Here is a 55971-nt window from a genome sequence, read left to right as displayed (position 1 = left end):
CAGGGACCCGGGGGCCGGAACCCGTGAGAGCGGCACGTTCGTCCTCTTGCCCGTACGGCCGTCACGAGACGGCGAGAGCAAAGCCGATCATCGCCTAGGGTCGTACCCGGGGGGACGTACGGTGTGCACGGCAGGCAGTGAGGCGACGGTATGGCGCAGCAGGCGTACATGACGGAGACGGACGGCAACGGCGGCTCGGGACACGAGCCTCGGGGAGCCCGGCTTCGGCGCCTGGTCGGACGCCTCCTCGACCGAGTGTCGGCGGGCTGGCGCGGAGATCCGCGGGTCTGGCGGCGCGGTCTGGTCGTCGCCGGCGTCGCGCTGGCGCTCTCCCTGGTGATGCTGCTGCACTCGCGCATCCCCAACCGGTTCGGCAACCTGGGCAGCCTCACGGAGACGTTCCTGCCCTGGATCGGCGTGTTCGTCCCGTTGTTGCTGGTGCTGGCGCTGGTGCGCAGGTCGGCGACCGCGCTGATCGCCGTCGTCCTGCCGGCCGTGGTCTGGCTGAACCTCTTCGGCGGACTGCTCGGCGACAAGACCGGCGGCGGCGGCGACCTCACCGTCGCCACCCACAACGTCAACGCCGACAACCCCGACCCGTCCGGCACCGCCCGTGACGTGGCGGCGTCGGAGGCGGACGTGGTGGCGCTGGAGGAACTGACCACCACGGCGGTGCCGGTGTACGAGAAGGCGCTGGCGGCGACCTACCGGTACCACTCCGTGCAGGGCACGGTCGGCCTGTGGAGCAAGTACCCGCTGAGCGGGGTGAAGCCCGTCGACATCAAGCTGGGCTGGACGCGTGCGATGCGGGCCACCGTCGCGGCGCCGCAGGGCGAGATCGCCGTCTATGTCGCCCATCTGCCCTCGGTGCGGGTGAAGCTGCAGGCCGGGTTCACCGCCCGGCAGCGTGACAAGAGCGCGGACGCGCTGGGCGAGGCGATCGCCGACGAGAGGCTGACCCGGGTGATCCTGCTGGGCGACCTCAACGGCACCATGAACGACCGTTCGCTCAACGCCGTGACCTCCCAGATGCGCTCCACGCAGGGCGCGGCGGGCAGCGGCTTCGGCTTCAGCTGGCCCGCGTCCTTCCCGATGGCGCGGATCGACCAGATCATGGTGAAGGGCGTGGAGCCGGTCACCTCGTGGACGCTGCCGAAGACGGCCAGCGACCATCTGCCGGTCGCGGCGCGTGTGAAGGTCACCACACCGTAACCAGGGCGTCGCCCGCCGGAATACCGGGCCCGGGAGACTTTGTTCCGTACTTGAACATACGAAACGTATGATGAACGGAATCCCCTCTCCCTGAAAGGCAAGTTCCTCATGCCTCTGGCCCTGCTCGCCCTGGCCGTGGGTGCCTTCGGCATCGGCACCACCGAGTTCGTGATGATGGGCCTGCTGCCCGAGGTCGCGGACGACCTGCACATCTCGATCCCGGCGGCCGGACACCTGGTCTCCGCGTACGCGCTGGGCGTCGTCATCGGCGCGCCGCTGCTGGCCGCGGTGACGGCGCGGATGCCCCGCCGTACGGTCCTGATCTCCCTGATGGCCCTGTTCGTCACGGGCAACGCGCTCTCGGCGCTCGCCCCGGACAACGGCTGGCTGCTGGCCGCCCGCTTCCTCAGCGGTCTGCCGCACGGCGCCTTCTTCGGCGTGGGCGCGGTCGTGGCCACCAACCTGGTCGCACCGGAGCGCAAGGCCCGCTCGGTGTCGCTGATGTTCCTCGGCCTCACGGTCGCCAACGTCGCGGGCGTCCCCGTCGCCACCCTCGTCGGCCAGCACCTCGGCTGGCGTGCGACCTTCCTCGGCGTCAGCGCGATCGGCCTCGCGGCGATCGCGTCCCTGGCCCTGCTGATCCCGCGCGACCACGCCCACGCGCCCGCCGTCGGCCTGCGCCGCGAGCTGGCCGCCCTGCGCTCGCTGCCGGTGTGGCTGGCGCTCGGCACCACGGTGGCCGGCTTCGGCGCCCTGTTCTCCGCGTACAGCTACATCACGCCGATGCTGACGGACTCCGCCGGGTACGCCGACTCCAGCGTGACGCTGCTGCTGGCGCTGTTCGGCGTCGGCGCGACCATCGGCAACCTGCTGGGCGGCCGCCTCGCCGACCACGCGATGCGCCCGACCCTGTTCGCCGGTCTGACGTCGCTGGCCCTGGTCCTGGCCCTGTTCCCGCTGCTGATGACGACGGCGTGGGGCGGCGCGCTGGCCGTGGTCCTGCTGGGCGTGGCCGCGTTCGTGACGGGTTCGCCGCTGAACCTGATGGTGATGGAGAAGGCCGCCGCCGGCCCCTCCCTCGCGTCCTCCGCCAACCAGGCGGCCTTCAACCTGGCCAACGCCGGCGGCGCCTGGATCGGCGGCCTGGCCCTCACGGCCGGCTTCGGCGTCACCTCGCCCGCGCTGGCGGGCGCCGTCCTCGCCGTCCTGGGCCTGGTGGTGGCGGGCGCGGCGTACGTCGTCGACGCCCGCCGGGCCCCGCGAACCGTCGGCCGCGCGCGGATCGTCGCGACGGGGGAGCGGCAGCGGGTGGAGACGTTCCAGCACTGAGGCCCGGGCGGGGGCGGCGGGGATTCTTCACCCCGCCGCCCCCGTCTTTTTCCTGTCCGGGAGGATCTGCGGTCTGCGGTCTGCGGTCTGCCGTCCTCGCCGGAGCCCCGCGCCGGGAGCGCGGTCCGCGGTCTGCGGTCCTCGCCGGAGACCTGCGCAGGGGTCCTTGTGGCCGGCCCTACGCCGGGATCCTCGTGCCCGTCGGGTCGTACCCGCCGCAGCGCTGAGCGGTCACTCTCCCGACTCCGGGGTGTCGAAGCGAGCGAGGTCCCGCAGCCAGGCCCGTGCCGTGCTGTCGGACGGTGCGCGCCAGTCGCCGCGCGGGGAGAGCGAACCGCCGGCCGACACCTTCGGCCCGTTCGGCATGGCCGATCGTTTGAACTGCGCGAACGCGAAGAAACGACGGCAGAAGACCTCCAGCCAGCGCCTGATCTCCGCCAGGTCGTACGCCACCCGCTTCGCCTCGGGGAAGCCCGGCGGCCAGGCGCCGGCGTCCGGGTCGTGCCAGGCGTGCCAGGCCAGGAAGGCGATCTTCGACGGCCGGAAGCCGTACCGCAGCACATGGAAGAGCGTGAAGTCGTGCAGCGCGTACGGGCCGATCTTGGACTCGGTGGACTGCATCTCCTCGCCCGGCACGAGCTCCGGGCTGATCTCGGTGTCGAGGATCGCGGCGAGCGTCCTGCCGGTCTCCTCGTCGAACTGACCGCTGCTGATGACCCAGCGGATCAGATGCTGGATCAGCGTCTTCGGCACGCCCGAGTTGACGTTGTAGTGGCTCATCTGGTCGCCCACGCCGTACGTGGACCAGCCGAGCGCCAGTTCCGACAGGTCACCGGTGCCGAGCACGATGCCGCCGCGCTGGTTGGCCAGCCGGAACAGGTAGTCGGTGCGCAGCCCGGCCTGCACGTTCTCGAAGGTGACGTCGTACACCGGCTCGCCGGACGCGAACGGGTGGCCCATCTCCTGCAGCATGAGCCGTGCGGTGGGCGTGATGTCCAGCTCCGCCGCGGTGACGCCGAGCGAGTTCATCAGCTTGTGGGCGTTGTCCTTGGTGTGGTCGCTGGTGGCGAAGCCGGGCAGGGTCCAGGCCAGGATGTCGCTGCGCGGGCGGCCGGCGCGGTCCATCGCGCGGGCCGCGACGATCAGCGCGTGCGTGGAGTCGAGGCCGCCGGACACCCCGATGACCACCTTCGAGCCGCCGATCGCAGCCAACCGCTGCTGGAGGCCCTGGACCTGGATGTTGTACGCCTCGAAGCAGTCCTGGGCGAGGCGGTCGGCGTCGGCCGGCACGAACGGGAAGCGCTCCAGACGACGGCGCAGCCCCAGGTCGGTGAGCGGCGGGGCGAGCTCGAACGCGACCGTCCGGAAGTCGCCGGTCCGCGCGCGGTGGGTGCGGCGGTTGTCGTCGAACGTGCCCATCCGCTGCCGCTCCTGGCGCAGCAGGTCGAGGTCCACGTCGGCGACGGCGTACTCGTCGCCGAGCGGGAACCGCTCGGTCTCCGCCAGCAGGACGCCGTTCTCGTAGACCATGGCCTGACCGTCCCAGGAAAGGTCCGTGGTCGACTCGCCCAGCCCGGCCGCGGCGTAGACGTACGCGGCCAGGCAGCGGGAGGAGGCCGAGCGGCACAGCAGCTTGCGGTCCTCGGCCCGCCCCACCGTGATCGGGCTGCCCGAGAGGTTGACGAGGACGGTCGCACCGGCGAGGGCGGCCTCCGCGCTGGGCGGCACCGGCACCCACATGTCCTCGCAGATCTCGGCGTGCAGCACGAGGCCGGGCACGTCCTCCGCCGCGAACAGCAGATCCACGCCGAACGGAACGGTCTCGCCGCCGACGCGGATCGACCCGCCGCGCTCGTCGGCGCCGTCGCCGATCTGCCGGCGCTCGTAGAACTCCCGGTAGTTCGGGGGGTACGACTTGGGCACGACGCCGAGCACGCGGCCGCGGTGCACGATCACCGCGCAGTTGTAGACCCGGTTGCGGTGGCGCAGCGGGGCGCCGACGACCAGGACCGGCAGCAGCTCCGCCGACCCGGCCACCACCTCTCGCAGCGCCTCCTCGACCTGATCGAGCAGAGCGTCCTGCAGCAGCAGGTCCTCGATCGAGTAGCCGCACAGCACCATCTCCGGGAAGACGGCGACGGCGACACCCTCCTCGGCGCACCGGTGGGCGTGGCGCAGGACCGCTTCGGCGTTGGCGTGCGGGTCCGCGATGACGGTGTGACCCGTACATGCGGCGACGCGTGCGAAACCGTGCTGATAGATCGACCAGAAGTTCAAGGCAGGCACAGGCCCAGTGTAATCGTCAGAGCGACGCGATGGGGGTGCGGGGTGTGGGCCGCGCCACGCACGGCGAAGGGGCGCGGGGTGAAGCCACCCCGCGCCCCCTCAAGATGCCGTTGCCGGCGATGCCTCAGCGGCGCTTGTACGAGTCGACGTAGCCGCTCGCGGGCGTGCCCACGCCGGTGACGTCGTCGTAGCCCTTGACGGCGGACAGCGAGCTGTCCTTGCCGAGGCTGCGGACGGAGGTGGTCAGACCGCCCGAGGCGTCGAAGCCGTTCACGAAGTCGATGCGGGCGACCGCCAGGTCGGCGCCCGTCGGCTTGTCGGTGACGTCGTGGTAGACCTTCGACCCGGCCTTGGCGTAGATCGACGGGTTGGCGAAACCGATCGCCTTGCCGCCGCGCGCCTCCTGGGCCAGGGCCTGGACGGCCGCGATCACCGGAGCGGCGAGCGAGGTGCCGCCGATGCGGTACTCGCTGTACTGCTCCGACCCGTCCGGGAAGGTCTGCGTCTGGCCGACCTTGAAACCGGTGTTCGGGTCGGCGATCGCCGAGATGTCCGGGACGACGCGGTTGCCCGCGGGGTTGTTGGCCTTGGCGAGGGCGTCCGGGACGACGCCCTTCTGGTAGGAGGGCTCGGCGACCGTCTTGCTGGTGCCGCCGCCCGCACCCGAGGTGAACGCGCCCGGGAAGCCGGTCCAGCTCTTGCCGTCCGCGGACAGCGTGGCCTTCTCGGTGCCCCAGCCGGTCTCCCACAGGTACTTGTCGCCCTTGCCGACGGCCAGCGATGTGCCGCCGACCGCCGTCACCCACGCCGAGTTGGCCGGGGTGTCGACCTGCTTCGTGCCGGTGTGGGCGACCTCGTCGCCGTTGTCGCCGGAGGAGAAGTAGAAGCCGATGCCCTCCACCGCGCCGAACTGGAAGACCTGGTCGTAGGCGGCCGCGAGGTCCGGCGTCTGGTTGGCCTCGATGTCGCCCCAGGAGTTGGAGACGATGTCGGCCAGGTGGTTGTCGACGATCTTGCTGAGCGAGTCCAGCAGGTCGTCGTCCATGCAGGACGCGGCGCCCACGTACGTGACGTTCGCGTTCGGCGCGACCGCGTGCACGGCCTCGACGTCGAGAGTCTCCTCGCCGTACCAGCCGGAGGCGTCGCACTCGTCGGCACCGGTGTGCGTGTACTTCTTGGGCAGCGACTGGCTCAGCTGGCCGGTCTTCCAGGCGGCGTCGCCGTGCTTCTTCGCGTAGGTCTGCGCGTCGAAGGCGATGGTCGGCGAGGCGTACGCGTCCGTGATGGCGACGCGGACACCCTTGCCCGTGTAGCTGCCGGCGCCGTAGGCGGCCCGCAGCTGCCTGCCGGTGTAGCCCTCGACGGCGTACGGGATCTTCGCGCCGTACGCGTCGGGCAGCGTGGTCGCGATGTTCGAGCCGTAGTACGAGGAGAACGGCCCGGAGTTCTTGAACACCGTGCCCGGGCCCGGCAGCTGGTCGCTGTGGCTCGCCTTGTGCGGGGCGTTGTCCAGGCCGGTGACGGTCAGGACGGCCCCGTCCAGGCTCGCGGGCGCCGACGCGGTCTTCGACGGCGCGCGGTAGGTCTTGGAGCCCTTGGCGTAGTTGTGCAGCTGCGTGCCGAACGCCTTCTCGGCGGCGGCCACGTCGCCGCTGACCGAGACATAGTGCTCGGTCGTGCCCGTGACCTTCAGACCGGCCGTCGCCAGCCACGACTTGACGGCCGCCACCTGGGCCTTGGTCGCGCCGAAGCGGGCCTGCGCCTGCGGGGCGGAGAGGTACTTGCCGTAGGCGGCGGAGCTCGGGTCGGAGACCGACTTCGCGTACTGCGCCAGGCCGGTCGCGTCGCGTCCGGCGAGGTAGACACGGGCGGAGACCTGGGCGCTGTCCGAGGCCGCGCCCTTGTCCGCCTTGGCCGTCGCCCACACGGGCTTGGTGCCGGCCAGCGTGTCGCGGGCCGGGCTGTCCGCGGCGTGTGCCGCGGGTATGCCGAGCGCCAGCGCGCCGGCGATCATGGGCAGTGTCGCTGCCATGCTCACTCCGGCGCGCAGCGCGGCGCGATTGGATCTCATAGGACCCCCTGTATGTGGTTCGACGCGAGTGGATCACTCGACGTGCGGGCCACTCTTGCGACGAACCCTTCATGCCAGGGGAATGCGAAAACCAAGAAGCACCCAAGGGACCCATTTCTGGGCCGATTTGACGGATACGTCCGCGAAATCTAGGGAAAACCCTACGGGTTGGGCCGAGGGCCGGCCCCGGCCGGTTCACCGCTCGGCTACGGCGTGGCCCCTCGCGCCTTCAACAGGTCCGCCATCAGGCCGATCTCCGACTGCTGGGCCTCCACCATGCCCTGAGCGAGCCGCTTCTCCACGTCCACCGTGCACTTGTCCGCGCACTCCTCGGCCATGTGGACGCCGCCCTTGTGGTGTGCGGTCATGAGCTGCAGGTAGAACACCTCGGCCGCCTTGCCGTTCAGCGTCCCGAGCTTCTTCATCTCGGTGTCGGTGGCCATCCCGGGCATCAGCGCGCCGTCCTCGCCGTCCGCCGTGCCCTCCATGCCCGCCATGCCCTCCATGCCCTGCATGTCGTCCATGCCCGTCCAGCTCATCGGCCCGTCCGACGACACCTTCGGCAGCCCCCACAGATCGAGCCATCCGAGCAGCATGCCGCGTTGGTTGGCCTGCGTCTGGGCGATGTCGTAGGCGAGCCGCCGCACCTCCTCGTCGGTCGTCCGGTCGCGCACGACGTACGACATCTCGACGGCCTGCTGGTGATGCACGGCCATGTCACGGGCGAACCCGGCGTCGGCGGAGTCGGCGGCCGGGGCGCCGGCGCCCGCCCCGCCGTCCTCGGCGACGGAGTACGTGACGGCTCCCGCGGCGACGAGCACCCCGGCCACGGCGACCGCCACTCCCGCGTACCTCACTGCGACAGACCGCCCGTGCACGCCGCGCCCGGCTCGGGCGTCTGCGCGCCCTGCACGAACTTCTCGAGGAACTTGTCCACGTTCGCGTCGGCCGCACTCGTCACCGTGCGCTGGTGGCCCCACGCGGTGAGCATGATCGGGTCGGCCTGGTCGTCGTCCGGGCTCATGAGGGTGTAGGGCGTCTTCTTGACCTTGGCGGCGAGCGCCTCCACATCGGCCTTGCTCGCCTTGCTGTTGTACGTCACCCACACCGCGCCGTGCTCGAGCGAGTGCACCGCGTTCATGTTGTCGAGCGCCTTGGTGTACACGTCGCCGTTGCAGTTCATCCAGACCTGGTTGTGGTCGCCGCCGACGGGAGGCTCGGTCGGGTACTCGACCCTCTTGGTGACGTGCGTGCGCCCCAGCTTCCCCTTCCACGTCCTGACCCCGTCCGCCCCGGAGACGAACTTCCCGGCGGACGAGGACTTCGCGTCGGATGAGCCGTCGTCGTCCTTGGACTGGTTCACCACGAACACCCCGCCCGCGACGAGCGCGGCGACGGCGACGACGCTGCCCGAGATCACGAGGAACCGGTTGCGCCGCTCACGGGCCTGTTCGGCCCGCCGCATCTCGTCTATGCGGGCCTTGCGCGCCGCGCTGCTGGTCTGGTTGGCGGAACCCATGACACCTGTCCTTCTGGGGGAAAGGGGGACGGTCGGGACGCTGCTGACGTACGAGTCAGCTGATCGTAATGGCGGGACGGGGAATGTCGTAGACGCTCACGGGGCCCTACCGTTTCCGGGAGCGGTAGTGCCGCAGCAACGCCGTGATCCGTTCCGGGTCCGCCCGGCCGTTGAGCTCGGCCAGGAGGTCGTCGGGGCACAGCTCGTAGAGATCGCCCCACCATCGCCGGCCTCGGTTGTCCCAGATCCTGTAGCCCCCGGGCACGCCCCGGGCGACGTACCGTCTCCTGCTCACTGCCCCCCCGGGCCTCTCGTCGTCCCACCCCCGGCCGTTCCGGGAGCGCCGGAGCGGCCAGGAGACGGCCCGTTCACTGGGCCCTGCGCGCCCCGGTCAGGTATTCGGGTTCCGGGTCCGGCGGGTGCCTCACCCCTCCAGCCCCCGGACGAGCACGGGCTCTTCCGCGGCCGTCCGCCGATCATAGGTGGGGCGCGGCGGCGAAGGGCGTGCTCGGGCCGGGCGGCCGGTCCGTTCCCGCCCGGCCCGTCGGTCCGGCCCCGCGGCGCAAAGTTGCATACGGGGTACAAATCAAGTGGGCCAGGGGAGACGGAGGGGGTCGGGCATTACGGATGTCGGTGCGAGCAGGCAAGATGGGCTGCAGAGCAGTGCATCTGGCCGACGCGGGGCGTTCAGTCCCGGGTCGCCGACGCGATCATGGTCCGCAACGCGGACGAAACGCTGTTGTGGTGTGATGCTCAGGTGCCCGACCGCCTCTCCGTGGGACGGGAGCCAGGCGGCCTGACCAGCAAGGATGGGGAAGCGGAAGATGGACAAGCAGCAGGAGTTCGTGCTCCGGACGTTGGAGGAGCGCGACATCCGGTTCGTACGGCTGTGGTTCACGGACGTCCTGGGCTTCCTCAAGTCCGTCGCCGTGGCCCCGGCCGAGCTCGAACAGGCGTTTGACGAGGGCATCGGCTTCGACGGCTCCGCCATCGAGGGGTTCGCCCGGGTCTACGAGTCCGACATGATCGCCAAGCCGGATCCGTCCACCTTCCAGGTACTGCCCTGGCGCGCGGAGGCCCCCGGCACCGCCCGCATGTTCTGCGACATCCTCATGCCGGACGGCTCGCCCTCCTTCGCGGACCCCCGCTACGTCCTCAAGCGCGCCCTCGCCCGCGCCTCCGATCTGGGCTTCACCTTCTACACCCACCCGGAGATCGAGTTCTTCCTGCTGAAGGACAAGCCGGTCGACGGCTCCCGCCCGACCCCGGCCGACAACTCCGGCTACTTCGACCACACCCCGCACAACGTCGGCATGGACTTCCGCCGCCAGGCGATCACCATGCTCGAGTCGATGGGCATCTCGGTCGAGTTCTCCCACCACGAGGGCGCCCCCGGGCAGCAGGAGATCGACCTGCGCTACGCCGACGCGCTCTCCACGGCCGACAACATCATGACGTTCCGCCTGGTCATGAAGCAGGTCGCGCTGGAGCAGGGCGTGCAGGCGACCTTCATGCCGAAGCCGTTCAGCGAGCACCCCGGCTCCGGCATGCACACCCACCTCTCCCTCTTCGAGGGCGACCGCAACGCGTTCTACGAGTCGGGCGCCGAGTACCAGCTGTCGAAGGTCGGCCGGTCGTTCATCGCCGGTCTGCTCAAGCACGCCGCCGAGATCGCCGCCGTCACCAACCAGTGGGTCAACTCCTACAAGCGCATCTGGGGCGGCTCCGAGCGCACGGCGGGCGCCGGCGGCGAGGCTCCCTCGTACATCTGCTGGGGCCACAACAACCGCTCCGCCCTCGTCCGCGTGCCGATGTACAAGCCCGGCAAGACCGGCTCCGCGCGCATCGAGGTCCGCTCGCTCGACTCCGGCGCCAACCCCTACCTCGCGTACGCCATGCTGCTGGCCGCCGGCCTCAAGGGCGTCGAAGAGGGCTACGAGCTTCCGCCGGGCGCCGAGGACGACGTCTGGGCGCTGTCGGACGCCGAGCGGCGTGCCATGGGCATCGAGCCGCTGCCGCAGAACCTCGGCGAGGCGCTCACCCTGATGGAACGCAGCGACCTCGTCGCCGAAACGCTCGGCGAGCACGTGTTCGACTTCTTCCTCCGCAACAAGCGCCAGGAGTGGGAGGAATACCGCTCCGAGGTCACGGCCTTCGAACTGCGGAAGAACCTGCCGGTGCTGTAGGGGTCGCGCCGAGCCTGGCGTCGTCCTGGCGTAGGGCTGTGGTGTGGGGTGCGGGCTGTGGCGTGAGTGTCGCCGCAGCCCGCAGCCCTTTTCGCGTGTCGCGTGGTTACCGGCCGGCCAGTTGTGCCATGACCTGGTGGAGGGGTTCCGTCTCGCGGCGGCGGTACTCCTGGATTGCCCAGCCGTTGCCGTCGGGGTCCTTGAAGTACATGAAGGTCGCTCCGTCCTGCGGGGCGAACTGCTGGGGTTCGCTGACCTCCAGGCCCCGGGCGGTCAGTTCCTCGTACGCCGCCTTCGCGTCCGTCACACAGAGCTGCATGCCGTGGTACGTGCCCGGCTGCGGGGTCCCCGTCGGGACCTGCAGGCCGTCCACCAGGGCGATCGAACAGCCCGAGCCGGGCGGGGTGAGCTGCACGATCCGTACGCCCTCCATCACCTCGCCGTCGAGATCGACGTGGAAACCCACCTTGTCGCGGTAGAACTCCTTGGCCCGGTCCACGTCCGACACCGGCAGAAGGATCACTTCGAGGGTCATGTCCATACGTGACTCCCTTGTCGTTCCCTGGGTTCGGCGCCCCGCGGAAGGTGCACGGCACGCCCTTCCACACAGAACCGGAATCCGGCCCGGAGCGCCAGCGAGACGTGCGGGTTAGGCTCGACTGCGGACGAGCTTGATCGCATGAGGAGGCCTGGGGATGATGGCGCCGGGGCGCAGGAGCAGCACCTTCACACGGCTGCTGCGGCACGGCTTCACCGACCCCTCCGCCGCCGAGCGGCTCCTGGACGGGCCGGAACTGTCCCCGGTGCGGGACGACCCCTTTCTGCTGGAGGCCCTCGCGGCCACCGCCGACCCCGACCTCGCCCTGGACGGACTCGTCCGGCTGCTGGAGGCCCAGGGCGGCCCCACCCCCCGGCGGGAACTGCTCGACACGCTGATCGCGGCCAAGCCGCTGCGGGACCGGCTGTTGGGGGTGCTGGGGGCGTCCGCCGCGCTCGCCGACCACCTCGCCCGGCACCCGCGGGACTGGGAGGCGCTGGTCACGTACGAGCCCCGGGACCTGCATCCCGGCGTCGAGGAGTTCGAGCGGGGGCTGGCCGACGCCACGGACCCCGTGCTGCTGCGGGTCGCCTACCGGCGCTGTCTGCTGTCCATCGCGGCACGGGACGTGTGCGGGACGACCGACGTCGCCGAGACCGCGGCCGAACTCGCCGACCTCGCCACGGCGACGCTGCGGTCCGCCCTGCGGCTGGCGCGGGCCGCCGCGCCCGACGACGCCGCGCTGTGCCGGCTCGCCGTCGTCGCCATGGGCAAGTGCGGCGGCCACGAGCTGAACTACGTCTCGGACGTCGACGTCATCTTCGTCGGCGAGGCCGCCGACGGGGCCGACGAGGGCAAGGCGCTGCGGGCCGCCACCAAGCTCGCCTCGCACATGATGCGGATCTGTTCCGAGTCCACCGTCGAAGGATCCATCTGGCCCGTCGACGCCAATCTGCGGCCCGAGGGCCGCAACGGGCCGCTCGTGCGGACGCTCAGCAGCCACCTCGCCTACTACCAGCGGTGGGCCAAGACCTGGGAGTTCCAGGCCCTGTTGAAGGCACGGCCGGTCGCCGGCGATCTGGAGCTGGGCGCCGAGTACGTCGCGGCCGTCGAGCCCCTGGTGTGGAAGGCCGCCGAGCGGGAGAACTTCGTCGTCGACGTGCAGAAGATGCGGCGGCGGGTCGTCGAGAACATCCCGGTCGCCGAGGTCGAGCGCGAGCTGAAGCTCGGCCCGGGCGGCCTCAGGGACGTCGAGTTCGCCGTGCAGCTGCTTCAGCTGGTGCACGGGCGGGCCGACGGATCGCTGCGCAGCGGCACCACGCTCGACGCGCTGCGGGCGCTCGCCGCGGGCGGCTACGTCGGGCGGGCCGACGCGACGCAGCTCGACGCCGCGTACCGGTTTCTGCGGTCCATGGAGCACCGGATCCAGCTCTACCGGCTGCGGCGCACCCACCTGGTCCCGGAGAGCGAGGCCGACCTGCGCCGGCTCGGCCGCTCCCTCGGGCTGCGCACCGACCCGGTCGTCGAGCTGGGGCGCGAGTGGAAGCGGCACGCGGCTGTGGTGCGCCGGCTGCACGAGAAGCTGTTCTACCGGCCGCTGCTCGACGCGGTCGCTCAACTCGCCCCGGGCGAGACCCGGTTGAGCGCGAAGGCGGCCCGGGAGCGGCTGGTCGCGCTCGGCTACGCCGATCCGGCCTCCGCGATGCGGCACCTGGAGGCGCTGGCCTCCGGCGTCACGCGCAAGGCCGCCATCCAACGCACACTGCTGCCCGTTCTGCTGGGCTGGTTCGCGGACTCCGCCGACCCGGACGCGGGGCTGCTCAACTTCCGCAAGGTGTCGGACGCGCTCGGCAAGACCCCCTGGTACCTACGGCTGTTGAGGGACGAGGGAGCCGCCGCGGAGAACCTCGCGCGGGTGTTGTCCGCCGGGCGGCTCGCCCCCGACCTGCTGATGCGCGCTCCGGAGGCGGTGGCGCTGCTCGGCGACGGGGACGGCGGGGGGCTCGCGCCGCGCGGGCGGGGGGCCCTGGAGCAGGAGATATTCGCCGCGGTGGGGCGGGCCGGCGGGGCGGTGCAGGCGGTCACCGCGGCGCGCGGGGTGCGTCGGCGTGAGCTGTTCCGCACGGCCGCCGTGGACATCGTCGGCTCGTACGGCACCGAGGGGCAGACCGCAGAGGGCGATCAGGGCGCCCTGGTGGACCTCGTGGGCGCGGCCGTGTCGGACCTCACGGCCGCCACCCTGGCGGGCACGCTGCGGGCGGTCGTGCGCGAGGGCTGGGGAGACGACCTTCCGACGTCCTTCGCCGTCATCGGCATGGGACGCTTCGGGGGCCACGAACTGGGCTACGGGTCCGACGCCGACGTCCTGTTCGTGCACGAGCCCCGGGACGGCGTCGACGAACGGGAGGCCGCCGACGCCGCCAACAAGGTGGTCTCCGAGGTGCGGCGGCTGCTGCAGATCCCCAGTGCCGATCCGCCCCTGCTCGTCGACGCGGACCTGCGTCCGGAGGGGAAGTCCGGGCCGCTCGTACGGACGTTGAAGTCGTACGAGGCGTACTACCGGCGGTGGTCACTGGTCTGGGAGGCGCAGGCGCTGCTGCGGGCCGAACCCGTGGCGGGGGACGAGGAGTTGGGGCGGCGGTTCATCGCGCTCGTGGATCCCCTGCGGTATCCCGCGGGCGGGCTCTCCGAGGAGGCCGTGCGCGAGATCCGGCGGCTGAAGGCCCGCATGGAGTCCGAGCGGATGCCCCGGGGGGCCGACCCGAAGCTGCACACCAAGCTCGGGCCGGGCGGGTTGTCCGACGTCGAGTGGACCGTGCAGTTGCTGCAGATGCGGCACGGGGCGGTGACCGCGGGGCTGCGGACCACCCGCACCAGGGAGGCGCTTGCCGCCGCTCGCGCGGCCGGGCTCATCGGGGAGGAGGACGCGGGGACGCTGGACGAGGCGTGGGTGCTGGCCACGCGGGTGCGCAACGCGGTGATGCTGGTGCGGGGGCGGGCCGGGGACACGTTTCCGTCGGACGCCCGCGAACTGGTCGCCGTGGGGCGGTACTTGGGGTACGGGCCGGGGCGGGTGGGGGACATGCTCGACGACTACCGGCGAACTGCTCGGCGGGCTCGGGGGGTTGTGGACGAGCTGTTCTACGGGGGGTAGGGGAGAGGGGCGCAGGGGGGTAGGAGGGCAGGGGGCAAGGGGCAAGGGGCAAGGGGCAGGGGGTTCGGCGCGGTTCGTGCGGGTCCGTGGGGGCGGGGTGCGTTCGTGGGTCGGGGTCGTGGCGGTGCGTCCAGCCCGTCGCGTGTCGGGCGTACTGCTGTCCGCCTGGTTGGTGCCGTCGGCAGTGACGAGCTAAGCGACGGGCTGTGACGCACCGCCACGACCCGCTCCCGCCGTCCTGCGGCCAACCGCCGCCCCGGGATTCGCCGTCGGTGTGCGGGTGAGGGTGTCCGCCTTCGTGGGGTTGGGCGTCGGTGTGCGGGTGGGGGTGTCCGCCTTCGTGGGGTTGGGCGTCGGTGTGCGGGTGGGGGTGGCCGTCGTCGTGGTGGGCGCCGGGGGTTTGCGGGTGCGGGTCAGTGCCACGCCCAGGAGTACCACCGCCATGCCCGTCAGGACGCGGGGGCCCGTGCTCTCGTGCAGGATCGTGGCGCCCAGGGCCACGGAGACCACCGGGAGCAGGTAGCCGACCGTTGCCGCCGCCGTGGGGCCCTCGTCCGCGATCAGGCGGTAGTTGAGGTAGAAGGTCACGCCCGTGCCCAGGACGCCCAGGGCGGTGACGGCCAGGAGGGCGGTCGCGTCCGGGTGCAGGGGGCCGGCGGCGGGGAGGGCCAGGGTGCTCCAGGCAGTCGCCGTGATGAGCTGGGCCGCCGACATGGCCAGGGGGGTGTCGCGGGTCGTGAGGTGGCGGGCCATGTAGGCGAAGGCCACCGCATAGCTGGCCGCCGCTCCCAGCAGGGCCAGGGCGGGCCAGGTCAGGAGGCCCTCGTGGCGCCACGGCGCGAAGATCAGCACGGTGCCGGCGAAGCCCAGGAACAGGCCTGTCAGGCGGACGGGGTGCGTGGTTCGTTCCGTGCCGAGGACCATGCCGATGAGCAGGGACCACAGCGGGGTCGTGGCGTTCAGGACGCCTGCCAGGCCCGAGTCGAGGTGCTGCTCGCCCAGGGCGAAGAGGGCGAAGGGAAGGGCGTTGCAGAAGAGGGCGGCCACGACGAGTCGCCGCCAGACGGCCCATGAGCGCGGGAGGCGTTGGCCTGCCCGGCGGGCCAGGAGGAGGAGCACGGCGGCGCCCAGGGCGCAGCGGGCGATGGTGATCTGGGCGGGGGTCAGTCCGTGGGTGAGGGCCAGCTTGATCCACAGGAAGCCCGAGCCCCAGAAGAGGGCCAGTACAGCCATGCGGAGAGTGGAGGAGAGGGGCATGCCGACAACGGTGGCCTCATTGTCTTGTGAGGACAAGTGAAATGTTCTGGATGATTCGTTAAGCTGTGCTGCATGCTTGATGTGCGCCGGATGCAGGTGTTGCGGGCGGTCGTGGGCAGCGGGTCGGTGACGGGGGCCGCGGCCGTGCTGGGGTACACGCCGTCCGCCGTCAGTCAGCAGATCGCCGCCCTGGAGAAGGAGGCGGGGGCCGCGCTGCTGGAGCGGGTGGGGCGCGGGGTCCGGCCCACCGCGGCCGGGCTGCTGCTCACCGAGCACGCGGACGCGATCGGCCGGCAGGTCGCCGAGGCCGAGGCCGCGCTCGCCGATCTGCTGGCCGGGCGCAGCGGGCGGCTGGCGGTGCGGTACTTCGCCACCGCGGGGGCGGGGCTGGTCGCCCCGGCGGTGGCCCGGCTGCGGGAGCTGCACCCCGGCGTGCAGCTCGATCTGCGGCTGGCGGTCGATCCCGAGGACTCGTTCGCCGAGGTGAAGGAGGGCCGCGCCGATCTGGCGCTGGTGGTGCGGGGGCAGGGCGCGAACGGCGTACGGCTGGTGCATCTGCTCGACGATCCCTACCTCGCCGTCCTGCCTCGCGGGCACCGGCTCGCCGGGCGGCGCAGTGTGCGGCTGGCCGAGCTGGCGGAGGAGCCGTTCGTGGGCAGCGAGTGGCCGGGCCCCTGTCTCGACGCGCAGCTCGACGCGTGTGCGGCCGTCGGTTTCCGGCCGCGGTTCGTCGTCGAGAGCGAGGACTACGTCACCGCCCAGGGCTTCGTCGCCGCCGGGCTGGGGGTGAGTCTGGTGCCGCGGCTGGGGCTGGGCAGCCGGCATCCGGGGGTCGTCGTGCGGGAGGTGCGCGATCCGGTGCCGGTACGCGCCATCCACGCGGTCGTCCGGGAGACGGCGCCCGCGCAGCCCGCGCTGGACACGTTCGTCGAGGCGCTCAGGGCGGCCGCGTACCCCGGCCCCGTCGGCCGCCCGCCCGCACGACCCTCACGCGGTACCTGAAGGTGACGCCGGTGCGCCTGACGGCGACCGGGCGGACGCGGGGTGCGGCGGGGGGCGGGTGGGCGGGCGGTTGCCGGGTGGGCGCGAGGCGGAGCGGGTGGCGGCCGGGCGTGGGGTGCGCCGGTGGGGTGAGGGGCTGGTCGCCGGGCTGACGCGGGGTGTGCCGGGGGGATGCCCGGGGTGCCGGGCGGGGGGCTCGGCGTCAGGGTTTGGGGGAGAGGCGGGGGCCGCCGTCCGGACCGGCCGGGCTCCTCGTCGGCACGTCTCTCGGCAGGGCGTACGGCTGGGCTCCGTACCAGATGCGGGCCACGGCGAAACCGAAGGCCAGGCACAGGAGGCCGCCCACCGCGTCCAGCCAGAAGTGGTTGGCCGTGGCGACGATGACCACCAGGGTCGCCACCGGGTAGAGCAGGCCGAGGATGCGCGTCCAGGGGAGCCTGGCCAGGGCGAACACGGTCAGGCCGCACCACACGGACCAGCCGATGTGCATGGACGGCATCGCCGCGTACTGGTTCGACATGTGCTTGAGGTCGCCGGACGCCATCGAGCCCCATGTCTGGTGGACCGCCACCGTGTCGACGAAGCCGCCGCCCGGCATCAGGCGCGGGGGAGCGAGCGGATACAGGTAGTAGCCGACGAGCGCGACGGCCGTGGTGGCGAAGAGCACCAGGCGGGTGGCCGCGTAACGGCCCGGATGGCTGCGGTAGAGCCAGACCAGAACGGTCAGGGTGATGACGAAGTGCAAGGTCGCGTAGTAGTAGTTCATGCCCACGATGAGCCAACCCACCGAGTTGACCGCGTGGTTGACCGCCCCCTCCATCGCGATGCCGAGGACGTGCTCCGCCTGCCAGATCCAGTCCGTGTTGCGCAGTGCCTCCGCGCGCTGCTCGGGCACCGCGTTGCGCACCAGTGAGTACGTCCAGTAGCTCACCGCGACGAGGAGGATCTCGAACCAGAGGCGGGGTCGGCGGGGGGTGCGCAGCCGGTCGATGCGGCGCTGCCGGGGCGAGGCCGTGACGGGGTGCGGAAGGGCCTGTTCGCGGCCTTCCAGTGGCGTCACCGTCGATTCACCCATGGGTACAAAGTCTGCCAGAAAAGACCTCTTGCCCCGATGATCCTCCGGTCGGGTTGGGCTCGCACTTTCTACGGCGGACGGACCCCTCCGTCTCCTGTCGGCGGACGGGGAGAGGGCCCGCTCGTCTCCGCCCCGCGGAGGACGACGTCCCTACGGGCGGACGCGGTCCCCGGGCGCCGAGGCGGTCGAGCCGCGCACCACCAGCTCCGGCATGAACACGAACTCGCTGTGGGGCGCCGGAGTCCCGCCGATCTCCTCCAGGAGCGTGCGCACGGCTGCCTGGCCCATCGCGGGGACCGGCTTGCGGACGGTCGTCAGCGGCGGGTCGGTGAAGGCGATCAGCGGGGAGTCGTCGAAGCCGACCACCGAGACGTCCCGGGGGACCGCCAGACCGCGCTGGCGGGCAGCCCGTATCGCGCCCAGCGCCATCATGTCGCTGGCGCAGACGATCGCCGTGCAGCCCCGGTCGATCAGGGCCGTGGTCGCCGCCTGACCGCCCTCCAGGGTGTAGAGGGAGTGCTGGACCAGTTCGGTCTCGATGGTCTGCGGGCTCAGGCCCAGCTGGTCCTGCATCGCCCGTACGAACCCCTCGATCTTGCGCTGGACCGGCACGAAGCGCTTGGGCCCGAGCGCCAGCCCCACCCGGGTGTGGCCGAGGGAGACGAGGTGGGTGACCGCCAGGATCATCGCCGCCCGGTCGTCGGGGGAGATGAAGGGCGCCTGCACCTTCGGCGAGAAACCGTCCACGAGGACGTAGGGGACGCCCTGGGCGCGCAGCTGCTCGTAGCGCTGCATGTCGGCCGTGGTGTCCGCGTGCAGGCCGGAGACGTAGATGATGCCGGCGACGCCTCGGTCGACCAGCATCTCGGTGAGCTCGTCCTCCGTGGAGCCGCCCGGGGTCTGGGTGGCGAGGACGGGCGTGTAGCCCTGGCGGGTCAGCGCCTGGCCGATGACCTGGGCCAGGGCCGGGAATATGGGGTTCTCCAGCTCCGGGGTGATCAGTCCGACCAGGCCCGCGCTGCGCTGGCGCAACCGGACGGGGCGCTCGTAGCCCAGGACGTCCAGAGCCGCGAGCACGGACTGACGGGTGGTGGCGGCGACGCCAGGCTTGCCGTTGAGGACGCGGCTGACGGTCGCTTCGCTCACCCCCGCCTGCGCAGCGATGTCGGCAAGCCGTGTGGTCACAGGGGTGGACTGTACCGGTCGGGTGCTGCCTTGCACACCGATCCGACGCCGGGGGCGGCCTGGTGAACGGCTTGCGGGCTGCTGTGTCATCGCGCTCCCTGGTGAAAGTGGTGGCAAGGGCTTGCAGAGTCTTGCACAGCAGTGGCGTGCCCTGCTGTGAGGCCGCTCAACCGCGCCAACAACGGTCTCACGGCGGTCGAGCGGAGGTCACGCAGGAGTCACGTGCGAATAACTTCGGAGATCTCTTGCACTTTTTTGCTGCAAGGTCTTTCGTGCCGCTTACAACGCTGTTACGTTCACGTCGCCCGGCGGCAGCAACGGCGCGGTCGGCACAGTCGGCAGGAACAGCGGGCGGGACCGCTTCCTGTAGCTATACGGGCTTTCACCCTCAAGGAGAAACTCATGCGGCGTGGCATAGCGGCCACCGCGCTGGTGGCGTCCTTCGCCCTCGCGGCGACGGCCTGCGGCGGAGACGACAGCGGCAGCGACAACTCGTCCGGGCCGGTCACCATCACCTGGTGGGACACGTCCAACGCCACCAATGAGGCACCGACGTACCAGGCTCTGGTCAAGCAGTTCGAGGCCGCCAACAAGGACGTCAAGGTCAAGTACGTCAACGTGCCCTTCGACCAGGCGCAGAACAAGTTCGACACGGCCGCCGGCGCCTCCGGCGCCCCGGACGTGCTGCGCTCCGAGGTCGGCTGGACCCCCGCCTTCGCGAAGAAGGGCTACTTCCTGCCGCTGGACGGCACGGACGCCCTCAAGGACCAGGCCAAGTTCAAGTCGAACCTGATCGAGCAGGCCAAGTACGAGGGCAAGACGTACGGCGTGCCGATCGTCACGGACACGCTCGCGCTGGTCTACAACAAGGCTCTCTTCACCAAGGCCGGCATCACCGAGGCCCCCAAGACCTGGGACGACCTGAAGACCGCGGCCGCCACCATCAAGGCCAAGACCGGCGTCGACGGCTACTGGGGCTCCACCCAGGCCTACTACGCGCAGTCCTTCCTCTACGGCGAGGGCACCGACACCGTCGACGCCGACGCCAAGAAGATCACGGTGAACTCCGCCGCCGCGAAGAAGGCGTACGGCACCTGGCTGGGCCTGTTCGACGGCAAGGGCCTGCACAAGGCCGACACCACCGCCGACGCCTACGCCCACATCCAGGACGCGTTCGTCAACGGCAAGGTCGCCGCGATCGTCCAGGGCCCGTGGGAGATCACGAACTTCTACAAGGGCAGCGCCTTCAAGGACAAGGCCAACCTCGGCATCGCCACCGTCCCGGCCGGCTCCGCCGGCAAGGCGGGCGCCCCGACCGGCGGCCACAACCTCTCGGTCTACGCCGGCTCGGACAAGGCCCACCAGGCCGCGGCGCTGAAGTTCGTCAACTTCATGACCTCCGCGTCGTCCCAGGCGGCCATCGCGCAGAAGAACTCCACGCTGCCCACGCGCGACGACGCCTACACCGCCGCCGTCAAGGCCGACCCGGGCATCGCCGGCTACCAGACCGTCCTGTCCGCCGCCCAGCCGCGCCCGGCGCTGCCGGAGTACAGCTCCCTGTGGGGTCCGCTGGACACCGAACTGCCCAAGATCGCGGGCGGCAAGGTGACCCTCGACAAGGGCCTGAGCAACGCTGAACTCGCCATCGCCAAGCTGGTGCCCGACTTCAGCAAGTGAGCCCCGCGTGGCCGTCGGATCTTCCACTTCATGGGGGGAGGGATCCGGCGGCCACCGGCCTGTGAGCCGTACCACCCCGTCGAAGATCCAGCGTGAAGACCCAGAAGGTGTCGAACCATGACAGTCGCCATCGACCGCGCGACCGGCAAGCGCCGCGGTGACCGTGAGCCGGGGCGGCCCGGGCTCGCCGGACGCCTCAAGCGCGGCTACCACAAGCACTGGTACGCCTACGTGATGATCGCGCCGGTGGCGGTCGTCCTCGGCGTCCTCGTGCTGTACCCCCTGGCGTACGGCCTGTACCTGACGCTGACCGACGCCAACAGCCTCAACACCGCGCGCACGATCGGCGTCAACCACATCGACGCCACCTACAAGTTCATCGGCCTCGACAACTACGCCGACATCCTGTGGGGTCCCACGGCCTACGACCGCTTCTGGTCGCACTTCATCTGGACGATCGTGTGGACGGTGGCCTGCGTCGCCCTGCACTACGGCATCGGGCTGGGCCTCGCCCTGCTCCTGGACCAGAAGCTGCGCGGGCGGACCCTGTACCGGCTGATCCTGGTGCTGCCCTGGGCGGTGCCCACGTTCGTCACCGTCTTCGGCTGGCGTTTCATGCTCGCCGACGGCGGCATCATCAACTCCGCCCTCGAGGCCGTGCATCTGCCGACACCGCTGTGGCTGGAGGACACCTTCTGGCAGCGGGTCGCCGCGATCATGGTCAACACCTGGTGCGGTGTGCCGTTCATGATGATCTCGCTGCTCGGCGGCCTGCAGGCGATCGACGCCTCCCTCTACGAGGCGGCCGAGATGGACGGCGCGAGCGCCTGGCAGCGTTTCCGCTACGTCACCCTGCCCGGCCTGAGGTCGGTCAGCTCCACCGTCGTGCTGCTCGGCGTCATCTGGACCTTCAACCAGTTCGCCGTGATCTTCCTGCTGTTCGGCAACACCGCCCCGGACGCGCAGATCCTCGTCACCTGGGCGTACTACCTCGGCTTCGGACAGCAGCCGCGTGACTTCGCCCAGTCGGCCGCGTACGGCATCCTTCTGCTGGCCATCCTGATCGTCTTCACCTCGTTCTACCGCCGCTGGCTGAACCGCAACGAGCAGCAGCTCGCGATCTGAGGCAGGAGTCCCCATGAGTACCACCACAGCCGAGACCCCCGCCCCGGTGAGCGAGCCGCGTGCCGCGAGGGCCCCGCGCCGGACCCGGCGGCGCGGCGAGAACAGCCTGGCCGGCTCCCTCGCCTCCCACGCCGTCCTGATCGTCGCCAGCCTGATCGCGCTCTTCCCGATCGCCTGGCTGGTCTATCTGTCCCTCGGCCCGGACAAGGACGACTACCTGCACCCGGGCGGCATCTGGGACAAGATGACGTTCGACAACTACTCGTTCGTCATCGAACACACCAAGTTCTTCGACTGGTTGAAGAGCTCGCTCATCGTGACGCTCGGCACCACCGCCATCGGTGTGCTCATCGCCGCCACCACCGGCTACGCCGTCTCGCGCATGCGCTTCCCCGGCTACAAGAAGTTCATGTGGGTACTGCTGGTCACCCAGATGTTCCCGGTCGCCGTGCTGATGGTCCCGATGTACCAGATCCTGTCCGACCTGCAGCTCATCGACAACTACCTCGGGCTGATCCTCGTCTACTGCACGACGGTCATCCCGTACAGCGCCTGGCTGCTCAAGGGGTACTTCGACACCATCCCCTTCGAGATCGACGAGGCGGGACGCGTCGACGGGCTCACCCCGTTCGGCACCTTCTTCCGGCTGGTGCTCCCGCTGGCCAAGCCCGGCCTCGCGGTAGCCGCCTTCTACAACTTCCTCACCGCGTTCAGCGAGGTCGCCTTCGCCTCGACGTTCATGCTCAGCGACGAGAAGTACACGCTTGCCGTGGGCCTGCAGTCCTTCGTCAGCGAGCACGACGCCCAGCGCAACCTCATGGCCGCCACCGCGGTGCTGATCGCGATACCGGCCGCCGCGTTCTTCTATCTCGTGCAGAAGAACCTGGTGACCGGCCTCACCGCGGGCGGCACCAAGGGCTGAGCGCCCCGGCGCTGCAGAAAGACTCCCGTGCGCGTGAGCGCGCGGGTGGCGGCCGCGGTGTCCATCCGACCCCGCTGACCCCGCGGCCGCCTCGTTCCCTCGCCGCCCGATCCGCCGACACCCCGAAACCCATGACCACCACTCCGTTACGTACCAAGGACGTCATGAGCCAGCAGCCCTCCGCAGCCCCGGCCCCCGCCCCCACCTCGGCCGTCGCCACCGTCGCCAAGCACCGCGACTGGTGGCGGGACGCGGTGATCTACCAGGTGTACCCGCGCAGCTTCGCCGACAGCAACGGCGACGGCATGGGCGACCTGGAAGGCGTACGCTCCCGCCTCCCGTACCTGCGCGACCTCGGCGTGGACGCCGTGTGGCTCAGCCCCTTCTACGCCTCCCCGCAGGCCGACGCCGGCTACGACGTCGCCGACTACCGCGCGGTCGACCCGATGTTCGGCACTCTGCTCGACGCCGACGCCCTGATCCGCGACGCCCACGAGCTGGGCCTGCGGATCATCGTCGACCTGGTCCCGAACCATTCCTCCGACCAGCACGAGTGGTTCAAGCGGGCGCTGCGGGAAGGCCCCGGCTCGGCCCTCAGGGACCGCTACCACTTCCGGCCCGGCAAGGGCGCGGACGGCGAACTCCCCCCCAACGACTGGGAGTCCATCTTCGGCGGCCCCGCCTGGACCCGGATCACCGAGCCCGACGGCACCCCCGGCGAGTGGTACCTGCACCTCTTCGCCCCCGAGCAGCCCGACTTCAACTGGGAACACCCGGCGGTGGGGGACGAGTTCCGCTCCGTCCTGCGCTTCTGGCTGGACATGGGCGTCGACGGCTTCCGCATCGACGTGGCCCACGGCCTGGTCAAGGCGGCGGGGCTGCCCGACCTCGGCGCCCACGACCAGCTGAAACTGCTGGGCAACGATGTCATGCCGTTCTTCGACCAGGACGGGGTCCACGAGATCTACCGCCAGTGGCGGCTCGTCCTCGACGAGTACGCGGGCGAGCGCATCTTCGTGGCGGAGGCCTGGACCCCGACCGTCGAGCGCACCGCGAACTACGTCCGCCCCGACGAGCTCCACCAGGCCTTCAACTTCCAGTACCTGGCCACCGAATGGGACGCGGCGGAGCTGCGGGAGGTCATCGACCGCACCCTGGAGGCGATGCGCCCGGTCGGGGCCCCGGCCACCTGGGTCCTGTCCAACCACGACGTCACCCGGCACGCGACGCGCTTCGCCAACCCGCCCGGCCTCGGCACCCAGATCCGCACCGCCGGCGACCGCGAACTCGGCCTGCGCCGGGCGCGGGCGGCCACGCTGCTGATGCTGGCGCTGCCCGGCTCGGCGTACGTCTACCAGGGCGAGGAGCTCGGCCTGCCCGACGTCGTGGACCTGCCCGACGAGGTCCGCCAGGACCCGGCCTACTTCCGCGGCGCCGGCCAGGACGGCTTCCGCGACGGCTGCCGGGTGCCGATCCCGTGGACGCGCGAAGGGTCGTCGTACGGCTTCGGCGACGGCGGCAGCTGGCTGCCCCAGCCGTCCGGCTGGGGCGAGTCGAGCGTGCAGGCGCAGCAGGGCGTGCCCGGCTCGACGCTGGAGCTGTACCGCTCGGCCCTCGCCGCCCGCCGCTCCCGGTCCGACCTGGGCGCCGGCGACTCGGTCGAGTGGCTGAAGGCCCCGCAGGGCGTCCTCGCCTTCCGGCGCGGGGAGTTCGTGTGCGTCGCCAACACCACGGGGGAGTCGGTGACGACCCCGGCCTACGGGCGCGTGCTGCTCGCGAGCGACGAGGTGACCGAGACGGACGACGGCGAGGCCAAGCTGCCGGCGGACACGACGGTGTGGTTCACGGCCGTCTGACGGCCCCTCCGGAAGTTCTTGCATCAACTTCACACGGCCCGCTGCCTTTTCAGGCAGCGGGCCTTTAACATCTCCGTCACCGCAAGATTGCTGAAATATTTCAGCAAGTGCCTTCAACGGAGAAGGACTTCCCCACATGGCAAGCAGCAGACCCCTCTCGGGCGCCCTCGCCCTGGCGGCCGCACTGGCCGCCGTCATCCTCCCCGGCGCTCCCACCGCCACCGCCGCCCCACCCGGAGCCAAGGACGTCACCGCCGTCCTCTTCGAGTGGAACTTCGCCTCGGTCGCCAAGGAGTGCACCAGCACACTCGGCCCGGCCGGCTACGGATACGTCCAGGTCTCTCCCCCCGCCGAGCACATACAGGGCTCGCAGTGGTGGACGTCGTACCAGCCCGTCAGCTACCGGATCGCCGGTCGGCTCGGCGACCGCACGGCGTTCCAGAACATGGTCGCCACCTGCCACGCGGCGGGTGTGAAGGTCGTCGTCGACACCGTGGTCAACCACATGGCGGCGGGCAGCGGCACCGGCACCGGCGGCTCTTCGTACACGAAGTACGGCTACCCCGGCCTGTACTCCTCCTACGACTTCGACGACTGCACGTCCCAGATCACCAACTACGCCGACCGCTGGAACGTCCAGCACTGCGAACTCGTCGGCCTCGCCGACCTGGACACCGGCGAGGAGTACGTCCGCAAGGCGATCGCCGGCTACATGAACGACCTCCTCACCCTCGGCGTCGACGGCTTCCGCATCGACGCGGCCAAGCACATCGACACCGCCGACCTCGCGAACATCAAGTCGCGGCTGACGAACCCGGGCGTGTACTGGAAGCAGGAGGTCATCCACGGCAGCGGAGAGGCCGTCCAGCCGACCGAGTACACCGGCAACGGGGACGTCCAGGAGTTCCGCTACGCCTACGACCTCAAGCGGGTCTTCAACAACGAGAACCTCGCCTACCTCAAGAACTACGGCGAGGGCTGGGGGTACATGAGCGGCTCGGTGGCCGGCGTCTTCGTCGACAACCACGACACCGAGCGCAACGGCTCCACCCTCAACTACAAGGACGGCGCGAACTACACCCTCGCCAACGTGTTCATGCTCGCCCACCCCTACGGCGCGCCGGACGTCAACTCCGGCTACGAGTGGTCGGACGCGGACGCCGGACCGCCCAACGGCGGTGCTGTCAACGCCTGTTGGCAGGACGGCTGGAAGTGCCAGCACGCCTGGCCGGAGATCCGGCGCATGGTCGCCTTCCGCAACGCCGCCCGGGGCGAGCCGGTCGGCAACTGGTGGGACAACGGCGGTGACGCGATCGCCTTCGGGCGGGGCGCGAAGGGGTACGTGGCCATCAACCACGAAAGCGGCTCCCTGAGCCGGACGTTCCAGACCGGGCTGCCCGCGGGCGTCTACTGCAACGTGCAGAACAACACGACCGTCACCGTGAACTCCTCGGGACAGTTCACGGCGACGCTGGGCGCGAACACGGCGCTGGCGCTCTACGCGGGCAAGTCCAGCTGCTGAGCCGGTGAGCAAGGGTCGTGAAAGTTCTTTCTGATCGTTTCATGACCCTTGCTGTAAAGCTTGCATCGGCGATACCGTCGCGCGGGCGCCCGGCGACGAAGCCGTCCCGCGGCGTTGGGGTCGGACCCAAGAGAGCCGCAGCCGCAAGGAGTTCCCGCCTGTGATACCGAGATGGCCGGCGCCGCCCACGCGCCGCAGCGCCCCTGCCGGACGGATCGCGACCGTCACCGTCGCCGCGCTCGCCGCGGCCCTCGTCCAGCCCCTGGCCGCCGGCGCCGACGCGCCGCCCCCGCCCCCCTCCGACGCACGGCTCGCCGCCGCGCCGGCCCGGCACGACGACACCCGCGAGCAGTTCTACTTCGTCATGCCGGACCGCTTCGCCAACGGGGACGCCTCCAACGACTCCGGCCAACTGACCGGTTCACGTCTGACCACCGGGTACGACCCCACCGACAAGGGCTTCTACCAGGGCGGCGACCTCAAGGGCCTGACCAGGAAGCTCGACTACATCAAGGGCCTCGGCACCACCGCCATCTGGATGGCCCCGATCTTCAAGAACCAGCCCGTCCAGGGCACGGGGAGCAACGCCTCCGCCGGGTACCACGGTTACTGGATCACCGACTTCACCCAGGTCGACCCGCACTTCGGCACCAACAAGGACCTCGAGACCCTCATCGCCAAGGCGCACGCCAAGGGCATGAAGGTCTTCTTCGACGTCATCACCAACCACACCGCCGACGTCGTCGACTACCGGGAGAAGTCCTACGACTACCTCTCCAAGGGCGCGTTCCCGTACCTGACCGAGGACGGCGAGCCCTTCGACGACGCCGACCACGCGGACGGACGCGCCCGGTTCCCGGCCGTCGACGCCGACTCCTTCCCGCGCACCCCGTCGGTCCCCGCCGCGAAGAAGAACGCCAAGGTGCCGTCCTGGCTCAACGACCCGACGATGTACCACAACCGCGGCGACTCGACCTACGCCGGCGAGTCGACGACGTACGGCGACTTCTCCGGGCTCGACGACCTGTGGACCGAGCGCCCCGAGGTCGTCCGCGGGATGGAGAAGATCTACCAGCGCTGGGTCCGCGACTTCGGCATCGACGGCTTCCGGATCGACACCGTCAAGCACGTGAACATGGAGTTCTGGACCCAGTGGGCCACGGCCCTCGACGCCTACGCGGCCAAGCAGGGCCGGGACGACTTCTTCATGTTCGGCGAGGTCTACTCCGCCGACACCTCGATCACGTCCCCGTACGTCACCCAGGGCCGCCTCGACGCCACACTCGACTTCCCGTTCCAGGAGGCGGCCCGCCAGTACGCCTCCCAGGGCGGCAGCGCACGCAGGCTCGCCTCGGTCTTCGCCGACGACTACAAGTACACGACCGACCGGGCCAACGCGTACGAGCAGGTCACCTTCCTCGGCAACCACGACATGGGACGCATCGGGTACTTCCTGAACCAGGACGACCCCAAGGCCACCGACGCCGAGCTGCTGAGGAAGGGCAAGCTCGCCAACGAGCTGATGTTCCTCAGCCGCGGCAACCCGGTCGTCTACTACGGCGACGAGCAGGGCTTCACCGGATCCGGCGGCGACAAGGACGCCCGCCAGACGATGTTCGCCTCCAGGGTCGCCGACTACCTCGACGACGACGAGATCGGCACCGACCGCACCCACGCGAGCGACGCCTACGACACCTCCGCCCCGCTGTACCGCCAGATCGCGGCCCTCGCCGCGCTCCGCAAGGCCAACCCCGCCCTCACCGACGGCGTCCAGACCGAGCGCTACGCGGCCGACGGCCCCGGCGTCTACGCCTTCTCCCGCAACGGCGTCGGCAAGGACACCACCGAGTACGTCGTCGCCTTCAACAACGCGGCCACGGCGACGGAAGCGACCTTCGAAACCGGTTCCGCGAACACCGCGTTCCGCGGGATCCACGGGACGAACGAAACGGTCGCCGCCGGCGCCGACAGGAAGATCACGGTGACCGTTCCGGCGGGTTCGGGCATTGTCCTGAAGGCCACCCGCAGGCCGCCCGCCCCGGCCGACAAGCCGGCCATCGCCCTGCACGCCCCCGCAGCCGGCGCCACCGGCACCGTCGAGCTGAACGCCGACGTGCGGGGCGGCGCGCTCAACCGGGTCGTCTTCGCCGCCCAGACCGGCAACGGCAGCTGGCGCACCCTGGGCTCCGCCGACCACGCCCCCTACAAGGTCACCCAGACGATCGGCGCGGACGTGCCGGCCGGAACGGCCCTGCGCTACAAGGCGGTCGTGGTCGACTCGGCCGGGCGCACGGCCAGTGCCACCGCGTCCTCGGTCACCGGCGCCCCGCCCGCCGCGGAGACCCCCACCGCCTCCTCCCGGGACTACGCGATCGTCCACTACAAGCGCACCGACGGCGGCTACGCGGACTGGGGTCTCTACGCCTGGGGCGACCTCGCCGACGGCGAGGCGACCACCTGGCCCGCCGGCCACCCCTTCGTCGGCCGGGACGCCTACGGGGCCTTCGCCTACGTCAGGCTGAAGCCGGGCGCGTCGAGCGTGGGCTTCCTCGTCATCGACAAGGACGGAGACAAGGACGTCTCCGCCGACCGGACGATCGACGTCACGAAGACCGGCGAGGTCTGGATCGAGCAGGGCAAGGAGGACGTCCTCACGAAGAAGCCCGAGTATCCCGCGCAGGACACCGCCAAGGCCGTCCTGCACTACCACCGCGCCGACGGCGACTACAGCGGCTGGGGTCTGCACACCTGGACCGGGGCCGCGAACCCCACCGAGTGGTCCAAGCCCCTGCAGCCGGTGCGCACCGACGCCTACGGCGCGGTCTTCGAGGTGCCGCTCGCCGCCGGGGCCTCCAGCCTCAGCTACATCATCCACAAGGGCGACGACAAGGACCTCCCGTCCGACCAGTCGCTGGACCTCACCGCGAACGGGCATGAGGTGTGGCTGCTGAACGGCCAGGAGAAGTACCTGCTCCCGCAGCCCGCCGGCGCCGCCGCGGCCCTCGACCTCACCACCTCCAAGGCGGTCTGGATCGACCGCGACACCGTGGCCTGGAACGGCTCCGCGGCAGCCGCCTCCAGCCAGCTGCTGTACAGCCGCACCGGCGCGATCGCCGTCGCCGGCGGCACGCTCACCGGCGAGGCCAGGTGGCTGCGCCTGACGAAGACCACCCTCACCGACGCCCAGAAGGCCAGGTACCCGCACCTCAAGGCCTACACCGCCTGGTCCGTCGACCCCCGCGACCGGGACCGGGTGCGCGAGGCGCTGACCGGCCAGATCGTGGCCTCGCAGCGGGCGGTGAACGGCGCGGTGCTCTCGGCGACCGGCGTGCAGATCGCGGGCGTCCTCGACGACGTCTACGCCGGCGCGACCGCCGCACGGCTCGGGCCGACGTTCCGCAACGGCCGTCCCACACTGTCCGTCTGGGCTCCGACGGCACAGCAGGTGGCCCTGGAGCTGGACGGCTCCACGGTACGGATGAAGCGGGACGGCGCCACCGGCGTCTGGTCCGTGACCGGGCCCCGCTCCTGGAAGAACAAGCCCTACCGGTACGTCGTGACGGTGTGGGCGCCCGCCGTCCGCAAGGTCGTCGTCAACAAGGTCACCGACCCCTACTCGGTCGCCCTCACCACCGACTCCGAGCGCAGTCTCCTCGTCGACCTGGACGACCGGTCCCTGGCCCCCGACGGCTGGTCGAAGCTCGCCAAGCCGAAGGCCGTCCCGCTGAAGGACGCCCGGATCCAGGAGCTGCACGTCCGGGACTTCTCCGTCGCGGACCCGACCGTCCCCGCCCGGGACCGGGGCACCTACCTGGCCTTCGCGGACCGGGGCAGCGACGGGTCGAAGCACCTGCGGGAGCTGGCGGCGGCGGGCACCTCCTACGTCCACCTGCTGCCCGTCTTCGACATCGCCACCATCGCCGAGAAGAAGGCCGACCAGGCGACCTCCGACTGCGACCTCGCGTCCTACCCGGCGGCCTCCGACAAACAGCAGGAGTGCGTTTCCGCGATCGCCGCCAAGGACGCCTACAACTGGGGTTACGACCCCTACCACTACACGGTCCCCGAGGGCTCCTACGCCACCGACCCGGACGGGACGGCCCGCACGGTCGAGTTCCGGAAGATGGTCAAGGCGCTGAACCGGGACGGCCTCAGGGTCGTCATGGACGTGGTCTACAACCACACCGCGGCGAGCGGCCAGGCGCAGACCAGCGTCCTCGACCGCATCGTGCCCGGCTACTACCAGCGCCTCCTCGCCGACGGCACGGTCGCCACCAGCACCTGCTGCGCGAACACGGCGACCGAGAACGCCATGATGGGCAAGCTGGTCGTCGACTCGGTCGTCACCTGGGCCAAGGAGTACAAGGTCGACGGCTTCCGCTTCGACCTCATGGGCCACCACCCGAAGGCCAACATCCTGGCCGTGCGCAAGGCCCTCGACGCGCTGACCCTCACCAAGGACGGCGTCGACGGCAGGAAGATCATCCTCTACGGGGAGGGCTGGAACTTCGGCGAGGTCGCCGACGACGCCCGGTTCGTGCAGGCCACCCAGAAGAACATGGCGGGCACGGGCGTCGCCACCTTCTCCGACCGGGCGCGCGACGCCGTCCGCGGCGGCGGGCCGTTCGACGGGGACCCGGGCGTGCAGGGCTTCGCCTCAGGCCTGTACACCGACCCGAACTCCTCCACGGGCAACGGAACTTCGGCAGAGCAGAAGGCGCGGCTGCTGCACTACCAGGACCTCATCAAGGTCGGCCTGTCCGGAAACCTCGCCGCATACCGTTTCACCGGCTCCGACGGCAAGGAGGTCACCGGCGCCGAGGTCGACTACAACGGCGCTCCGGCGGGCTACGCGGAGGCGCCCGGCGACGCCCTCGCCTACGTCGACGCCCACGACAACGAGTCGCTGTTCGACGCCCTGGCCTACAAGCTGCCGACCGGCACCTCCGCCGCCGACCGCTCCCGGATGCAGGTCCTGGCCATGGCCACCGCCGCCCTCTCGCAGGGCCCGGCCCTGTCGCAGGCCGGCACCGACCTGCTGCGCTCCAAGTCCCTCGACCGCAACTCCTACGACAGCGGTGACTGGTTCAACGCGATCCACTGGAACTGCGCCACCGGCAACGGCTTCGGCCGCGGACTGCCTCCGGCCGCCGACAACGCCTCCAAGTGGCCCTACGCCAAGCCCGTGTTGAACTCCGTCGCCGTGGGCTGCCCGCAGATCACCGCGGCCTCCGCCGCCTACCGTGACCTGCTGAGGATCAGGACGACGGAGAAGGCGTTCTCCCTCGGGACGGCCGCGCAGGTGCAGTCGGCGCTGTCCTTCCCGCTGTCCGGCAAGGAGGAGACGCCCGGGGTGATCACCATGGAGCTGGGCGACCTGGTGGTCGTGTTCAACGCGACGCCGGAGGCGCAGCGGCAGACGGTCGGCGCGCTCGCGGGGACCGGCTACCGGCTGCACCCGGTGCAGGCGGCCGGGGCGGACGCCACGGTGCGCTCCTCCTCGTACGCGACGCGGACCGGCACGTTCGCCGTTCCGGCCCGCACCGTGGCGGTGTTCTCCCGGACGACGCCCTAGACAGGGGCATTACCTTGGTGGAGCAGGCCTCGAACTCGGCCTGCTCCACCGGCGAGTCCGAGGATTGCCTGATGAGCGTCAGCGGCAGACGGACAGACACGACGGTGCTCGTCGTGGACCACACGGCCGCCGGCCGGTTCGCCCTGGGGACCGTGCTGCGCCGCGCCGGCCACCAGGTCGTCGCGGTCGGCACCGGCCACGAGGCCCTCGTCGAACTGGACGTACGGCTGCGCAAGGGCGGTTTGCCGGACGTGGCCCTCGTCGATGTGAACCTGCCGGACATGACCGGCTTCGAACTGTGCCGCCGGCTCAAGGCGCGGCCGCACATGGCGGGCCTGCCCGTCGTGCACTTCTCGGCGGGCGGGGCGGACCCGCGCGATCTCAGTGAGGGCCTGGACGCGGGCGGCGAGGCCCATCTGCCGATGCCGGCCGGGCCCGAGGAGATCGACGCGGCGGTCCGCGCGGCGGTGCGTGCCGCGCGGCTGCGGGCCGACGACCAGGCGGCGGCACGGCGGCTCACGCTGCTGTCGGAGGCGATCGTCGCCATCCAGTCGGCGCGGTCGCCGCAGGAGCTCGCCGACGCGTCGGCCGAAGGCACCGCGCGGCTCACCGGCGCCCCCGCCGCCGTCTTCGTCCTCGGACCGGACGACGAGCTCTACCGCGGCGCCTCCCGCGACCGCACCTCGCTCGCGCTGCCGGACGCGGACGCCCACCGGGCCGTGGTCGCGCTGCTGCGGCGGCTCACCCACGGACAGGCCGGGGTGCGGATCACTACGGTGCCCGCGCCGCTGTGGCCGGCCGGGTTCTTCCGGCCCGCGATGCAGCACGACGCCCGTCTGGTGCTGATCCCCACGCACGACGGCCGTGCCTCGGTGTGCCTGGCCACCCCGACCCGAGGTGCCCGCCGGGTGGACCCCGAGCGCGAGTCCCTGCTGGCCCGGCTGGCCCAGGCCACCGCGCTCGCCGCCGAGCCGCTGCTGATGTACCAGGTCGAACGGCACGTCGCCCTCACCCTGCAGCACAGTTTCCTGCCCCAGCCGCACCGGCTGCCCGAACTGCCGGGCGTCGACGTCGCCGTGCGGTACGTTCCCGCGTCCCGGGAGACGGAGATCGGCGGTGACTTCTACGCTGCCCTGCGCGCCGGGGACGGGGTGCTGGCCGCGGTCGGCGACGTCGTGGGGCATTCGCTGGAGGCGGCCACGGTGATGGTCGAGATCCGGCACGCGCTGCGCGCCTACTGCGTCGACGAGAGCGACCCGGCCGTGCTCGCCGAGCGCCTCGACCGGATGCTCCAGCTCTACCATCCCGGAGTCACGGCGACCGTGTGCCTGGCCCTGATCGACCCCGCCACCGGCCGCGCCCGTATCGCCAACGCCGGCCACATCCCGCCGCTCATCGTCCGGGACGGCCGCAGCGCCGACTACGTGAAGGCGGCCGGGCCGCTGCTCGGCCTGGGCGTGCCCCATCCGCCGCCCACCGAGCTGTTCCTGGAGCCCGCCGACCGGCTCCTCATGGTCACCGACGGACTGATCGAGACCCGGGGCACCGACCTCGCGGTGTCGATGGAGCACCTGCGCGCCGCGGCCATCGGCGCGATGCCGGGCCTGGACGCCCTGTGCGACACGCTCCTCACCAGCTTCGGCCACGACCGCGAGGACGACGTGGCGATGCTGGCGCTGCGGCTGACGCACCAGGACCTGTCCTGAGGTCCTAAGGTGGGCCCAGTTGCCCTAGAACAGGAGTGCCCATGCCGCAGATCACCGTCGAAGTCTCCTCCGGGCTCGACCACGTCGACTGGCCCGGGTTCGCGCTCGAACTGCATCCCGTCGTGGTGGAGACGGCCGCCGCGCGACTGGAGGCGTGCAAGACGCGGGTCCTGCGGACCGGGGCGGACGTGGTCGGATCCGTCGCGGCGGACGGCGACGGCGGCCCGGCGATCGTCAACGTCACGATCGCCCTGCTGGCCGGCCGGACCGACGAGACCAAGGCGCGGCTCACCGAGTCCGCGCTGGAACTGCTGCGCAAGTACGTCGAGCCGGTGGACGGCGTCAGCCTGCACCTGTCCGCCGAGGTCCGCGATCTCGACCCGTCGTACCGCAAGTACGAGGCCTGACCGCTCAGGAGGCGAGGGCGATCAGCCTGGTCGCCAGGTCGCCGAAGGGGCCGTCCGCCGGCTCGCCGCCCAGCACGGGCCGCAGCAGGGTGCGCAGCTCGTCGTCGTAGGCCGCGCTGACGGCCGTCAGCGCGGCGAAGTCGTGCACGAGCTGCACCTCCAGCTCCTCGCGCGGGATGCGCCGCCCGTCCAGCCAGATCAGCGCGGTCGACTCGGCGAGCGAGATCCAGGAGCGGATGACCAGTTCCAGTCGCGGCGGCGGGTCGGAGATGTCCAGGTGTGACAGGATCTGCTCGTATGCGACCTGGCGTACGGAGTCGATGAGCGCGTTCGTGGTCGACGAGCCGACCGCCGGGCCGCCGCGCATGAGGGCGGAGAAACCGGGGCCGTGCGCGTCGACGAAGTCGAAGAACCGGTGCATCACGCGCAGCAGCCGGGCGCCGAGCGGCCCCTCGTGCGGCTCGGTGAACCGGCCCGCCAGATCCTCCGATGCCCGCTTCAACGCGGCTTCGTACAGGCTGAGTTTGCCGGGGAAGTAGTGATAGACGAGGGGGCGCGAGATGCCCGCGGCCGCGGCTATCTCGTCGATCGAGACCTCGTCCGGCGAGCGCTGGGCGAACAGTTCGAGGGCGACGCCGATCAACTGCTGCCGACGCTCGTCGACTCCCATTCTGCGACGGACCCCGGTAGTCATACGAACACCTTACCGATCGAATCCGGACTCCAACGGACCGGAGCGGTTCAGGCATTCTCCTTGATCCGCCGACCGTGCGATCACATGTCGAGCACCAATCGTTCACTTCGTGCCCGCGAGACGCAGATCAGCATCGAGTCGCCGCGCTCCGCGTCGGTGAGCAGCTCGTCCCGGTGATCGACCTCGCCCGCCAGCACCCGTTGTTGGCAGGTCCCGCAGAAGCCCTGCTCGCACGAGTAGGCGGTGCCCGGCAGTTCGGCGCGCACGGCGGCCAGCACGGTCGAGTCGCCCGGCACGGTCAACGTCCGCCCGCTGCGCCGGAGTTCCACCTCGAAGGGCTCGCCCTCGCGGGCCGTGCGGGCGGTGAACCGCTCCAGCCGGACGTGCGGGGCCCGCTTGCGCACCGCCGCCATGAGCCCCTCCGGGCCGCAGCAGTAGACCGCCGTCTCCTCGGGCACGTCCGTCAGCAGTGCGTCGAGATCCGGCCGCCCCTCCACCAACGTCACGCGGTCGTCCCCGAACTTCGCGAGCTCCTCCAGGAACGGCATCGAGGCCCGGGTGCGGCCGGCGTGGACCAGCCGCCAGGCGACGCCCTGCGGAAGGGTCCGCAGCATGGGCAGGATCGGCGTGATGCCGATGCCTCCGGCGACGAAGAGGTACGACGGCGCCGCCACGAGCGGGAAACGGTTGCGCGGGCCGCGCACCTCGACCTCCGCGCCCTCCCGCAGCCGCTCGTGCACCTCGCGCGAACCGCCCCGTCCGTCCGGCGCGAGCCGCACGGCGACCGTGTAGGAAGCGGTGTCCCGCGGGTCCCCGCACAGCGAGTACTGCCGCACCAGTCCCGACGGCAGCACCAGGTCCACGTGCGCCCCCGGCTCCCAGCGCGGCAACCGGCCGCCTTCCAGACGCAGTCGGACGACGCCGTCGGCGACCGTGTCGCGTGCGGCCACCCGCAGTCGCAGCGCCCGCGACCGGGGCCGGCCGGAGACCGGCTCCTCCAGGGCGGGCATCGGCCACAGCGGCGAGGCCTGGATCCGGCGTCGCATCGCCCGCCGGACGAGCAGCGCGGCGCCGGCGGCCGCCGCGAGAGCCAGTGGCTTCGGCATCACGACCCCCCCTTCTCCACGCCGAGCGCGGTGGACGTCCCCGCTTCTGCGGCCAGCGCGGCCAGTGCGGCGGGGGAGGAGGCGAGATAGGCGGCGGCCTGCTCGGTGCAGCCCTCCTGCGAGGGGTGGTAGTTCCGGCTCAGGTAACGCGGGACGGCCCTGAGCAGATCGCCGGTCGCGGGCAGCGTGCCCCGCCGGCCGCGGACGTAGAAGTCCTTGAGGGAACCGCGGCCGTCGACCAGGGTCGGGTCGTTGGCCATGAAGAAGCGGATCCCGCGCTGCCACAGGAACACCATCGTCGCGAACGCCGTCGCCCAGGTCCGCGCCCGGCGCCGGTAGCCGCCGTCCAGGTGCTGGAAGAGGTCGAAGGCGACGGACCGGTGTTCGACCTCCTCGGCGCCGTGCCAGCGCAGCAGGTCCAGCATGGTGGGGTCGGCGCCCCGCCGATCCAGCTCGCCGGCGTTCAGCACCCAGTCGCCGAGGAACGCGGTGTAGTGCTCGATGGCCGCGATCAGAGCCACCCGCTCCATCAGCCACCAGCGCCGGGCCCGCCCCGGCGGCAGGGTGCGGTCCCCGAGCAGCCGCTCGAAGAACCAGTCGACCTGCGCGGTGTACGGCGTCGGGTCGAGCCCCTGCTCCCGCAGATGCGGCAGCACCTCGTCGTGGGCCTGGGAGTGCATGGCCTCCTGCCCGATGAACCCGACGACGTCCTCGCGCAGCCGCTCGTCCCGGATGAGGGGCAGCACCTGCTTGTAGACGTGCACGAACCACCGCTCGCCGGCCGGCAGCAGCATGTGCAGCACGTTGATGGTGTGCGTGGTGAAGGGGTCCCCCGGCACCCAGTGCAGCGGGGTGTCCTCCCAGGAGAAGGACACCTTGCGGGCCCTGAGGGGCGTCCGGTCGGCCTTGTTAGACATGACGTCAATGTACTGACGGGTAGGCCGTCGGTGAACCCCTGTGCGACAACTCGCTCGGACGACTTGTCAGCGCAGTCCGCTGATCGTCCGTCCGTCCGTCAGCTCGCCCTCCAGCTCGGCCTGCGCGCCCTGCCTCGCCGACAACGTCAGCAGATTGCCCTGCCCGGAGCCGCTCACCCCGCCCGTCGACCGGATGGACGCCGTCTCCCGGTCGCCGGCCGCGAGCAGGTACCAGTGGCCGCCCTTGGACTTCCACAGCACCCCGGTCAGCACATGCGGATCGCGCGGACCGCACGCCGGCACGTCCCCGGCCTTCGCCACGGCCGCGCCGAACAGCCCGCCCGGCGTGTGGAACTGGGCCAGCACCCGGTTTCCGTCGCCCCGCCAGGTCTCGGCCCTGGTGCACACCCAGGACGCCGATCCGCTCGCGTCGGGCAGTGGCTGGCGGGCGTACCCCCAGGCGTTGACCGTCCGCACCCCCTGCCCCCGCGCGTCCGCCAGCGAACAGGCGAACGGCGCCCAGGTGCGCAGCGCCCGCGCTCCGGTCGCCTCCTCGGGCGAGTCCGGGCGTCCCGCGGTGAGGCGGGCGGGCACCAGTTCACCGAGGTCGCTGAGGAGATGGCTGCCGGAGGCGTCGGTCAGCTGGAGCACGTTCCACGTCGTGCAGGCGCCGGCCCGGGCGGCCGGGCTGGCCAGCGGCGAGGTGATCCCGTCGGTCAGCGTCAGCTGCATCGCCCCGGCGCCCGGCTTCGACAGGTCCCGCTCGACGGCCCCCGTCACCCAGGGGGCCGTGAGGTAGCGGACGTTGCCGTCGGCCCGGTCGAGCACCAGCGCGGCCGCCTCGGCCTTGGTCGCGCCGTCGACGCGGGCGAAGTCGAGGGCCGCCCCGGCCGTGCCGTCCTTGGGTTCCGCGTAGCGGGCGATGCGCAGCCCGTCGTACAGGATCACCACGCGCGCGTTGGCCACGTCGCCCGCGTAGAGCAGCTGGGGCGGTCCGGCGGGGCCGCCGGTGGGGGTCTCCGACGTGGCGGAGACCTGGACGGTCTCACCGGGGCGGGCCCACACGGCGAGAGCGCGGCGCAGCAGCGCGGTGTCACCGGTGAGGGGGCCACGCGCGGGCCAGACCGAGAAGTCGGTGCGCGCGGAGGTCTTCCAGAGGGAGGGGGAGACCCGTACCAGCCGCCCGGGGTCGAGGGCGGCCTCGGCGGCCGGGTTCCGCGCGTACGCCGGGGCGGCCGCGCCGTCCGGTCCCCAGCCGTCGCCGGGCAGTGCGACCAGCGCACCGCACACGGCGAGCGCGGCCACGGCGGCGAGCGCGGCCTTCGTGTGCTGACGGCGGCGCATCAGGTCGGTGGGCCTGGCCTGCAGTGAACAGGGGTCGAACTCGGCGGACTCGAGCAGCGCGTAGTGCGCGGCCGGGACCTCGGCGGCCTCGCGCAGCGCCGCCTCCACCTCCTCGACGCCCGCCTCGGCCAGCACCTCGCGCACATCGCCGTCGGGGAGCCGTTCCAGGCCGCGCAGCACGTACGCGGCCCGGGCCGGGCCCGGGAGCGCGGCGAGCCGCTGGTCGAGGGCGAGTTCGTCGGCGCCGCCGGAGCGGGGGAAGAGGCGCAGACCCCACACCTGGGGGAGCAGCGGCGGCAGCTGCGCCCGCTTGGGCCGTGCCCGCAGCCTCAGCGACCGCCCCGCCTCCAGCGCCGTACGGACCACCTGGAGGCGGACGTAGGCGTACCCGGGGTCGCCGTCGCGGCCGGCGGTCTGGGCCGGGATGACGGGGGCGGAGGCCCGTCGGCGGGGCAGGGCGCGCTGGACGAGGGAGTGCGCGGTCAGGACGCGCCGGCCGCGGCCGAGGCCGGGCGGCAGCACGAGATAGGCGAGCCGGACGAGACGCGGGTAGTGCTCGACGAGCGCGGCCTCGGCCTGCTCGACGTCGACGGTCCGGTCGGCGGAGGATCCGGGTGCGGGGCGCGGGGCGACATCCTGTGACTGCACGTCCAGCAGAACGAGCGAGGCAGTGGATGGTCACCGCGCACGCACGCGACACCGACCGGTGCGCCGGGCAGGCCACGGGTCGGTCGCCGGGCGGGCCCGGCCGGTCGTCGGACGGACCGTCGGCCGGTGGGTCGGGCGGGCCCGGCCGGTTGTTGGGGAAGCCGCTGGGCGTTGGGCGGGTTGCCGGTCCGTCATTGAGGGAGGCGCGGCGGTGCGGCGGGCGGGCGGCTGGTCGGTGGTCGGGTGGCTGCCGGTCACGGCGTGCGGGGCGGGCCGTGGGTTGGCCGTCGGGTGGGCTGTCGGTCACCTTGTGTGGGGCGGTGCGTCGGGTCGGGCCGCCGGTCGGCGTGTTGGGCGTGGCGCCGGCCGGTCGTCGGGAGAGCCGCCAGGCGTTGGGCGGGTTGCCGGTTCGTTGCTGGGGGAGGCGCGGCAGTGCGGCGGGCGGGGTGTCCGTGGTGCTTCGGTCCGGCTGCCGGTTCGGTGCCGGTGGGGCCCCGGCGCTCGGTCGGTCAGTCCGCCACGAGGGCTCGCGCGTAGTTGGCCATCGACCGCTGGTAGCGCGGCAGATGGGGGGCCAGGGCGCCGAGGACCAGCGACAGCCCCTCGCGGTCGCGGCCGAGGCTCGACAGGCACAGGGCGAGCGTGGCCCGCACGGCGTCGTCCAACTCGTCTGACGGCGCGTCCAGTTCGGGAGTCAGCAGCTCGACGCCCTCCTGTGCGCGGCCGATGTTGCGCAGCGAGCTGGAGAGTTGGATCTTGGCGCGCCTGCCCTTGTAACCGCTGACACCGCTCAGGCCGCGGGCGAGCGCCTCCCGGTACAGCGGTGCCGCCTTGTCCGAGTGGCCGGTCGAGTCCCAGGCGCACGCACGTTCGAAGAGGCTCAGCGGGCTGTCCTTGGGCAGTTCGGCGGCGAGCGCGTCGATCACCGTCCGGAAGTCCGCGGCCTGCTCCTGCGGGTAGTCGTCGAATGCCGCCCAGGCGGCGGTGACGCGGTCTTCCCAGTCCTGGTTCACCGGCTCACTCTCGCACGGGCCTCCCCGCCGGGGCACCGGTATTTTGAGCGCACCGCACGCGGGAGCCGTATCCAGGGCGAGGCTCTTGCAGGGAGGAACAGATGAAGGTGACCCGACCGATGCTCGCGGCGGCGGCCGCCGCCGCGGCGCTGCTGCTGGCGGGATGCGCTTCCGGCGACGGCGACAAGGAGGCCGCCGTCCCCGCGACGGCGACCGGCAGCCTGGAGCACATCGCCGCCCAGGTGAAGTGCACGCCCGACATGCAGACCGACGCCGACGAACTCCGCCAGGCGCTCTGCAAGAACGCCGCGGGCAAGTTCATCCTGCTGACGTTCGCCACGGACCGCGGCCAGCGCGAGTGGATCAACGGCGCCAAGGACTACGGCGGTCACTACCTGGTCGGCCGCAAGTGGGTGGCCGTGGGCGAGGAGACCAGCACCGTGACGTCGCTGCGCAAGACGCTCGGCGGCGACATCGAGGAGGGCACGGACCACTCCGCGCACGGCTCGGACGAAGCCTCCGAAGGCGCCACGCACTCCGGTCACTGAACGATCCCGGTGCACGACAAAGCCGGCGGTGAGGATTCCTCACCGCCGGCTTCGTCTGTCGGCGATTCAGCCGGACCTAACGGGTCACTTGCACTTCTGGCCGGTGTTGATGCAGTTGACCATCTTGTTCATCAGGTTCGTGGAGAAGAAGTTGATGAAGTCGTTGTGGTCGGTGATCGGCTTGTGCAGGTTCTCCGGGAAGGAGTCCACCGCGTACGGGTTCACGACCGTCCCGTTCTGCAGCTTCGGGGCCGGGACGTTGTAGACGAGCCGGACCTGGAGCTGGGGGATCGCCTTGAAACCGTTGGCGCAGGTGCCGTCGCCCTGGACGAACGCCACGTGCGTGCGGTGGTTGGCGGAGTCGATGTTCTTGCCGTCCCAGCAGCTCTGGAAGTTGGTCGTGCGGACCACCTGGCTGCCCTGCGGGCAGATCGGGTACTTGTCCTTCAGCTGCACCTTGTTCTCGAAGCCCGTGCAGCTCCAGTTCACGTTGGCGTTGCCGTTGCCGTTGACGAAGGCCTTGGCGTCGCCGGTGATGATGCGCAGCGCGGTCGGCATCGCGACGACCTTGCCCCGCTTGTTGCCGACGAACTTCAGCTGCGCCTTGACGGGCTGGAGGATCTTGCCGACGTTGCCTTCCTTGCCGCCGCCGTCCTTGTTCTGGTCGAAGTCCTGCGAGCCGTCCTGGACACGCAGCACCGGCCAGAAGTACGAGGACTTGTCGCCCTGGTTCTGGCAGCTGGTACCGGCGCCGGCCAGCTTCTGGTCGCTCGCGAAGGCGTCGTTGTTCTGGTTGCCGACGTAGTCGTGCAGGTGGTGGGCGCCGTTGCTGACACCCGGCGCGACGATCACGTTGTCCGTGTTGTGATTGTCGTTGCCGTTGGTGCCGCAGTTCGAGGTGAAGGTGCCCCTGGACCCGCCGTTGCCGTTGGCGGGCAGACCGTTCTGACCCACGCCCAGCTGCGCGTTGCCCTGGACCTTGGTGATGTCCACGAAGTCCGCGGCGACCGGGCCGTTGCCGCCCTGGCCGTTGTTCTGGCCGCCGTTCTGCTGGCCGCCGTTCTGCTGCTGGCCACCGTTGTTCTGCTGGCCGCCGTTCTGCTGCTGGCCGCCGTTCTGCTGCTGACCACCGTTCTGGCCTGCGTTGGTGTTGTTCGCCGCCTGCGTGGTGCACGCCGCCAGCTGGCTCAGCTGGTTGTTGAACTGGCCGCCCGCGCGCTGGATGTTGATCCGGATCCGGTCGATCGTCGCAGCCCGCTTCTCCTTGAGAGGGCCGACGATCGCGTTCTGGACGAAGCTGGAGTCGCCCGCCTGAGCCTGGCGGGTGGAGGCGAGTCGGGCGTAGGCCTCGGTGATCTGCTTGTCGAGGTTGGCCAACTCGGTCGCGACGCCCTGCTTCGCCCCGTTGGGCACGTTCGTCAGCTTCTGCCCCACGTCCGGGCAGGAGATGGTGGCGACCTGCGCGGCCGCGTTGGCGGCCTTGGTCTGGTTCTGGCCCGAGCTGTTCGACTCGTGCGCCGAGGCGTAGAAGTTCGCCCAGATCAGCCCGCCCCCACCGAGCGCTAGGGCCGCCGATGCTGCCACGGCCTTCGTGGCCATCGACGAACGGCGTTTACGTGTGTTGCGTCCCATGGAACTCCTCTGACTTCCTTGCGGGGCAGCATCGAGGCGCCCGACAGGAGTGAAGCTGCCCCCTCCCTTACGCACGCCGCCTCAGAGGTGTTCAGCTCCCTCAGAAATTGATGAGAGTTCCGTACGACAAAACAACCCCAACACCCTCACAAACCGAACCAGTTGGCCGGCTCACCCATCCCGGTCCAGATAGGCCAGCACCGCCAGCACCCTGCGGTTGTCGTCGTCCGAGACCTCAAGACCCAGCTTCACGAAGATGTTCGCGGTGTGCTTGGCGACGGCCCGCTCGGTGACGACCAGTTTGCCGGCGATCGCCGCGTTCGACCGGCCCTGCGCCATCAGCTCCAGGACCTCCCGTTCGCGCGGGGTGAGCCGGTCCACCGGCCCCTGCCCGTCGTTCGCCCGCCGGGCCAGCAGTTGCTGGATCACCTGAGGGTCCATCGCCGTACCGCCGGCCGCGACCCGCCGTACCGCGTCCACGAACTGCTCCGCGTCGAACACCCGGTCCTTCAGCAGATAGCCGACCCCGCCGCTGCCGTCGGCCAGCAGCTCGCGCGCGTACAACTGCTCGACGTGCTGGGAGAGCACGAGCACCGGCAGCCCGGGCCTCCTGCGGCGGGCGTCGAGGGCGCACTGCAGGCCCTCGTCGGTGTGCGTGGGCGGGAGCCGGACGTCGACCACGGCGACGTCCGGCTCCAGTTCGGCGAGCGCCCGCTCCAGCTCGGGCCCGGTCTCGACGGCGGCGGCGATCTCGAAGTCGTAGGCCTCCAGCAGCCGGACGAGACCGTCCCGCAGCAGGAAGAGGTCCTCGGCTAGGACAACACGCAAGGGATCTCCATGGTCACCATGGTGGGACCGCCGGCAGGAGAGCTGACGGCCAGGACGCCGTCGAATGTACCCAGTCGCCGCTCGATCCCGGCCAGGCCCGAACCCGCGCCGGTCTTCGCGCCGCCCCGGCCGTTGTCGGTGACGGAGATCCGCAGATGGCCGTCCGCGTGGTGGAGGTCGACCCAGATCCGGTCGGCGCCGGAGTGCTTGACCGCGTTGGTGAGCACCTCGCTGACCGCGAAGTAGGCCGCCGACTCCACGGGAGCGTCCGCGCGGCGGCCCGCGAGGTCGACGTCCACCTCCGTGGTGACCGGCAGCCGCAGCGCCAACGCCCGTACCGCGTCGCCCAGTCCGCGCTCGGCCAGCACCGGCGGATGGATGCCGCGCACCAGGTCGCGCAGTTCGGAGAGCGCCTCGGCGGACGACTGACGGGCCTGGGCGAGCAGCGCCTTGGCCTTCTCCGGATCCTTGTCGAGGAGCATCTCGACGGTGCCCAGGTCCATGCCCATCGCCACCAGCCGGGCCTGGGCGCCGTCGTGCAGGTCACGCTCGATGCGCCGCAGCTCGGCGGCGGAGGTGTCCACGGCGTCCCGCCGGGTCTCCGTCAGCACCCTGACGCGCTCGGCCAGTTCGGCCTGACTGGGGGAGAGCATGGCGGAGGTGAGGCGGAAGTGGACCTGGAAGGCGCTCACCGCGTACCGGTGGGCGACGAAGAGGAGGGCGGCGCCCAGGGCGGCGGCGCCGAACGCGGACGCCTGGCCGCTGACCGGCACGAAGCCGTACCAGTACGGCCCGTACTCGCCGTAGGGCCCGGCCGTCATGGTCCGCCACAGCCCGGCCGCCAGCGCGAACCCCTCCAGCGGATAGAGGACGAGCACGGCCGGCAGCAGCGCGGTCAGGAACCCGGCCGTCATGTCCGCCAGCAGCCACCTCAGGTCCCGCCAGGTCGCCGGGTCCCGCAGCAGGGCGTAGGTGCGTGTCCACGGGTTGGCGGTGTCGGGCACCGGCCGGTACGCCGAGGGGATGCGCACCCCGCCCCACCGCTCGGCGAGCGCCCGTCGCCGGTCGGCGTAGGCCCGCACCCCCTTCACCACGTAGGGCGTCGTGAAGACCCCCACGCCGATCGGTATCAGCGCCATGGACACGAGGGAGAGGCAGTACCCCAGCACGGCCAACGGCAGTGATCCCACGGCCAGCGCGAGCCCCCGCCCGGCGGCGAGCACCGTCCCCCGGGCCCTCGAACCGACGTCGCCGCTCTTGGTGTTGGTGTTCATGCCGTCAGTCTCGCCGAGCCGCCGGCCTGCGGTCACGGGCCCGAGACCCCCGGTCAGGGGGTGGTGTCAGGTACACCCCCGGCCCGCGCTCCACCGGCCGTCGCCGCGAGCACCCGCGCCTCGACCTCCGGGTTCAGGCCCTTGCGGGTGCGGTCCGGGCGCTGGGGAGCCGTGCCGCCGATCGACCTCAGCCAGCTCCAGGTGTCGGCGACGGTCTCCTCGACCGGGCGGCACACCAGCCCCGTCGCCACCGCCCGCGACACGTCGGCCGCGTGCAGGGCGTCGTGCATGTCCGTGCCCGGCGGCACCCACACGGGCAGCTCGGTCCACGGCTCGATGCCCGCGTCGAGCACGATCTCCGGTGCGGTCCACCGCAGTTCGGCGTCCGATCCGGTGGCCCGCACGCATGCCTCCAGCAGCTCGCCCATCGTCGCGTGGCCCTGCGGGCTCATCAAGTTGTACGGCCCGTCCAGTTCCCGTTCGACCGCCGTGAGGATCCACGCGGCGAGGTCGCGGACGTCGACGTACTGCAGGGGCAGGTCGCGCGGGCCGGGCGCGAGGACCGGACCGCCGCGTGCGATCCGGGTCAGCCACCAGGGCAGCCGGCCGACGTTCTCGTACGGGCCGAGGATCAGCCCCGCCCGCACGAGGACGCAGTCCTTCGCGCCGAAGGCGTCGACCACGGCCAGCTCGCCGCCGCGCTTGTCCCGGGCGTAGTCGGTCTGTCCGGCGTCGGGTTCGGCGCCTTCGACGACCGTCGCGTCCTCGGTGTACCCGGCGGGCGGGGCCCAGGCGTACACCGAGCAGCTCGACACGTACACGTACCGGCGGGCGCGGCCCCGCAGCAGCCGCGCCGCCTCGTGCACCGCGCGCGGCGCCGCCGACCAGGTGTCCACGACGGCGTCCCATTCCCCTTCGCCGAACGCGGCGAGGGCGTCGAGGCCCCCGGGCTCGTTGCGGTCGCCGGTCAGCGACCGCGTTCCGGGGACGGGCCCGTGCCGCCCCCGGTTGAGGACCGTCACGTCCCAGCCGCGCTCGAGGGCCGCCTCGACGACGGCCCGTCCCGCGAACTCCGTACCGCCCAGCACCAGAAGTCTCATGCCGGAGACTGTGCCCGGTGCGCGCGGGGGAGGGAACCGCGCTCTGCCGTCGGCAGACGAACCGGCTCAGTGGCCTGTCGGCGGGGTGTACTTGTAGCCGACGCGGCGCACCGTCTGGATGGACTGGCGGTGTCGCGCGCCCAGCTTGCGGCGCAGCCGGGCGACGTGGACGTCGACCGTGCGGCCGTCGCCCACGTGCCCGTAGCCCCACACCGTGGTGACGAGCTGGTCGCGGGTGTGCACCCGGTGGGGGTGCGCCACCAGATGCGCCAGCAGCTCGAACTCCAGGTAGGTCAGGTCGAGTTGCTGCCCGTCCACCGCGGCGGTGCGCTGCACGGGGTCGATCCGCACGAGCGGGTCGACGGCGTCCCCGGCCGGGGCGGGCGCCGCCGGGTCGGGCACCGCCACCGGCAGGAACGGCGGCTGCTGGTCGGCCGGGACGAGCACCAGGTAGCCGATCATCGGCGGCTGGCCCGGCAGGGTGGGCAGGGTGTGCTGGGGGGCGGGCAGCCAGGTGGCGCCCGGCGGCAGGAAGTCCGCGACGTCGACCACCTCGTCCCGGTCGACGGCCCGCAGCCGATGGCGGGCGACGCCGTTCGCGGCGGCGGCGGTGAGGGAGGGGGCGGAGGAGAGAGAACGAGTGGTCGCCATGAGAGGTCAGCTCTTTCGCGCGAGAAGTTCGTCGGGAGGACGACGGCCGCGATTCGTGGTCGGGCTCGTCGAGGGACGTACGTCGTGCGCGCTGGCCGAAGGCCGGGGTGTACGGCTTTAGAGGGCCGGCGCGTTCGTCGCGCGGCAACACACCCGGTCGAAGTCGTGGTGCTGACGGGAGGGCCAGAACGGCTCGAGGTCATGGCGACCTGTCGCGGTGTTCTTCTGGAAGCTGGCCATGGCCCCATTGAAGCAGACACCCGCCCGTTACAGGAGTCTCCTCTCACAGCTTGGACGCTTTCTGGCGTGAAGTGGACCTCACTTCAGGATCGCGGCGTCCGTCGGCGGTACGCGCAAGGGGCGCCCGCCGAGTCGGCGGGCGCCCCTTGCGGGCAGAGCGTGGGATCAGACCTGGCCGGCCTTCTCCAGAGCCGAGCAGCAGGTGTCCACGATGAGCCGGGTCACCAGGTACGGGTCGACGTTGGCGTTCGGACGGCGGTCCTCGATGTAGCCCTTGCCGTCCTTCTCGACCTGCCACGGGATGCGCACCGACGCGCCGCGGTTGGAGACGCCGTAGGAGTACTCGTTCCACGGGGCGGTCTCGTGCAGGCCCGTCAGACGGTCGTCGATGCCGGCGCCGTAGTTCTTGACGTGGTCGAGCGGCTTGGAGCCCTCGCCGAGCGACTCGCACGCGGTGATGATCGCGTCGTAGCCCTCGCGCATCGCCTTGGTGGAGAAGTTGGTGTGCGCGCCGGCGCCGTTCCAGTCGCCCTTGACCGGCTTGGGGTCGAGGGTGGCGGCGATGCCGAAGTCCTCGGCGGTGCGGTAGAGCAGCCAGCGGGCCACCCACAGCTGGTCGGAGACCTCCAGCGGGGACAGCGGGCCGACCTGGAACTCCCACTGGCCGGGCATGACCTCGGCGTTGATGCCGGAGATGCCGAGACCGGCGGCGAGGCAGTTGTCGAGGTGCGCCTCGACGACCTCACGGCCGAAGATCTCGTCCGCGCCGACGCCGCAGTAGTAGCCGCCCTGCGGGGCCGGGAAGCCGCCCTTGGGGAAGCCGAGCGGGTAACCGTCCTGGAAGAACGTGTACTCCTGCTCGATGCCGAAGATCGGCTCCTGACCGGCGAACTTCTCGGCGACCTCGGTGAGCGCGGCACGGGTGTTGGACTCGTGCGGCGTCATGTCGATGTTGAGGACCTCGCACAGGACGAGGATGTCGTCGCCGCCGCGGATCGGGTCGGGGCAGGTGAAGACCGGCTTGAGGACACGGTCCGAGGAGTGGCCCTCGGCCTGGTTCGTGGAGGACCCGTCGAAGCCCCAGATCGGCAGCGCGTCGAGACCGGCGGGAGCGCCCTCGATGATCTTCGTCTTGGAACGGAGCTTCGCCGTCGGCTGGGTGCCGTCGATCCAGATGTACTCAGCCTTGAAGGTCACGGGCCACTTCCTTCGGGGGTGTGTCTGACGCACTTGCGGGTGCTGCGGCGCTGCGGCACTGGGGCGCCGCCTGTTTGCCCGGAAGCTTGTCAACAGGCGATTTCCCGGTCATTGCTCGAATGTGAACCCCGTGTTACCTGGTGGTTCTGTGGCGCGGTTCACCGTGTGAGGGGCCCTGCCGCGCCCTCGGTCGCCGTTCGCGATCGCGGAGGGAGGGTGCGGGCGGGGGCCGGCGGGGTTCTCGTATGCGATGGGATTGACGGGACGCGATCGGGTCAGTGGCCGTCGGCCGCCGCCTTCCGTACGCCCTCCAGGAAGCTGCGGATCGTGGCCCGCTCCCGGTCGTCGTAGCCCTGGAGCAGCTCCACCACCTGCCCGATGAGCGGACCGAAGAAGGATTGGCCGAGAGCGACGGCCCGGTCGTCGACCTCGATGAGGACCTTGCGCCGGTCCGCCGTGTCCCGCACGCGCCGGACGTGCCCGGCGCGCTCCAGGCGGTCCACGAGGGCCGTGGTCCCCGCCGAGTTCAGCCCGAGCGCGGCCCCGAGCCGCCCGGCCGTCACCTCCTCGGAGGCCCGCCGGGCGTCCATGAGCACGATCAGCGCGCGCACGTCCGTCGGGTGCATGTCGTTGCGGTTCGCGAACCGGGCGCTGTGCAGGCCGAGTTCGACGGTCACGGCACGCAGCAGGTGGACCGTTTCCAGGTCCGGGCCCTCGCTCGGCATACGACTCGCTCCTCGATATCATCTCGCTCGTCGAGTTTCTCGCTGGGCGAGATAATATCGGAGGGCTCCATGGGCACGTACGACGACGACGCTTTCCAGGCCGCCTACGACACGGTCATGGCCAGGTGGCCCGCCGGCCGGGAGGCGGTCACCGTCCCGACGCCGTACGGCGCGACGTACGTCAACGTCTGCGGCCCGCGGGACGCGCCCGCGCTGCTGCTCCTGCCCGGGGGCGGCGGCGCGACCTCGGCGTCCTGGTTCGCGCAGGCGTCCGAGCTCGCCCGGATCCGGCGGGTCTACGCCGTCGATCTGGTCGGGGCTCCCGGGCGCAGCGCGCGCGGCGGCGAGCGCCGCCTGCGCTCGGTCGCCGACCTGGTCGGCTGGCTGAACGCCCTCCTCGCGGGCCTGGGGATCGAGCGGGCCGACTTCGGCGGGCACTCCTACGGCGCCTGGGTCGCCCTGCGGTACGCCCTGCGCGCCCCGGAACGCGTACGCCGCCTGTTCCTCCTCGACCCGACGCAGTGCTTCGCCGGATACAAGGCGGCGTATCTGCTGCACGCCCTGCCGATGCTGGTGCGGCCCACCCCGCGCCGGGTGCGCGCCTTCCTGGAGTGGGAGACCGGGGGAGCGGGGCTGGACCCCGACGGGCTCCGCCTGCAGGAGGCCGCCGCCGGCTTTCCGGCGGGGCGGCCGGTGACCGGCCCGCGTCCGACGCTTGCGGAGCTGCGTGCCCTGGACGTGCCGGTCCTGCTGCTCGTGGCCGCGAACAGCAGGACCTGTGACACGTACGAGGTGACGGCCCGGGCGGGCGAGGCGGTGCGCGATCTGGAGACGATCGTCCTGCCGGACGTCTCGCACCACGCGCTGCCGCCTGCCGCGCCCTCCGGAACGGGCCGGCGCCTCAGCGGGTTTCTCGCCGGCTGAGCCTCACCCCACCTTCTCGATCACGGCCCGACGGATCAGGAACTTGCCGGGCTCACGGACCAGTTCGAAGGCCGCGTTGTTGAGCAGGACGCAGCTGCCGGAGACCGAGGTCACCTCGACGGTCGTGGACTTGTTGTTGTCCAGGTTGGTGACCTTCAGCTTGGTCCCCGCCGGGAACTGGTTACTCGACGCGGCCGGGGCACCGCCCTCCCCGGAGAGGGTGACCGTGGAACCGTTGCAGACCTGCTGGCCGGAGGCGGCGGCACCGCCGTTTCCCGCGTTGCCGTTGTTCCCGGCGTTCCCCGCGGGGGCGGAGGCGGCCTGCGACGGCTGGGTCGCCTGCGCACCACCGGTCTGCGCGCCGCCCGTCTGCGCGCCGCCGGCCTGCGCGCCACCCGCCTGGGAGCCGCCCGTCTGGGAGTCCTGAGCCGACTCCCCGACGGCGCACCCGGACGCCTTCTGCTGGACCTTGATCTGCGCGATGACGGCCTCGCGGTTGGCGATCCGGGCCTCGGACTGCGCGTCCGGAGCGGCCCGCTGGCCGTCGATGAACTTCTGGTTGTTGCCGAGGGCGGTGGCCAGGCCCTGACAGACCGTCGAGTTCGCCGCGGACAGCGGCTTCGCGTTCTGTGGTGCCTGGGAGGCGTTCGAGGTGTTCGCCATCACGAAGGCCCCGGTGCCCGCGACCGCCGCCGCACTGACGAGCAGCGCGATCTTCTTCTTCGTACCGACAGTTCTCCTGCGCGACATGCGCGCCTCCTGAGAGGTAGGGGAGCGTACGCCGCTATGTACGAGATACCGAACGAGGCTACTCAGTGGTGACAGGAGTCAGTGCGAGTGTCGTGCGTCACACGGGCGTCGGCCGCGGTGAACCGGCCGGTCACTCCCTCCCCTCCTCGTACGCCACCACCGTCCGGTTCACGTGTCGGAGCAACCCCTCCGTCCGGGCGGTGAGTTCGGCCTCGCCGGTCTCCGCGCCGTCGCTCCACTGCCCGCTCGCGAACACCACCGAGCGGACGGTCATCACGCGCCGGAAGACCCCGGCCGAGCCCGGCGGCACCGTCGGCAGTCCGGCCTGCGGGGGCGGGTCGAGCGAGACCACCTGGTACGTCACCGGGTCCATCGAGGCCATCGCGAACACGCGCGAGGCGTCCTCGACCCGCTCGAAGCTCAGCACGGTGACCGTCACCTGCGAGCGCCGGTCGACGTCCGTGAACAGGGCGGCCGTCAACCGGGCGCACCCGTCGCCCTGTTCGATCAGCTCGGCGAGCTCCGGGGACATGCCCCGGGCGCAGTCGGTGGTGGTGGCCAGGTCGACCCGGGAGTGGCGGGAGCCGTCCGACAGGCGGACGACGGTCGAGGGGAAGGCCTGCTCCGGCCGGATCACCGGCCGGGCGAGCAGGGAGGGGAGCGCGCCGGGGGCGTCGGAGGGGAGGTCGACGTCGACGGACGGGACGGCAGTGAGCCCCGTGGCGTCGGCGGCCGCCGACGGCGACGCGGTGGCCGGCGGAGCGGACGTCGGCCGGTCGCCGCCGCCCCCGTCCGCGATCAGCACGGCGCCGACGGCGGCAAGGGCGACGCCGGTTGCGGCGACCGCCGTGCGCCGGGTCCGGCGGCGTCTGCGTATCCGCTCCTGCTCGGCCGCGAACCGGGCGTACGGGTCCGGCGGCCCGTACGGGAATCCTTGATCACCGATGGTCATGGCGGCGGAGGGTAACAGCGGTGGGCGCCCCGACTCCCGCCGCCCGACGAACCGTTGGGTAACCGACTAACGGGACAGAGCGTCCCGTACGGCCTCCTCGGTGCGGGCCACCAGTGCGGTGCCGTCGTCCGCGGTGATGATCGGACGCTGGATGAGCTCGGGGTGCGCGGCCAGCGCGCCGATCCAGCGTCCGCGCGTATCCGCGTCCCGCGCCCAGGTCTTCAGGCCGAGTTCGCCGGCGGCGGCCTCCTGGGTGCGGGCGATGTCCCAGGGCTCCAGGCCGAGGCGGTCGAGCACATCCCTGATCTCGTCCTCGCTCGGCACGTCCTCCAGGTAGCGGCGGACGGTGTAATCGGCGCCCTCGGCGTCGAGGAGCGTGAGGGCGCTGCGGCACTTGGAACAGGCGGGGTTGATCCAGATCTCCATGCCGGTCACGGTAACGCGAAAGCAGCCCGAAAGCCCTTGTGATCAGGGGCTTTTGTCAGTGGTGGGCAGTAGAATAGAAGCAGTGTTCGAGGGTCCGCCGGAGGCGCCGGACCGGACCCTGACCGCGACAGGAGGATGCCTGTGCCCGCTGCCGCACTCAAGCCGAAGCCGTCCGCGACCCAGCCCACCGCGAAGCGTTCCGTCCAGCTCGATCTTCCCTATGTGCCCGTCGAGAAGCGGCCGTTGCCGCCCGGGCGGCCCCGCGAGTGGTACGTCACGCACAACCGCCGTCTCAAGGCGATGCGTCTCGCCATCGCCCTGCTCGACCTCGGCGTCTACATGCCGAACCAGGCCCGCAATGAGAAGATCCGCAGCACGGCGCAGCTGATCGGCATTCACCCGCCGTCGGACACGACGTGCCACATGGTGCGCGCGCTGTTGCGCTACAGCCGGTGAGACCGGCGCCGGACGCCGTCACAGCGACGGCGTCCGGCGCCCGGGTACGGCCTCCGGCCTCCGGCTGCCGGCTGCTGGCCGACCTGGCCGGTCGGTTGTCGGGAGTCGGTGTCCGGTCGGCCGGAGTCGGTGTCCGGCTTTCGGAGAGGACTTCGCCCCCTTCAGTTCGCCAACTCCTTCTCCAGCGGCGTCCGGAACCTCGGCGTCACCCGGGTCTCCCCCAGCCACGCCTCCAGCCGCTCGGCCTCCGCGTCGATCGCGGCCTTCGCCTCGTCCCCCACGCCCTCCGCGTCCAGGACCCGCCAGGCGATCCGGCCGTCGGCGCGCTGGGCCCAGCCCCCCACCACGCGACCGTCCCACCACACGGTCGGCCCCACGTTCCCGCTGTAGTCGAACAGCGCGGGGCGCAGCTCCGGGGCCAGATACCAGTCCCTGCCCTGCCAGCCCATCGCCGTCGGGTCGAGGGCCGGCAACAGGGCGGCCCACGGCTCCCCGGGAGCGGGCGCGGGATCCACGTCGCCGTCGGCGACGTGGGCCGTGCCCTCGTCCAGCGTCACCGCCTGCGCCCCGATCGCCGTCAGCGCCCGTCGTACGTCCGTCACCCGCCAGCCCGTCCACCACTTCAGATCGGCCTCCGTGGCCGGGCCGCACGCCGTCAGCCAGCGCCGCAGCAGCTCCGACTGCGCCTGCCCCGGCGGGAGTTCGGGATGCTCGGGGGCGAGCGCCCAGCGGAACTGGCTCGACGTCCACGAGCCCAGCGGCCGCCCCCGGACCACCTTGCCCTCCACGCCCAGCACCCTGAGCAGCCGGGTCACCACGGTGTGGACGCCCTCGTAGGACTTCCCGGCCGCGTACACGAACTGCTCCCGCAGGCGCGGCTCCTCGCGGGCCAGTTCGGCCGCCGTCGCCTGCCCGAGTCGGGCCAGGGCGGCCAGCGCCGACTCCTCGACCTCCTTGAGCCACACCGCGTCCGGGGCGCCGGCCTTCGCCATGTCCTTCACCAGGGCGGCCCGCTCGCGCGCTGCGACCGCGAGGCCGGTCGAGGCGTGCACCACCGCCGTCGACCGCGTCGGGAACACGAAGACCGTGTGCCGCATGCCGTGCATGCGCACGAGGGTCCGGTCCGCGTATAGCGCGCGGTCGGTCTCCGGCACGGTGACCGCCGGGTCGGTGAGGCGGGCGCCGACCGCCAGGTACACCGTCGCCGGGTCCGTGCCGTGCAGGGCCACGAGCGCGTCGGCCACCGCCTCGGGCGTCGGGACCCGCGCCTCGTGGGCCAACCGGTGCCGCAGGGCCAGCCTGGCCCGCCGCTCCGCCACACCGATGTACCGCAGTCCGTCGCCCATCCCGGCCTCCACCCGTCCTCGCCCCGTCGCCGTTCCCGGCGTCCGTTCCCGTCGTTCGTCCGTTCCCGTCGTTCGTCCTGCGGTCGTGCGTCACTCGTCCCTGGACCGCATCCTCCCCGACGCCACTGACAATCGGGGCCCGCCGCCGTCACCCGTTCGCCGTATCCGGCGTGCGGACCCCCCTGCCGCGGCCTTCACTGCGAACAGGGGCCCGGCGACAGCCCTGGGACAGGAGGCCGACGTGGAGCGAAGGCGACACGGATGACTGCCCCCGCCGAGCGTGCCCGCCGCGGCAAGGACGTCCGCAAGCGCGTCCCGAGATCCGCGCACGCCGCCTGGCTCCCGCCCGTCGACCGGTCCGACCCCGTGGCCGTGCTCGAGCGGCAGGGCCGGGACCGGCTGTCCGAGCTGCTGCCGATCCGCTACGGGAGGATGGCCGCCTCGCCCCTCGCCTTTCTGCGCGGCTCGGCCGCCGTCATGGCCGCCGATCTGGCGTCGCAGCCGCACACCGGGCTGACCGTGCAACTGTGCGGTGACGCCCACCTGCTGAACTTCGGGGTGTACGCCTCGCCGGAGCGGGCACTGCTCTTCGACCTCAACGACTTCGACGAGACGTTCCCCGGCCCCTTCGAGTGGGACGTCAAACGGCTCGCCGCCTCCGTCGCCGTCGCCGCCCGCGAGAACGGCTACCTCGAGACCCGGGTCCACCGAGCCGTCCTGGAGGCCGTGACCGCCTATCGCACCACCATGCGGCGGCTGTCCCGGCTCGGCGAGCTCGCCGTCTGGTACGAGCGCATCGACGCCGACCGTCTCGTGCCCCTCCTGCGGTCCGGCCGGCGCCGCAGACGGGTCGAGGCGAGCCTCACCCGAGCCCGCCGGCGCACCAGCCTGCACGCCCTCGGAAAGCTCACGGAGGTCGTCGACGGCCGCCGCCGCATCATCCGCGACCCACCGCTGCTCGAACCCGCCGGCGCCTCCGACAACGCGGCCCTGCGCAAGATCTTCAGCGACTACCGCTCCACCCTCACCGAGGAGCGCCGCCTGCTGCTGGACCGCTACCGCTTCGTCGACGCCGCCCGCAAGGTCGTCGGCATCGGCAGCGTCGGCACCCGCTGCTTCATCGTCCTGCTCGCCGGGCGTGACGACGGGGATCCGCTCTTCCTGCAGATCAAGGAGGCCCGTGCGTCCGTCCTGGAGGAACACCTGCCCAGCGGCCCCTACGTCCACCCGGGCCACCGGGTCGTCGCCGGTCAGCGGCTGCTCCAGGCCGCCGGCGACATCTTCCTGGGCTGGATGAGCGGGCCGCAGGGCCGCGCGTACTACTGGCGCCAACTGCGCGACATGAAGGGCTCCGCCGACGTCGCCGGGATGGCCCCGGCCGACCTCCTGGCGTACGCCCGGCTGTGCGGCACCGCACTGGCCCGCGCCCACGCCCGCTCCGGCGACCGCCTCGCCATCGCCGGCTACCTCGGCGGCGCCGACACCTTCGACCACGCCGTCGCCGACTTCGCCCTGGCCTACGCGGCCCAGACCGCCGCCGACCACGCGGCCCTGAACACGGCGATCGCGGCGGGGGTGGTGACGGCCGCCCCAGGCGTCTGACGGCCGCGCCCCCCTGCGTCTGCCCCCCCGCGTCTGACGGCCGCCCCGGGCGTCCGAACGGGGAGCGAGGAGCCCCCGCCCCCGCCCCGTCCCTCACCCGCCGGATGCGTCAGGGGCGGACGGCCGCGGGATCCGCCGGTGGGAGCGGGTCCTGGACGTCCACCCCGGCGCCCAGGCCGTCGAGGACGGCCGTCACGAACGTGCGCCGGTCGTCGGCGTGCTCCTCGAACCACTGGCCCAACCGGTGCTGGGCGTCGGGCAGTTCGAGCCTGGTGAACCGGGACCGGGCGGACAGCGCGTCCTGGACCGCCTCGGTCACCTCCGGCGGGATCACGGTGTCCGTACCCGGCACCGCGAGCACCGCGCGACCCTCGTACCCGCGCAGCACGTCCAGGGCGGGCGCCTGCCGCCAGCCCCCGGCCTGCGGATGATCGCGCTGAACTCCCCGTCTCCCGTCCCGAAGGGCACGTCCCACGCCTCGGCCGCGTACACCGCCGGCGCGCACAGCCCAAGGGCCGTCACCCGCGCGCCGTAGAGCCCGGTGAGATCCGCCGCCGTCTGCCCGCTCATGCTGAACCCGACGAGGGCCAGCGGGCCGTCCGCCGGGACGCGCGCGTCGATCACGGAGGCCGCCTGCTCGAAGCGCCGGCGCAGGCTCAGCTCCCCCAGTGCGCCGCTGCTTTCGCCGTGCCCGGAGAAGTCGACGGCGAGGACGCGGCAGCCCTGGGACCCGAACTCCCGGGCCAGCGGCAGCAGCCGCTCCTTGCTGCCGTTGCCGGCGCCGTGCAGCAGAACCGCGGTGACCGTGCCCGGGCCGTCGCCGTGCACCCCGCTGAGCCGCTCACCGTCGAACTCGTGCGTGAAGGAAGACAGGTCGCTCATGACCCCCATTCACTCACAGGGCCCGAGGCGGAAAAGGAGATGCACGGTGAGTGACGGTCTCCGTACCCTGGAGACGCCACCCCGCCCGATCCGTGACACTCAGTCACTGTTCGCACCCTGCCCAGGAAGGAGGCACGCCATGGGCACCGTCGTTCTCTCCGGGGCCGTCGTCCTGGTGGTCCTGGGATTCGGAAACCCGCTGTACTGGCTCGCCGCGGTCGCCGTGCTCTTCCTGTACGTGCGGTACGGACTCGACGCGACGTCGCAGTCGTCGCCGTCCGCGGGGCCCGCCCCGAGCGCCGGGGCCGCGCCCACCTCATACAAGGCCTACCGCGAGCGCCGTGACACCCAGGCCAAGTGGGAGCGCCGCTACCGTCGCGAGCGCCCCCTGGAGTCCCGCCGTCAGGAGCGCGAGCGCGGAAAGTAGAGCAGGGCCGCAGGAGCCCTACCGCCGGTCCGGGGCTAGAGGCCGGGGGCGCCCCACACCGGGAACCAGCGGCTCAGGTCCTGCTCGATCCGCAGGTCGTTCACGAGGGCGGCCTTCACCTGCAACTCCAGGGCGTTGTCGCGCCGCTGCCCCGCGCCGGGCAGCGGCGCGAACGGGTAGAACGTGCCCCGCTTGTACAGGTACACGAGGGCCAGCCGGCGCCCGCCCGCCGATCCTCCCGCCCCTCCCGGCTCTCCCGCGTCGTCCACCGCCGCTGCGCCCGTCCGTTGCCCGAAACCGGCCAGGGAGCACAGCAGTTGCGGCCCGAAGCCGTTGACCTCCATCGCGCTGTTCACCGCGTGCAGGTCGTTGACCAGCGCCGACAGTTCGTCGGGTGCGCGGTGCGAGACCAGCCAGGAGTAGCCGTAGTCGTCCCGCACGAGCCGTACCGGCGGCCCGGTGCGCTCGGTGTCCGCGTCGAGGAGCGCCTGGACCTCGCGGTGCGTCTGTTCGAAGGCCGAGCCCTCGACGGTCGCGAAGCACACGGCGCCCTGCCCGGTCGGGGTGAACCCGGCCGCCGCCTCCAGCGTCACCGCCGCCGAAGGCAGCGCGAACAGCTGATCGAGGTCCGGGACGACCGGCTTCGTCCGGCCGAGCAGGATGTCCAGCAGCCCCATGCCCCTCA

The 55971-nt window shown here is 71.7% G+C and carries 48 protein-coding genes (1 of these 48 cut by a window edge); 18 read left to right on the top strand and 30 right to left on the bottom strand.

Annotation, left to right across the window (positions count from 1 at the left end):
- Positions 1 to 150: 150 nt before the first annotated feature.
- Both ACZ7DE_RS05305 and ACZ7DE_RS05300 read left to right on the top strand, forming a co-directional pair.
- A complete protein-coding gene (locus ACZ7DE_RS05305; protein WP_470758213.1) occupies positions 151 to 1212 on the top strand; it encodes an endonuclease/exonuclease/phosphatase family protein in 1062 nt (353 codons plus the stop codon).
- A 108-nt stretch (positions 1213 to 1320) separates the two neighbouring features.
- Complete coding sequence (locus ACZ7DE_RS05300) at positions 1321 to 2541, top strand: MFS transporter (RefSeq protein WP_470758211.1); 1221 nt, start codon at positions 1321 to 1323, stop codon at positions 2539 to 2541.
- A gap of 231 nt (positions 2542 to 2772) precedes the next feature.
- On the opposite strand, the gene ACZ7DE_RS05295 is transcribed toward ACZ7DE_RS05300, so the two are convergent.
- The 5 genes from ACZ7DE_RS05295 to ACZ7DE_RS05275 all read right to left on the bottom strand — a co-directional run bounded on the left by ACZ7DE_RS05295 (position 2773) and on the right by ACZ7DE_RS05275 (position 8712).
- Positions 2773 to 4827, bottom strand: a complete 2055-nt coding sequence (locus ACZ7DE_RS05295) for an NAD(+) synthase (RefSeq protein ID WP_470758209.1) — start codon at positions 4825 to 4827, stop codon at positions 2773 to 2775.
- 124 nt (positions 4828 to 4951) lie between these two features.
- A complete protein-coding gene (locus ACZ7DE_RS05290; protein WP_470758207.1) occupies positions 4952 to 6898 on the bottom strand; it encodes a S53 family peptidase in 1947 nt (648 codons plus the stop codon).
- A gap of 206 nt (positions 6899 to 7104) precedes the next feature.
- On the bottom strand, positions 7105 to 7740 hold the full coding sequence (locus ACZ7DE_RS05285) for a DUF305 domain-containing protein (RefSeq protein ID WP_470758204.1): 636 nt from the start codon (positions 7738 to 7740) through the stop codon (positions 7105 to 7107).
- Positions 7741 to 7751: 11 nt separating this feature from the next.
- A complete protein-coding gene (locus tag ACZ7DE_RS05280) occupies positions 7752 to 8417 on the bottom strand; it encodes a DUF3105 domain-containing protein (protein WP_470758202.1) in 666 nt (221 codons plus the stop codon).
- 106 nt (positions 8418 to 8523) lie between these two features.
- Positions 8524 to 8712: a hypothetical protein gene (locus ACZ7DE_RS05275; RefSeq protein ID WP_470758200.1), complete on the bottom strand. Its 189-nt coding sequence runs from the start codon at positions 8710 to 8712 to the stop codon at positions 8524 to 8526.
- Between the two features lie 529 nt (positions 8713 to 9241).
- Between ACZ7DE_RS05275 and glnA the strand changes: the two genes are divergently transcribed.
- Entirely contained in the window at positions 9242 to 10603 is a 1362-nt protein-coding gene (gene glnA, locus ACZ7DE_RS05270; RefSeq protein WP_470758198.1) for a type I glutamate--ammonia ligase, read from the top strand.
- A 106-nt stretch (positions 10604 to 10709) separates the two neighbouring features.
- Here the strand turns inward: glnA and ACZ7DE_RS05265 are convergent, their stop codons facing one another.
- A complete protein-coding gene (locus tag ACZ7DE_RS05265) occupies positions 10710 to 11144 on the bottom strand; it encodes a VOC family protein (protein WP_470758196.1) in 435 nt (144 codons plus the stop codon).
- Between the two features lie 154 nt (positions 11145 to 11298).
- Here ACZ7DE_RS05265 and ACZ7DE_RS05260 point away from each other — a divergent pair, with 154 nt between their 5' ends.
- Positions 11299 to 14295 (top strand): bifunctional [glutamine synthetase] adenylyltransferase/[glutamine synthetase]-adenylyl-L-tyrosine phosphorylase, encoded by a 2997-nt coding sequence (locus ACZ7DE_RS05260; protein ID WP_470758194.1) that lies wholly within the window; start codon positions 11299 to 11301, stop codon positions 14293 to 14295.
- A 192-nt stretch (positions 14296 to 14487) separates the two neighbouring features.
- Here the strand turns inward: ACZ7DE_RS05260 and ACZ7DE_RS05255 are convergent, their stop codons facing one another.
- Positions 14488 to 15552: a DMT family transporter gene (locus ACZ7DE_RS05255; RefSeq protein ID WP_470758191.1), complete on the bottom strand. Its 1065-nt coding sequence runs from the start codon at positions 15550 to 15552 to the stop codon at positions 14488 to 14490.
- A gap of 72 nt (positions 15553 to 15624) precedes the next feature.
- On the opposite strand from ACZ7DE_RS05255, the gene ACZ7DE_RS05250 reads away from it, so the two are divergent.
- Complete coding sequence (locus ACZ7DE_RS05250) at positions 15625 to 16554, top strand: LysR family transcriptional regulator (protein WP_470758189.1); 930 nt, start codon at positions 15625 to 15627, stop codon at positions 16552 to 16554.
- Between the two features lie 202 nt (positions 16555 to 16756).
- On the opposite strand, the gene ACZ7DE_RS05245 is transcribed toward ACZ7DE_RS05250, so the two are convergent.
- Both ACZ7DE_RS05245 and ACZ7DE_RS05240 read right to left on the bottom strand, forming a co-directional pair.
- Positions 16757 to 17629 (bottom strand): phosphatase PAP2 family protein, encoded by an 873-nt coding sequence (locus ACZ7DE_RS05245; protein ID WP_470758186.1) that lies wholly within the window; start codon positions 17627 to 17629, stop codon positions 16757 to 16759.
- Positions 17630 to 17779: 150 nt separating this feature from the next.
- Entirely contained in the window at positions 17780 to 18814 is a 1035-nt protein-coding gene (locus ACZ7DE_RS05240; RefSeq protein ID WP_470758183.1) for a LacI family DNA-binding transcriptional regulator, read from the bottom strand.
- 402 nt (positions 18815 to 19216) lie between these two features.
- On the opposite strand from ACZ7DE_RS05240, the gene ACZ7DE_RS05235 reads away from it, so the two are divergent.
- The 8 genes from ACZ7DE_RS05235 (at position 19217) to ACZ7DE_RS05200 (ending at position 33604) form a co-directional block, all read left to right on the top strand.
- Positions 19217 to 20491: an extracellular solute-binding protein gene (locus ACZ7DE_RS05235; protein ID WP_470758181.1), complete on the top strand. Its 1275-nt coding sequence runs from the start codon at positions 19217 to 19219 to the stop codon at positions 20489 to 20491.
- Positions 20492 to 20608: 117 nt separating this feature from the next.
- Entirely contained in the window at positions 20609 to 21616 is a 1008-nt protein-coding gene (locus ACZ7DE_RS05230) for a carbohydrate ABC transporter permease (RefSeq protein ID WP_470758178.1), read from the top strand.
- Between the two features lie 13 nt (positions 21617 to 21629).
- A complete protein-coding gene (locus ACZ7DE_RS05225) occupies positions 21630 to 22538 on the top strand; it encodes a sugar ABC transporter permease (protein ID WP_470758176.1) in 909 nt (302 codons plus the stop codon).
- Between the two features lie 164 nt (positions 22539 to 22702).
- Positions 22703 to 24394 (top strand): glycoside hydrolase family 13 protein, encoded by a 1692-nt coding sequence (locus ACZ7DE_RS05220; RefSeq protein ID WP_470758172.1) that lies wholly within the window; start codon positions 22703 to 22705, stop codon positions 24392 to 24394.
- Between the two features lie 136 nt (positions 24395 to 24530).
- Entirely contained in the window at positions 24531 to 25916 is a 1386-nt protein-coding gene (locus ACZ7DE_RS05215; RefSeq protein WP_470758170.1) for an alpha-amylase, read from the top strand.
- 160 nt (positions 25917 to 26076) lie between these two features.
- Positions 26077 to 31491, top strand: coding sequence for a pullulanase-type alpha-1,6-glucosidase (gene pulA / locus ACZ7DE_RS05210; RefSeq protein ID WP_470758168.1), 5415 nt, complete (start codon positions 26077 to 26079; stop codon positions 31489 to 31491).
- A gap of 71 nt (positions 31492 to 31562) precedes the next feature.
- Entirely contained in the window at positions 31563 to 33197 is a 1635-nt protein-coding gene (locus ACZ7DE_RS05205) for a SpoIIE family protein phosphatase (RefSeq protein WP_470758166.1), read from the top strand.
- Between the two features lie 41 nt (positions 33198 to 33238).
- Positions 33239 to 33604: a 5-carboxymethyl-2-hydroxymuconate Delta-isomerase gene (locus tag ACZ7DE_RS05200; protein ID WP_470758164.1), complete on the top strand. Its 366-nt coding sequence runs from the start codon at positions 33239 to 33241 to the stop codon at positions 33602 to 33604.
- A gap of 4 nt (positions 33605 to 33608) precedes the next feature.
- Here the strand turns inward: ACZ7DE_RS05200 and ACZ7DE_RS05195 are convergent, their stop codons facing one another.
- The 5 genes from ACZ7DE_RS05195 to ACZ7DE_RS05175 all read right to left on the bottom strand — a co-directional run bounded on the left by ACZ7DE_RS05195 (position 33609) and on the right by ACZ7DE_RS05175 (position 39326).
- Positions 33609 to 34298 carry a TetR/AcrR family transcriptional regulator gene (locus ACZ7DE_RS05195; protein WP_470758162.1) on the bottom strand — a complete coding sequence of 230 codons (690 nt, stop codon included), beginning with the start codon at positions 34296 to 34298 and terminating at the stop codon, positions 33609 to 33611.
- A gap of 80 nt (positions 34299 to 34378) precedes the next feature.
- On the bottom strand, positions 34379 to 35404 hold the full coding sequence (locus ACZ7DE_RS05190) for a PDR/VanB family oxidoreductase (RefSeq protein ID WP_470758160.1): 1026 nt from the start codon (positions 35402 to 35404) through the stop codon (positions 34379 to 34381).
- A complete protein-coding gene (locus ACZ7DE_RS05185) occupies positions 35404 to 36321 on the bottom strand; it encodes a metal-dependent hydrolase (RefSeq protein WP_470758158.1) in 918 nt (305 codons plus the stop codon). Before ACZ7DE_RS05185 ends, ACZ7DE_RS05190 begins: the two co-directional genes overlap by 1 nt.
- Before the next feature lie 66 nt (positions 36322 to 36387).
- Positions 36388 to 38313, bottom strand: a complete 1926-nt coding sequence (locus ACZ7DE_RS05180; RefSeq protein WP_470758157.1) for a hypothetical protein — start codon at positions 38311 to 38313, stop codon at positions 36388 to 36390.
- A 509-nt stretch (positions 38314 to 38822) separates the two neighbouring features.
- A complete protein-coding gene (locus ACZ7DE_RS05175; protein ID WP_470758154.1) occupies positions 38823 to 39326 on the bottom strand; it encodes a tetratricopeptide repeat protein in 504 nt (167 codons plus the stop codon).
- A 101-nt stretch (positions 39327 to 39427) separates the two neighbouring features.
- On the opposite strand from ACZ7DE_RS05175, the gene ACZ7DE_RS05170 reads away from it, so the two are divergent.
- Positions 39428 to 39874 carry a hypothetical protein gene (locus ACZ7DE_RS05170; RefSeq protein WP_470758152.1) on the top strand — a complete coding sequence of 149 codons (447 nt, stop codon included), beginning with the start codon at positions 39428 to 39430 and terminating at the stop codon, positions 39872 to 39874.
- A gap of 84 nt (positions 39875 to 39958) precedes the next feature.
- Here ACZ7DE_RS05170 and ACZ7DE_RS05165 read toward each other — a convergent pair whose 3' ends face one another.
- From ACZ7DE_RS05165 to ACZ7DE_RS05130, 8 genes are all read right to left on the bottom strand, one after another.
- Complete coding sequence (locus ACZ7DE_RS05165; protein ID WP_470758150.1) at positions 39959 to 41506, bottom strand: DUF1996 domain-containing protein; 1548 nt, start codon at positions 41504 to 41506, stop codon at positions 39959 to 39961.
- A 171-nt stretch (positions 41507 to 41677) separates the two neighbouring features.
- A complete protein-coding gene (locus tag ACZ7DE_RS05160) occupies positions 41678 to 42334 on the bottom strand; it encodes a LuxR C-terminal-related transcriptional regulator (protein WP_470758148.1) in 657 nt (218 codons plus the stop codon).
- Complete coding sequence (locus ACZ7DE_RS05155) at positions 42319 to 43608, bottom strand: sensor histidine kinase (RefSeq protein WP_470758146.1); 1290 nt, start codon at positions 43606 to 43608, stop codon at positions 42319 to 42321. The genes ACZ7DE_RS05160 and ACZ7DE_RS05155 overlap by 16 nt, the downstream gene beginning before the upstream one ends.
- A 53-nt stretch (positions 43609 to 43661) precedes the next feature.
- A complete protein-coding gene (locus tag ACZ7DE_RS05150) occupies positions 43662 to 44708 on the bottom strand; it encodes an NAD-dependent epimerase/dehydratase family protein (RefSeq protein WP_470758144.1) in 1047 nt (348 codons plus the stop codon).
- Between the two features lie 66 nt (positions 44709 to 44774).
- Positions 44775 to 45359: a winged helix-turn-helix domain-containing protein gene (locus ACZ7DE_RS05145; protein ID WP_470758142.1), complete on the bottom strand. Its 585-nt coding sequence runs from the start codon at positions 45357 to 45359 to the stop codon at positions 44775 to 44777.
- A 117-nt stretch (positions 45360 to 45476) separates the two neighbouring features.
- On the bottom strand, positions 45477 to 45599 hold the full coding sequence (locus ACZ7DE_RS05140; protein WP_333741507.1) for a hypothetical protein: 123 nt from the start codon (positions 45597 to 45599) through the stop codon (positions 45477 to 45479).
- 165 nt (positions 45600 to 45764) lie between these two features.
- Complete coding sequence (gene glnII, locus ACZ7DE_RS05135) at positions 45765 to 46796, bottom strand: glutamine synthetase (protein WP_470758139.1); 1032 nt, start codon at positions 46794 to 46796, stop codon at positions 45765 to 45767.
- 275 nt (positions 46797 to 47071) lie between these two features.
- Positions 47072 to 47521, bottom strand: a complete 450-nt coding sequence (locus tag ACZ7DE_RS05130) for a MarR family winged helix-turn-helix transcriptional regulator (RefSeq protein WP_470758137.1) — start codon at positions 47519 to 47521, stop codon at positions 47072 to 47074.
- A 69-nt stretch (positions 47522 to 47590) separates the two neighbouring features.
- Here ACZ7DE_RS05130 and ACZ7DE_RS05125 point away from each other — a divergent pair, with 69 nt between their 5' ends.
- Positions 47591 to 48445 (top strand): alpha/beta fold hydrolase, encoded by an 855-nt coding sequence (locus tag ACZ7DE_RS05125; protein ID WP_470758135.1) that lies wholly within the window; start codon positions 47591 to 47593, stop codon positions 48443 to 48445.
- A gap of 3 nt (positions 48446 to 48448) precedes the next feature.
- Here ACZ7DE_RS05125 and ACZ7DE_RS05120 read toward each other — a convergent pair whose 3' ends face one another.
- From ACZ7DE_RS05120 to ACZ7DE_RS05110, 3 genes are all read right to left on the bottom strand, one after another.
- On the bottom strand, positions 48449 to 49195 hold the full coding sequence (locus tag ACZ7DE_RS05120; protein ID WP_470758133.1) for an RlpA-like double-psi beta-barrel domain-containing protein: 747 nt from the start codon (positions 49193 to 49195) through the stop codon (positions 48449 to 48451).
- 130 nt (positions 49196 to 49325) lie between these two features.
- Complete coding sequence (locus ACZ7DE_RS05115; protein WP_470758131.1) at positions 49326 to 50147, bottom strand: hypothetical protein; 822 nt, start codon at positions 50145 to 50147, stop codon at positions 49326 to 49328.
- Between the two features lie 66 nt (positions 50148 to 50213).
- On the bottom strand, positions 50214 to 50573 hold the full coding sequence (locus ACZ7DE_RS05110) for an ArsC/Spx/MgsR family protein (protein ID WP_470758129.1): 360 nt from the start codon (positions 50571 to 50573) through the stop codon (positions 50214 to 50216).
- 141 nt (positions 50574 to 50714) lie between these two features.
- On the opposite strand from ACZ7DE_RS05110, the gene ACZ7DE_RS05105 reads away from it, so the two are divergent.
- Positions 50715 to 51029, top strand: coding sequence for a hypothetical protein (locus ACZ7DE_RS05105; protein WP_470758127.1), 315 nt, complete (start codon positions 50715 to 50717; stop codon positions 51027 to 51029).
- A gap of 161 nt (positions 51030 to 51190) precedes the next feature.
- On the opposite strand, the gene ACZ7DE_RS05100 is transcribed toward ACZ7DE_RS05105, so the two are convergent.
- A complete protein-coding gene (locus tag ACZ7DE_RS05100) occupies positions 51191 to 52375 on the bottom strand; it encodes a winged helix DNA-binding domain-containing protein (RefSeq protein WP_470758125.1) in 1185 nt (394 codons plus the stop codon).
- Between the two features lie 261 nt (positions 52376 to 52636).
- On the opposite strand from ACZ7DE_RS05100, the gene ACZ7DE_RS05095 reads away from it, so the two are divergent.
- Positions 52637 to 53977, top strand: coding sequence for a DUF2252 domain-containing protein (locus ACZ7DE_RS05095; protein WP_470758123.1), 1341 nt, complete (start codon positions 52637 to 52639; stop codon positions 53975 to 53977).
- A 109-nt stretch (positions 53978 to 54086) separates the two neighbouring features.
- Here the strand turns inward: ACZ7DE_RS05095 and ACZ7DE_RS05090 are convergent, their stop codons facing one another.
- Together ACZ7DE_RS05090 and ACZ7DE_RS05085 are read right to left on the bottom strand one after the other, a co-directional pair.
- Positions 54087 to 54329 carry a hypothetical protein gene (locus tag ACZ7DE_RS05090; RefSeq protein WP_470758121.1) on the bottom strand — a complete coding sequence of 81 codons (243 nt, stop codon included), beginning with the start codon at positions 54327 to 54329 and terminating at the stop codon, positions 54087 to 54089.
- Positions 54308 to 54859 (bottom strand): alpha/beta hydrolase, encoded by a 552-nt coding sequence (locus ACZ7DE_RS05085; protein ID WP_470758119.1) that lies wholly within the window; start codon positions 54857 to 54859, stop codon positions 54308 to 54310. Before ACZ7DE_RS05085 ends, ACZ7DE_RS05090 begins: the two co-directional genes overlap by 22 nt.
- Positions 54860 to 54998: 139 nt before the next feature.
- On the opposite strand from ACZ7DE_RS05085, the gene ACZ7DE_RS05080 reads away from it, so the two are divergent.
- Positions 54999 to 55286 carry a hypothetical protein gene (locus ACZ7DE_RS05080; RefSeq protein WP_470758117.1) on the top strand — a complete coding sequence of 96 codons (288 nt, stop codon included), beginning with the start codon at positions 54999 to 55001 and terminating at the stop codon, positions 55284 to 55286.
- A gap of 35 nt (positions 55287 to 55321) precedes the next feature.
- On the opposite strand, the gene pspAB is transcribed toward ACZ7DE_RS05080, so the two are convergent.
- Together pspAB and htpX are read right to left on the bottom strand one after the other, a co-directional pair.
- Positions 55322 to 55963, bottom strand: coding sequence for a PspA-associated protein PspAB (gene pspAB / locus ACZ7DE_RS05075; RefSeq protein ID WP_470758115.1), 642 nt, complete (start codon positions 55961 to 55963; stop codon positions 55322 to 55324).
- A 5-nt stretch (positions 55964 to 55968) separates the two neighbouring features.
- Positions 55969 to 55971, bottom strand: the end of a protein-coding gene (gene htpX / locus ACZ7DE_RS05070) for a zinc metalloprotease HtpX (RefSeq protein ID WP_470758113.1). The gene runs 918 nt beyond the window's last position; the window shows 3 of its 921 coding nt (coding positions 919-921); its start codon lies off the right edge, out of view; the stop codon is at positions 55969 to 55971.

Source organism: Streptomyces sp. NPDC037083, from assembly GCF_055606485.1.
Note: the sequence above shows the minus strand (reverse complement) of the source record. Positions and strands in the feature narration are given on the sequence as shown.

What these genes read in the sequence shown, in the direction of transcription:
- ACZ7DE_RS05140 (WP_333741507.1), bottom strand. Translation starts at nt 45,599, where the DNA reads ATGGCCAGCTTCCAGAAGAACACCGCGACAGGTCGCCATGACCTCGAG.
- ACZ7DE_RS05305 (WP_470758213.1), top strand. Translation starts at nt 151, where the DNA reads ATGGCGCAGCAGGCGTACATGACGGAGACGGACGGCAACGGCGGCTCG.
- ACZ7DE_RS05155 (WP_470758146.1), bottom strand. Translation starts at nt 43,608, where the DNA reads ATGAACACCAACACCAAGAGCGGCGACGTCGGTTCGAGGGCCCGGGGG.
- ACZ7DE_RS05290 (WP_470758207.1), bottom strand. Translation starts at nt 6,898, where the DNA reads ATGAGATCCAATCGCGCCGCGCTGCGCGCCGGAGTGAGCATGGCAGCG.
- ACZ7DE_RS05215 (WP_470758170.1), top strand. Translation starts at nt 24,531, where the DNA reads ATGGCAAGCAGCAGACCCCTCTCGGGCGCCCTCGCCCTGGCGGCCGCA.
- ACZ7DE_RS05225 (WP_470758176.1), top strand. Translation starts at nt 21,630, where the DNA reads ATGAGTACCACCACAGCCGAGACCCCCGCCCCGGTGAGCGAGCCGCGT.
- ACZ7DE_RS05220 (WP_470758172.1), top strand. Translation starts at nt 22,703, where the DNA reads ATGAGCCAGCAGCCCTCCGCAGCCCCGGCCCCCGCCCCCACCTCGGCC.
- ACZ7DE_RS05120 (WP_470758133.1), bottom strand. Translation starts at nt 49,195, where the DNA reads ATGTCGCGCAGGAGAACTGTCGGTACGAAGAAGAAGATCGCGCTGCTC.
- glnA (WP_470758198.1), top strand. Translation starts at nt 9,242, where the DNA reads ATGGACAAGCAGCAGGAGTTCGTGCTCCGGACGTTGGAGGAGCGCGAC.
- ACZ7DE_RS05085 (WP_470758119.1), bottom strand. Translation starts at nt 54,859, where the DNA reads ATGAGCGACCTGTCTTCCTTCACGCACGAGTTCGACGGTGAGCGGCTC.
- ACZ7DE_RS05150 (WP_470758144.1), bottom strand. Translation starts at nt 44,708, where the DNA reads ATGAGACTTCTGGTGCTGGGCGGTACGGAGTTCGCGGGACGGGCCGTC.
- ACZ7DE_RS05145 (WP_470758142.1), bottom strand. Translation starts at nt 45,359, where the DNA reads ATGGCGACCACTCGTTCTCTCTCCTCCGCCCCCTCCCTCACCGCCGCC.
- ACZ7DE_RS05200 (WP_470758164.1), top strand. Translation starts at nt 33,239, where the DNA reads ATGCCGCAGATCACCGTCGAAGTCTCCTCCGGGCTCGACCACGTCGAC.
- ACZ7DE_RS05235 (WP_470758181.1), top strand. Translation starts at nt 19,217, where the DNA reads ATGCGGCGTGGCATAGCGGCCACCGCGCTGGTGGCGTCCTTCGCCCTC.
- ACZ7DE_RS05280 (WP_470758202.1), bottom strand. Translation starts at nt 8,417, where the DNA reads ATGGGTTCCGCCAACCAGACCAGCAGCGCGGCGCGCAAGGCCCGCATA.
- ACZ7DE_RS05265 (WP_470758196.1), bottom strand. Translation starts at nt 11,144, where the DNA reads ATGGACATGACCCTCGAAGTGATCCTTCTGCCGGTGTCGGACGTGGAC.
- ACZ7DE_RS05115 (WP_470758131.1), bottom strand. Translation starts at nt 50,147, where the DNA reads ATGACCATCGGTGATCAAGGATTCCCGTACGGGCCGCCGGACCCGTAC.
- ACZ7DE_RS05100 (WP_470758125.1), bottom strand. Translation starts at nt 52,375, where the DNA reads ATGGGCGACGGACTGCGGTACATCGGTGTGGCGGAGCGGCGGGCCAGG.
- ACZ7DE_RS05095 (WP_470758123.1), top strand. Translation starts at nt 52,637, where the DNA reads ATGACTGCCCCCGCCGAGCGTGCCCGCCGCGGCAAGGACGTCCGCAAG.
- ACZ7DE_RS05245 (WP_470758186.1), bottom strand. Translation starts at nt 17,629, where the DNA reads ATGGGTGAATCGACGGTGACGCCACTGGAAGGCCGCGAACAGGCCCTT.
- ACZ7DE_RS05260 (WP_470758194.1), top strand. Translation starts at nt 11,299, where the DNA reads ATGATGGCGCCGGGGCGCAGGAGCAGCACCTTCACACGGCTGCTGCGG.
- ACZ7DE_RS05165 (WP_470758150.1), bottom strand. Translation starts at nt 41,506, where the DNA reads ATGGGACGCAACACACGTAAACGCCGTTCGTCGATGGCCACGAAGGCC.
- ACZ7DE_RS05205 (WP_470758166.1), top strand. Translation starts at nt 31,563, where the DNA reads ATGAGCGTCAGCGGCAGACGGACAGACACGACGGTGCTCGTCGTGGAC.
- ACZ7DE_RS05195 (WP_470758162.1), bottom strand. Translation starts at nt 34,298, where the DNA reads ATGACTACCGGGGTCCGTCGCAGAATGGGAGTCGACGAGCGTCGGCAG.
- ACZ7DE_RS05255 (WP_470758191.1), bottom strand. Translation starts at nt 15,552, where the DNA reads ATGCCCCTCTCCTCCACTCTCCGCATGGCTGTACTGGCCCTCTTCTGG.
- ACZ7DE_RS05300 (WP_470758211.1), top strand. Translation starts at nt 1,321, where the DNA reads ATGCCTCTGGCCCTGCTCGCCCTGGCCGTGGGTGCCTTCGGCATCGGC.
- ACZ7DE_RS05125 (WP_470758135.1), top strand. Translation starts at nt 47,591, where the DNA reads ATGGGCACGTACGACGACGACGCTTTCCAGGCCGCCTACGACACGGTC.
- ACZ7DE_RS05230 (WP_470758178.1), top strand. Translation starts at nt 20,609, where the DNA reads ATGACAGTCGCCATCGACCGCGCGACCGGCAAGCGCCGCGGTGACCGT.
- pspAB (WP_470758115.1), bottom strand. Translation starts at nt 55,963, where the DNA reads ATGGGGCTGCTGGACATCCTGCTCGGCCGGACGAAGCCGGTCGTCCCG.
- ACZ7DE_RS05250 (WP_470758189.1), top strand. Translation starts at nt 15,625, where the DNA reads ATGCTTGATGTGCGCCGGATGCAGGTGTTGCGGGCGGTCGTGGGCAGC.
- ACZ7DE_RS05130 (WP_470758137.1), bottom strand. Translation starts at nt 47,521, where the DNA reads ATGCCGAGCGAGGGCCCGGACCTGGAAACGGTCCACCTGCTGCGTGCC.
- ACZ7DE_RS05080 (WP_470758117.1), top strand. Translation starts at nt 54,999, where the DNA reads ATGGGCACCGTCGTTCTCTCCGGGGCCGTCGTCCTGGTGGTCCTGGGA.
- ACZ7DE_RS05170 (WP_470758152.1), top strand. Translation starts at nt 39,428, where the DNA reads ATGAAGGTGACCCGACCGATGCTCGCGGCGGCGGCCGCCGCCGCGGCG.
- ACZ7DE_RS05190 (WP_470758160.1), bottom strand. Translation starts at nt 35,404, where the DNA reads ATGCCGAAGCCACTGGCTCTCGCGGCGGCCGCCGGCGCCGCGCTGCTC.
- ACZ7DE_RS05185 (WP_470758158.1), bottom strand. Translation starts at nt 36,321, where the DNA reads ATGTCTAACAAGGCCGACCGGACGCCCCTCAGGGCCCGCAAGGTGTCC.
- ACZ7DE_RS05110 (WP_470758129.1), bottom strand. Translation starts at nt 50,573, where the DNA reads ATGGAGATCTGGATCAACCCCGCCTGTTCCAAGTGCCGCAGCGCCCTC.